This is a genomic window from Bacteroides sedimenti (assembly GCF_040365225.1).
GTDB classification, from domain to species: Bacteria; Bacteroidota; Bacteroidia; order Bacteroidales; family Bacteroidaceae; genus Bacteroides; species Bacteroides sedimenti.
Map to the genome: position 1 here is coordinate 3,517,961 of NZ_AP028055.1, position 57,671 is coordinate 3,575,631.

At 38.9% G+C, this 57,671-nt stretch carries 42 protein-coding genes and 2 tRNA genes (2 of these 44 running past the window's edge); 29 read left to right on the forward strand and 15 right to left on the reverse strand.

Going from position 1 to position 57,671, the window contains the following annotated elements; all coding sequences use genetic code 11:
- Nucleotides 1-22, forward strand: partial view of a hypothetical protein gene (locus ABWU87_RS14015; RefSeq protein WP_353331760.1) — the end only. It extends 599 nt beyond the left edge of the window; only the last 22 of its 621 coding nucleotides appear in the window; its start codon lies off the left edge, out of view; its stop codon occupies nucleotides 20-22.
- A gap of 920 nt (nucleotides 23-942) precedes the next feature.
- Here ABWU87_RS14015 and ABWU87_RS14020 read toward each other — a convergent pair.
- Nucleotides 943-1,017: transfer RNA gene (locus ABWU87_RS14020), tRNA-Pro, on the reverse strand.
- Between the two features lie 86 nt (nucleotides 1,018-1,103).
- The gene (gene aroB / locus ABWU87_RS14025; RefSeq protein ID WP_353331762.1) at nucleotides 1,104-2,165 is read right to left on the reverse strand and encodes a 3-dehydroquinate synthase; all 1,062 of its coding nucleotides are present in this window, start codon (nucleotides 2,163-2,165) and stop codon (nucleotides 1,104-1,106) included.
- Nucleotides 2,166-2,343: 178 nt separating this feature from the next.
- On the opposite strand from aroB, the gene ABWU87_RS14030 reads away from it, so the two are divergent.
- Together ABWU87_RS14030 and cls are read left to right on the forward strand one after the other, a co-directional pair.
- Nucleotides 2,344-5,208, forward strand: coding sequence for an outer membrane beta-barrel protein (locus ABWU87_RS14030; RefSeq protein ID WP_353331764.1), 2,865 nt, complete (start codon nucleotides 2,344-2,346; stop codon nucleotides 5,206-5,208).
- An 85-nt stretch (nucleotides 5,209-5,293) separates the two neighbouring features.
- A complete protein-coding gene (cls, locus tag ABWU87_RS14035) occupies nucleotides 5,294-6,730 on the forward strand; it encodes a cardiolipin synthase (protein WP_353331766.1) in 1,437 nt (478 codons plus the stop codon).
- 4 nt (nucleotides 6,731-6,734) lie between these two features.
- Here the strand turns inward: cls and ABWU87_RS14040 are convergent, their stop codons facing one another.
- On the reverse strand, nucleotides 6,735-7,283 hold the full coding sequence (locus tag ABWU87_RS14040; RefSeq protein WP_353331768.1) for an RsmD family RNA methyltransferase: 549 nt from the start codon (nucleotides 7,281-7,283) through the stop codon (nucleotides 6,735-6,737).
- A 362-nt stretch (nucleotides 7,284-7,645) separates the two neighbouring features.
- Here ABWU87_RS14040 and ABWU87_RS14045 point away from each other — a divergent pair, with 362 nt between their 5' ends.
- From ABWU87_RS14045 to ABWU87_RS14105, 13 genes are all read left to right on the forward strand, one after another.
- Nucleotides 7,646-8,197: a sigma-70 family RNA polymerase sigma factor gene (locus tag ABWU87_RS14045; RefSeq protein WP_353331769.1), complete on the forward strand. Its 552-nt coding sequence runs from the start codon at nucleotides 7,646-7,648 to the stop codon at nucleotides 8,195-8,197.
- 113 nt (nucleotides 8,198-8,310) lie between these two features.
- On the forward strand, nucleotides 8,311-9,252 hold the full coding sequence (locus ABWU87_RS14050) for a FecR family protein (RefSeq protein ID WP_353331771.1): 942 nt from the start codon (nucleotides 8,311-8,313) through the stop codon (nucleotides 9,250-9,252).
- Nucleotides 9,253-9,285: 33 nt separating this feature from the next.
- Nucleotides 9,286-12,687, forward strand: a complete 3,402-nt coding sequence (locus ABWU87_RS14055) for a TonB-dependent receptor (protein WP_434533889.1) — start codon at nucleotides 9,286-9,288, stop codon at nucleotides 12,685-12,687.
- 12 nt (nucleotides 12,688-12,699) lie between these two features.
- The gene (locus ABWU87_RS14060; protein WP_353331773.1) at nucleotides 12,700-14,451 is read left to right on the forward strand and encodes a RagB/SusD family nutrient uptake outer membrane protein; all 1,752 of its coding nucleotides are present in this window, start codon (nucleotides 12,700-12,702) and stop codon (nucleotides 14,449-14,451) included.
- Between the two features lie 13 nt (nucleotides 14,452-14,464).
- Nucleotides 14,465-15,319 carry an endonuclease/exonuclease/phosphatase family protein gene (locus tag ABWU87_RS14065; RefSeq protein WP_353331775.1) on the forward strand — a complete coding sequence of 285 codons (855 nt, stop codon included), beginning with the start codon at nucleotides 14,465-14,467 and terminating at the stop codon, nucleotides 15,317-15,319.
- A gap of 7 nt (nucleotides 15,320-15,326) precedes the next feature.
- Nucleotides 15,327-16,118 (forward strand): endonuclease/exonuclease/phosphatase family protein, encoded by a 792-nt coding sequence (locus ABWU87_RS14070; RefSeq protein ID WP_434533890.1) that lies wholly within the window; start codon nucleotides 15,327-15,329, stop codon nucleotides 16,116-16,118.
- Nucleotide 16,119: 1 nt separating this feature from the next.
- The gene (locus ABWU87_RS14075) at nucleotides 16,120-18,621 is read left to right on the forward strand and encodes an endonuclease/exonuclease/phosphatase family protein (protein ID WP_353331777.1); all 2,502 of its coding nucleotides are present in this window, start codon (nucleotides 16,120-16,122) and stop codon (nucleotides 18,619-18,621) included.
- Nucleotides 18,622-18,649: 28 nt separating this feature from the next.
- Nucleotides 18,650-20,194, forward strand: coding sequence for a T9SS type A sorting domain-containing protein (locus ABWU87_RS14080; protein ID WP_353331779.1), 1,545 nt, complete (start codon nucleotides 18,650-18,652; stop codon nucleotides 20,192-20,194).
- A 99-nt stretch (nucleotides 20,195-20,293) separates the two neighbouring features.
- Nucleotides 20,294-22,459 (forward strand): alpha-N-acetylglucosaminidase, encoded by a 2,166-nt coding sequence (locus tag ABWU87_RS14085; protein ID WP_353331781.1) that lies wholly within the window; start codon nucleotides 20,294-20,296, stop codon nucleotides 22,457-22,459.
- A 112-nt stretch (nucleotides 22,460-22,571) separates the two neighbouring features.
- A complete protein-coding gene (locus tag ABWU87_RS14090; RefSeq protein WP_353331783.1) occupies nucleotides 22,572-23,714 on the forward strand; it encodes a glycerate kinase family protein in 1,143 nt (380 codons plus the stop codon).
- Between the two features lie 7 nt (nucleotides 23,715-23,721).
- Nucleotides 23,722-24,969 (forward strand): GntP family permease, encoded by a 1,248-nt coding sequence (locus ABWU87_RS14095; RefSeq protein WP_353331785.1) that lies wholly within the window; start codon nucleotides 23,722-23,724, stop codon nucleotides 24,967-24,969.
- 38 nt (nucleotides 24,970-25,007) lie between these two features.
- Nucleotides 25,008-26,093 (forward strand): acyltransferase family protein, encoded by a 1,086-nt coding sequence (locus tag ABWU87_RS14100; RefSeq protein WP_353334483.1) that lies wholly within the window; start codon nucleotides 25,008-25,010, stop codon nucleotides 26,091-26,093.
- Between the two features lie 4 nt (nucleotides 26,094-26,097).
- Entirely contained in the window at nucleotides 26,098-28,269 is a 2,172-nt protein-coding gene (locus ABWU87_RS14105) for an alpha-N-acetylglucosaminidase (protein WP_353331786.1), read from the forward strand.
- A 250-nt stretch (nucleotides 28,270-28,519) separates the two neighbouring features.
- On the opposite strand, the gene ABWU87_RS14110 is transcribed toward ABWU87_RS14105, so the two are convergent.
- Nucleotides 28,520-29,356, reverse strand: coding sequence for a DUF3822 family protein (locus ABWU87_RS14110; protein ID WP_353331788.1), 837 nt, complete (start codon nucleotides 29,354-29,356; stop codon nucleotides 28,520-28,522).
- 90 nt (nucleotides 29,357-29,446) lie between these two features.
- Here ABWU87_RS14110 and ABWU87_RS14115 point away from each other — a divergent pair, with 90 nt between their 5' ends.
- The 8 genes from ABWU87_RS14115 to ABWU87_RS14150 all read left to right on the forward strand — a co-directional run bounded on the left by ABWU87_RS14115 (nucleotide 29,447) and on the right by ABWU87_RS14150 (nucleotide 38,783).
- On the forward strand, nucleotides 29,447-30,865 hold the full coding sequence (locus ABWU87_RS14115; RefSeq protein ID WP_353331790.1) for an ATP-dependent DNA helicase: 1,419 nt from the start codon (nucleotides 29,447-29,449) through the stop codon (nucleotides 30,863-30,865).
- 1,253 nt (nucleotides 30,866-32,118) lie between these two features.
- Nucleotides 32,119-32,802: a hypothetical protein gene (locus tag ABWU87_RS14120; RefSeq protein WP_353331792.1), complete on the forward strand. Its 684-nt coding sequence runs from the start codon at nucleotides 32,119-32,121 to the stop codon at nucleotides 32,800-32,802.
- A 220-nt stretch (nucleotides 32,803-33,022) separates the two neighbouring features.
- Nucleotides 33,023-33,592, forward strand: coding sequence for a hypothetical protein (locus tag ABWU87_RS14125; RefSeq protein WP_353331794.1), 570 nt, complete (start codon nucleotides 33,023-33,025; stop codon nucleotides 33,590-33,592).
- A 126-nt stretch (nucleotides 33,593-33,718) separates the two neighbouring features.
- Nucleotides 33,719-34,276, forward strand: coding sequence for a hypothetical protein (locus ABWU87_RS14130; RefSeq protein ID WP_353331796.1), 558 nt, complete (start codon nucleotides 33,719-33,721; stop codon nucleotides 34,274-34,276).
- Between the two features lie 278 nt (nucleotides 34,277-34,554).
- Nucleotides 34,555-35,103: a hypothetical protein gene (locus ABWU87_RS14135; RefSeq protein ID WP_353331798.1), complete on the forward strand. Its 549-nt coding sequence runs from the start codon at nucleotides 34,555-34,557 to the stop codon at nucleotides 35,101-35,103.
- Nucleotides 35,104-35,300: 197 nt separating this feature from the next.
- Entirely contained in the window at nucleotides 35,301-35,786 is a 486-nt protein-coding gene (locus ABWU87_RS14140; protein ID WP_353331800.1) for a hypothetical protein, read from the forward strand.
- A 183-nt stretch (nucleotides 35,787-35,969) separates the two neighbouring features.
- Nucleotides 35,970-36,458 (forward strand): hypothetical protein, encoded by a 489-nt coding sequence (locus tag ABWU87_RS14145; RefSeq protein WP_353331802.1) that lies wholly within the window; start codon nucleotides 35,970-35,972, stop codon nucleotides 36,456-36,458.
- Between the two features lie 363 nt (nucleotides 36,459-36,821).
- Entirely contained in the window at nucleotides 36,822-38,783 is a 1,962-nt protein-coding gene (locus ABWU87_RS14150; protein WP_353331804.1) for a family 20 glycosylhydrolase, read from the forward strand.
- A gap of 225 nt (nucleotides 38,784-39,008) precedes the next feature.
- Here the strand turns inward: ABWU87_RS14150 and alaS are convergent, their stop codons facing one another.
- The gene (alaS, locus tag ABWU87_RS14155) at nucleotides 39,009-41,627 is read right to left on the reverse strand and encodes an alanine--tRNA ligase (RefSeq protein ID WP_353331806.1); all 2,619 of its coding nucleotides are present in this window, start codon (nucleotides 41,625-41,627) and stop codon (nucleotides 39,009-39,011) included.
- Between the two features lie 273 nt (nucleotides 41,628-41,900).
- Between alaS and ABWU87_RS14160 the strand changes: the two genes are divergently transcribed.
- The gene (locus ABWU87_RS14160) at nucleotides 41,901-42,245 is read left to right on the forward strand and encodes a MerR family transcriptional regulator (RefSeq protein ID WP_353331808.1); all 345 of its coding nucleotides are present in this window, start codon (nucleotides 41,901-41,903) and stop codon (nucleotides 42,243-42,245) included.
- A 42-nt stretch (nucleotides 42,246-42,287) separates the two neighbouring features.
- Here the strand turns inward: ABWU87_RS14160 and ABWU87_RS14165 are convergent, their stop codons facing one another.
- From ABWU87_RS14165 to ABWU87_RS14185, 5 genes are all read right to left on the reverse strand, one after another.
- Nucleotides 42,288-44,531 carry a RelA/SpoT family protein gene (locus ABWU87_RS14165; RefSeq protein ID WP_353331810.1) on the reverse strand — a complete coding sequence of 748 codons (2,244 nt, stop codon included), beginning with the start codon at nucleotides 44,529-44,531 and terminating at the stop codon, nucleotides 42,288-42,290.
- An 84-nt stretch (nucleotides 44,532-44,615) separates the two neighbouring features.
- The gene (locus tag ABWU87_RS14170; RefSeq protein WP_353331812.1) at nucleotides 44,616-45,878 is read right to left on the reverse strand and encodes a lytic transglycosylase domain-containing protein; all 1,263 of its coding nucleotides are present in this window, start codon (nucleotides 45,876-45,878) and stop codon (nucleotides 44,616-44,618) included.
- A 12-nt stretch (nucleotides 45,879-45,890) separates the two neighbouring features.
- Nucleotides 45,891-46,670 carry a DUF5683 domain-containing protein gene (locus ABWU87_RS14175; protein WP_434533891.1) on the reverse strand — a complete coding sequence of 260 codons (780 nt, stop codon included), beginning with the start codon at nucleotides 46,668-46,670 and terminating at the stop codon, nucleotides 45,891-45,893.
- A gap of 5 nt (nucleotides 46,671-46,675) precedes the next feature.
- A complete protein-coding gene (locus ABWU87_RS14180; protein ID WP_353331816.1) occupies nucleotides 46,676-47,569 on the reverse strand; it encodes a ParB/RepB/Spo0J family partition protein in 894 nt (297 codons plus the stop codon).
- 8 nt (nucleotides 47,570-47,577) lie between these two features.
- Nucleotides 47,578-48,345: a ParA family protein gene (locus tag ABWU87_RS14185; protein WP_353331818.1), complete on the reverse strand. Its 768-nt coding sequence runs from the start codon at nucleotides 48,343-48,345 to the stop codon at nucleotides 47,578-47,580.
- Nucleotides 48,346-48,801: 456 nt separating this feature from the next.
- Between ABWU87_RS14185 and surE the strand changes: the two genes are divergently transcribed.
- The 3 genes from surE to ABWU87_RS14200 all read left to right on the forward strand — a co-directional run bounded on the left by surE (nucleotide 48,802) and on the right by ABWU87_RS14200 (nucleotide 51,575).
- A complete protein-coding gene (surE, locus tag ABWU87_RS14190; protein WP_353331820.1) occupies nucleotides 48,802-49,569 on the forward strand; it encodes a 5'/3'-nucleotidase SurE in 768 nt (255 codons plus the stop codon).
- Between the two features lie 9 nt (nucleotides 49,570-49,578).
- Entirely contained in the window at nucleotides 49,579-50,721 is a 1,143-nt protein-coding gene (gene lpxB / locus ABWU87_RS14195; protein ID WP_353331821.1) for a lipid-A-disaccharide synthase, read from the forward strand.
- A 110-nt stretch (nucleotides 50,722-50,831) separates the two neighbouring features.
- On the forward strand, nucleotides 50,832-51,575 hold the full coding sequence (locus ABWU87_RS14200; RefSeq protein ID WP_353331824.1) for a NigD1/NigD2 family lipoprotein: 744 nt from the start codon (nucleotides 50,832-50,834) through the stop codon (nucleotides 51,573-51,575).
- Nucleotides 51,576-51,664: 89 nt separating this feature from the next.
- Here ABWU87_RS14200 and ABWU87_RS14205 read toward each other — a convergent pair whose 3' ends face one another.
- From ABWU87_RS14205 to rsfS, 3 genes are read right to left on the reverse strand one after another with little or no spacing between them, the layout of a single operon-like run.
- A complete protein-coding gene (locus tag ABWU87_RS14205; RefSeq protein WP_353334484.1) occupies nucleotides 51,665-52,504 on the reverse strand; it encodes a phosphatidate cytidylyltransferase in 840 nt (279 codons plus the stop codon).
- Nucleotides 52,500-54,503 (reverse strand): ATP-dependent zinc metalloprotease FtsH, encoded by a 2,004-nt coding sequence (ftsH, locus tag ABWU87_RS14210; RefSeq protein ID WP_353334485.1) that lies wholly within the window; start codon nucleotides 54,501-54,503, stop codon nucleotides 52,500-52,502. Before ftsH ends, ABWU87_RS14205 begins: the two co-directional genes overlap by 5 nt.
- A gap of 47 nt (nucleotides 54,504-54,550) precedes the next feature.
- On the reverse strand, nucleotides 54,551-54,910 hold the full coding sequence (rsfS, locus tag ABWU87_RS14215; RefSeq protein WP_353331826.1) for a ribosome silencing factor: 360 nt from the start codon (nucleotides 54,908-54,910) through the stop codon (nucleotides 54,551-54,553).
- Between the two features lie 238 nt (nucleotides 54,911-55,148).
- Between rsfS and ABWU87_RS14220 the strand changes: the two genes are divergently transcribed.
- A tRNA-Gln gene (locus tag ABWU87_RS14220) sits at nucleotides 55,149-55,219 on the forward strand.
- Between the two features lie 186 nt (nucleotides 55,220-55,405).
- On the opposite strand, the gene ABWU87_RS14225 is transcribed toward ABWU87_RS14220, so the two are convergent.
- Both ABWU87_RS14225 and mgtE read right to left on the reverse strand, forming a co-directional pair.
- Complete coding sequence (locus ABWU87_RS14225; protein ID WP_353331828.1) at nucleotides 55,406-57,259, reverse strand: DUF349 domain-containing protein; 1,854 nt, start codon at nucleotides 57,257-57,259, stop codon at nucleotides 55,406-55,408.
- Between the two features lie 141 nt (nucleotides 57,260-57,400).
- A protein-coding gene (gene mgtE / locus ABWU87_RS14230) for a magnesium transporter (RefSeq protein ID WP_353331830.1) crosses the window boundary here: on the reverse strand, nucleotides 57,401-57,671 show its end. The gene runs 1,070 nt beyond the window's last position; only the last 271 of its 1,341 coding nucleotides appear in the window; its start codon lies off the right edge, out of view; the stop codon is at nucleotides 57,401-57,403.

Sequence of the window (57,671 nt, forward strand, 5' to 3'; positions counted from 1 at the left end):
TAAAATGGGGCTTGAATTCTAGTACATCTTTTTTATCTAAATAGCCAGATGGGTTAATGATGGATTGACACTGATTGTTTCTTGAGTTATATAATACAATCGCGTCTGTGAGCGGAACTAATTGCGCACCCTGAAAATCTTCCGCCTTGAATTTTAAATCTGTCACCATGTTTTGCTCGTGCTCTCGCCATGTTTTTTCAATCTGTCACTATGATTATCCCAATCTCTCGGTATGTATTGCCCAATCTTACCTTATGTTTTTATTTTTATAACCCATTAAATTTAAGCTTTTTCAGAGATCGAGTTTACGGTTTCTAGGGGTAATACCGGAACCAATAGGCGAGATTCATCTTATTTTCTAAGTTACCCCTATATTATAGAACTGCATCGACCGCCTTTAGCAATGTTATCCCCCTTTCAACAAGTCAAGCCACCGTTTTCTTTTCATGCATGCAAGGGGAAAGGAGTAATCTGTCAATAAATCGATGAATTTGCCCCTGATTTCGTGTTACATATATTTATTCGGATACATTATATTTTACACTCAATCGTTTTAGTTCTAAATTGTTTGATATGAGTTATTTGCGTTGTATGTAAGTCCGTATTTAATTTATATACCCAGTTTTATCACTGTTATTACAGCAGAGTATGTGTATTATAATTATTTCTCATAAAAAATAGCTAAAAATTATCGAGCTATAATATGTTTATAATCAGAGGTGAAACATATTTTAACTCTCGTTTTGAGGTTGAGCAAGAAAAACTCCGCCTTGTTTTCTGTCTTACTATTTTATTTTTAAAGTTAGTTGGTTGATAATTAGCCACGGGGGATTTAATCTCGCCCCCTATAGATACAAAAATATGGCATAGTTCCCCGTGCTTTCATTAAAAAAGAAAAAGCACCTGCAAGAATAAACTTGCAAGTGCCTTATTTTCGGTTAGTCGGGGTGAGAAGATTCGAACTTCCGACCACACGCCCCCCAGACGCGTACTCTAACCGGGCTGAGCTACACCCCGAATTGCGGATGCAAAGTTACATAAACTTTTAAATACCCCAAATAATTAGCTGAATTTTTATTTAAAAACTTGAAGCCGAAAGGCTGTTAAAGCCCCATGCATTCGCGATAAAAGTCGAACATCTCAAAGATTTCGTCTTTTGTGGCTGATTGATTGATACATATCTCGCCCACCTCTTTGAGCAGGGTGAAGTTAATGACTCCTGCCGTATTTTTTTTATCGTGTAGCATATAGTCAAACAGCTTTTCGTAGCAGTTGCAGTCAATGCCGAAACAGCCATAGTTCTCCTTAATAAACTGAACGGTTTGTCTCAGTTTGTCGGTTGGAAATCCTGTTTTTATGGAAGATAAGTATAGTTCGCAAACAATTCCCCAAGCTACTGCATATCCATGAAGAACTGGACGGTTTTCTTCAAACGACATACTTTCAAAAGCATGTCCCACTGTGTGCCCAAGATTCAGAGCTTTGCGGATTCCTTTTTCAAACGGGTCCTGCTCCACAATATCTTCTTTTATTTTCACCGATTTGCCCACAAGCACCTTTAGCAACTGATAGTCAATTGGGTCGGAAGAAAAGTTCAGTAGTTCTGCCCAATGGTCGGCATTGCTTATCAAACCATGCTTCAGCATTTCTGCATAACCTGAGAAGAAGTTCTCCTGATCTAGCGTTTTCAGGAATTCAGTTTCAATCAATACACTGCTGGCAGGAGCAAAAGCACCGATTTCATTCTTCAGTCCGTTGAAGTTGATACCGGTTTTTCCTCCAACCGATGCGTCGACCATTGCCAGAAGGGTGGTTGGTATGTTTATGTATCTGATTCCTCTTTTGAAGGATGCTGCAGCAAATCCGCCCAGGTCGGTTGTCATTCCTCCTCCTAGATTTATCAGTAGTGAATGACGGGTAGCCCCTTGCTGGCTCAATTGTGTCCAGACATATGCCAGAGTATCCAGATTCTTATTAATATCTCCGGCAGGGATCGTAATCGAAATTGCATCATGTTTCTGTAGCAAATCCTGTATGGCAGGCAGGCAAAGAACAGCAGTATGCTTATCGGTCAGCACAAAAAGCTTGTCAAATGGTTTGCTGTTCATTGCATTGAGCAGATCTTCTGCTAGCTTTTCGCAAAGGATTACCTCTTGTTTATTCATATCCGGGGAAGTTAAGTTGGTTCTTTTTTCTTTTTATGGTCTGCAAACTTACACTAAAAACGTTGAAATGCAAAACCTTTTTTTTATTTACCGCGTAATCTCTTTACTTTTGATTAAACCTTTAATTACTTTTGTTGTCATAATAAAGACAAGTGATCTCTTATTTTAAAATATACACATGAAACACAAGTTTACATTACTTATATCCTGCTTTTTCTGCGTATTATCGCTTGAAGCACAAACTAATAGAGCTTCTGTGACTGGAAAGATAGTCGATGAAAGTACAAAAATTCCCGTAGAACAGGCTGCTGTTCGAGTGCTATCATTGCCGGACAGTACTTTTGTTACCGGAGTATCCAGTAAAAAAGACGGTTCATTTTCAATCGCATCTCTTAAAAAAGGACATTATGCATTAAAGATCTCATTTATTGGTTATACCTCAATAATAAAATCACTTCAATTGACATCGTCTAAACCTTCCGTTGCTTTAGGAGAACTCCAGATGAAAGCGGATGCGGTAATGTTGAAAGGTGCTGTGGTAACGGCAGAAGCTCCTCCAGTAACAGTCGTGCAGGATACTGTAGTTTACAATGCTTCAGCTTATCGTGTTCAGGAAGGTGCGATGCTGGAAGAACTGGTGAAGAAACTGCCTGGTGCTGAAGTTAGTACGGAAGGAAAGGTAACCATCAATGGAAAAGAGGTCAAGAAAATCATGGTAGACGGTAAAGAGTTCTTCAGTGATGACCCAAAGGTGGCAATGAAAAATTTGCCAGCAAACATGGTGGAGAATGTGAAAGCGTACGATAAGAAATCGGACCTGGCAAGGGTTACTGGTATTGACGACGGAGATGAGGAACCGGTACTTGACCTGACAGTGAAGAAAGGAATGAAAAGGGGATGGATCGGGAATCTAATCACTGGTATGGGTGATCAGAAACGATATGAAACCGGAGTAATGGCAAGCCAGTTTACCGATAATGCTCAGATTACTGTAATCGGTACTGCTAATAATACCAATAACCAGGGATTTTCCGAGTTCGGAGATGCCGGGCAGGGCATGGGAGGAAATGCTGGTGCAGGGGTTAATGCTTCTAAGTCTATAGGCCTGAACTTTGCCAAAAGCACCAATAAACTGGACCTTGGCGGTAATGTGAAATACGGACGTTCGGACAGAGATGCTGTGATGAAAAGTTCATCAGAGACAAGGGTGCTTGATAAAGATACTACATCGATTAATTATTCTAACAATAATAATTCAACCAGACGATTTAGGAATGACTTGGATGCCAATTTTCGTTTGGAATGGAAACCTGATTCCATGACAAATATTATGTTTCGTCCCAATGTAACCTATTCGAATACTGATAATTTTGCTAATGGGTACTCCACAAAATCTAATAGAAATCATGAACTTGTTAACAAAACACAGTCCAAGTCAAACAGCAATTCAGACTATTTATCACTGAGTGGAAGCCTGCAGGTCAACAGAAAGCTGAACAGTAAAGGACGCAGCATTACTTTGCGTGCGGAATATGGCTATAACAACAATGAAACAGACCAATATTCTTACTCAAATACGCTCCTGTATTTATCCAATAAAAAAATTCTTCAAGACAGATACATAGATAATACAGGTAATGGATTCAATTACCGGTTACAGGCTATCTATATTGAACCAATCTTCACCAATCGCTTTCTGCAGTTCAGATACAGCTATCAGAACAGATATTCTGCATTAAATAAATATACTTATAACCTCGACACTCTTACTAACCGCTATTCTGATATATATGATGAGTCGCAAAGTAATGTAGTGAGTAATCGGTATGCAACAAATCAGTTTGAGGTTTCATTAAGAACGATTCGCCCTAAATACATGTATAATATAGGAATCAGTCTGGAGCCTCAGTCTTCAAAGAGTAAAACTGCAATTGGACCAAACAAGAAGGATAATCCACTGAGTCAAAATGTGGTTAATTTCTCTCCAACCATAGATTTTCATTATCGTTTCTCAAAACAGAAGCAACTCCGGTTTATGTATAGGGGAAGAAGCACGTCACCTAGCATCGAAAACCTCCAACCGATAATTGATAAGACAGATACGCTTAATATAAGACTGGGTAACCCAAACTTAAAACCCTCTTATTCCAACCGGTTCATGCTTTTCTTCAATAATTTTATGCAAGAAAGTCAGCGAAGCATAACGGCAAATCTATTTTTCAATAATACCATAAACAGTGTGGCCAGCCGAATGAGTTATGAAGAATCAACAGGTATTACAAAGACATATCTTGAAAATGTAAATGGTAACTGGAATACTCAGGGGTTTTTAACGTTCAGTTCTCCCTTGAAAAATAGAAAGTTTACCATTAGTACCACCTCGAATGCATCATTTAGCAATATAGTAAGTTTTACTAGTCTTGCCAAAAGAGACTCTGTATACACTGAACCACAGAAGAGTACCACTCAAAATTTGAATCTGGGGCAGCGTATGACGGGTAATTTTCGTTGCGATCTATTCGACCTGAGTCTTAACGCGGGTATCAGATATTCACTTGTAAAGAACAACAAACAAAAAGATAGCAATCGAGAAACGTTTGATTATACTTTCGGAGGGAATACAAACATAAATCTTCCATGGAATGTGTACCTTTCGTCGGATGTGAATTGCAATATCAGAAGCGGATACTCAGATGGATATAAAAAGGAAATAACAATCTGGAATGCGCAGCTTTCCAAAACTTTCCTTAGAAATAACCGTGCTACGCTCCGTTTTAAAATATATGATATCCTGCATCAACAAAGTAGTCTGACACGTACAATTGATGGAACCATGATACAAGACACTGAATACAACACTTTAGGCAGTTACTTTATGGTTCATTTCGTTTACAGGTTTAATACTCTGGGCGGTAAAGCTCCATCCAGACGTGGTGGATTTGATAGGCACGGTCCTGAAGATGGTCCCCGGGAAAGACCCCGTGGTGGCGACAGGCCCGGTGGCGGTGGATTCCCCGGTGGCGGTGGCCCCGGTATGATGTAATACCTCATTCTTTTTTGTTTAGATGCTGTGATTTGCATAATTTTGTTTATTTTTGCTAATCATGGAATGATAAGAGATTGAAAGTATGGAGTGGAGTAGCATCTTTAATAGTATTTTTTCAGTAACTTATAATATTCTTTATTTTGGGGTGATTATCGGAATGATTATTATCATTATTCTCGATAATCGCAACCCGGTAAAGACCATGGCTTGGGTATTGGTTCTTGCCTTTCTTCCGTATGTGGGCATTGTATTCTATTTCTTCTTCGGACGAAGTACCCGTCGGGAAAAAATTATCAGCAAAAAGAGTTTTAATAGACTGATGAAAAAGCCGATGGCTGAATTCGTAGCTCAGGAGTCATATGATTTACCTGCTGATCAGTACCAGGTGGCTCAACTTTTCCGTAACACCAATCAAGCTCTTCCTTTTGAAGGTAACCAGTTGGGGATATATACTGATGGTTATTCAATGATTCAGTCCCTTGTCAAAGAACTGATGCAGGCAAAAAGCCATATCCATATGGAGTTCTACATTTTTGAGAACGATCCGATAGGACGTTTAATGCGCGACGTTCTCATAGACAAAGCACGTCAGGGAGTTGAAGTCCGTTTGATATACGATGATGTGGGGTGCTGGCATGTACCAAACCGTTTTTTTGAAGAAATGATTGAAGCGGGCATCGATGCAAGAGCTTTCCTTAAAGTCCGCTTCCCGTTGTTTACCAGTAAAGTGAATTACCGTAATCACCGTAAAATTGTTGTTATTGACGGGAAAGTAGGATTTGTTGGTGGCATGAATATTGCCTTACGATACATCAGAGGCTTTGACTGGGGAATATGGAGAGACACACATTTGATGGCTAAAGGAAAAGCCGTGCACGGATTGCAGACAGCTTTTCTACTGGACTGGTATTTTGTGAATCAGACCTTGCTGACTTCCAATAAATTTTTCCCGGTAATAGAATCTTCAGGAAATTCCCTAGTTCAGGTGGTTACGAGTGATCCGATTGCGGAATGGAAAGAAATTATGCAGGGATTATGCCTGGCCATCAGCAGTGCCAAAAAATATTTCTATATACAAACGCCTTATTTCCTACCGACAGAACCGATACTTGCATCATTGCAAACAGCCGCGCTGGCAGGAGTGGACATCCGGTTGATGATTCCACAGAAGGCAGATGCTGTGATTACCCATTTGGCAACTTGTTCTTATCTGAAAGATGTGATGAAGGCAGGTGTGAAGGTTTTCCTTTACCAGAAAGGATTTCTCCACTCTAAGCTGATGGTTTCGGATGATGCACTTTCAACAGTCGGTTCCACCAACATGGATTTTCGTAGTTTTGAGCACAACTTTGAGGTGAACGCTTTTATGTACGATGAACCGACTGCAATACGCCTGAAAGAGATCTTCTTTCAGGATCAACGCGATTGCATTCCTTTGTATCTTAAAAACTGGGAAAAGCGCTCAAAAAAACAAAAAGTGAAGGAATCGGTTGTTCGGATACTAAGTCCGATGCTTTAAATGGCTATTCCTCTTTGTTTGAGAAAATAGAGAAATTCACGCTACCATAAACACGTCGTTCCAGAAAGTGTGGATCATCTTCGAAATTGTTCTCCTTTCCATGCTCCAGCACCAGTATTCCATCATCTTTTAATAGTCCTTTTTCAAATATAATGCGAGGAATGTCATTTAGATTGGGTAATGCGTAAGGAGGATCTGCAAAAATAAGATCAAACTTCTCACGAGATGAACCGATAAATTTGAATACGTCGCCGCGGATGGGAATACATTTGTCAGTCTTCACTGTTTCCATCACCTTGCATATAAATGCATAATGAGCAGGGTCTTTCTCTACGGAGATAACCTTGTCGCATCCGCGTGAAACCAACTCGATGCTGATGCTACCGGTTCCGGCAAAGAGATCGAGCGCTGTAATGCCTTCCTCAAAATCTACGTAATTATTGCAAAGAACATTGAAAATGTTTTCTTTAGCAAAATCGGTAGTTGGCCTTGCCTTGAACGACTTAGGCACATCAAACCTTCTTCTTTTATATATTCCGCTTATAACTCGCATAAGTGTGTTAATTGTTGTATTTAACAGTTTTGAGATGATTTCCTCTTTGGCACAAAGGTATATATAATTTTTTTATATTCTGAATCACTCATTCGCTTTTCATTTTTAGTTTAATGGATATTCCGAATTATTAGATTCTTGGTTTATATTCGTTAGTTCTGAATTCGTTTTATACTGATTTTATTATTTCTAGGCAGACTACATTTGTTGAATAGCCGATTTTAGATTCATTACAGTGTTTTGAAATTCCTTTTTAACATAGCTAACATTTAGATTAAATATTAAAAGATTTAGCTGAAAAAGTTTTGTTCCTTTCACATAATTTTCGAATTTTACACCCGCGCTGTTAATTGAGAATCGTTATGGATGAAACATTTTTAGTACGACAATTAAAAGAAGGAAATCAACTTGCATTCAATAATCTTTATAAGATTTATAGTGCAAAAGCATTTGCATTGTCATTTAAATACCTTTGCAATAAAGAACTTGCTGAGGATGCAGTTCAGAATCTATTTATGAAAATATGGATCAAGCGTGAAGATTTGGATGAAGATAAACCAATCAACCGATTCATTTTTACTGTCCTGAAGAATGACTTGTTGAATATCCTACGCGATACTAAGAATGATATATTTGTACTTGATGATTGTCTGGAATTTCTTAATTATCTTGATGAAGAGACAAGCTACCAGGAATTAGAGCAGGAACAATTTGAAATGATACATAAAGCCATCGAGCAATTATCTCCTCAAAGGAAAAAAATCTTCGCCATGAAGATATCCGGTAAATACTCTAATCAGGAGATTGCCGATTTACTCCATTTATCTGTTAATACCATTAAGTTTCAATATTGCCAGTCAATAAAGCAGATTAAAACATTGATTAGAGAATATGCAATTATGCTTCTGATGTAATAGCAAAGATAAATAGCCACATTTTATATCTTTCCTTATTTTTTTAAAAAAAATCATTTTTCATATAATACTTTTTGCCGGGCACTGTGTATTATATAAAAATGGTTAATCATATGCATATTAAGAATACACACAAAAATGCAGACCCGGAAATTATTAATTATATTTCTGAGCACATAGACAATGATATTGATTGTTTACTGGAAGATAAGCCATTGAACATGGGTGATCGTAAAGTTCCAGAGTTCGATGAATACAAAGTATATCAGAATATACTTAATGAAGTAAACAAAAGAAAGAAACGGAAAATTTGGCCGGCTGTCAGATGGGCTTGCGCAATTGCATTACTTCTGTTCAACATCAGTTACTTTACTTATCAATATGTGATAGACTATAAACCAGTTTATCAGGAGGTTTATGCATCAAAAGGAGAAAAACTTGTAGTTCTCTTAGCCGATGGAAGCCGTGTGTGGTTAAATGCTGATTCAAAACTAGTTTATCCGGATAAATTTGGAGGAGATGAACGAAAAGTATCACTTGTCGGAGAAGCCTATTTTGAAATCAAGAAGAATTCGAAAATGCCTTTCATCGTATCGGCCGATGAGATGCGAATAAAGGTTACCGGAACAAAATTTAATGTTTCAGCTTATCCTTCTGACAAAGATATTACAGCTACACTCGACGAAGGAAAAATAAGCATTGGCTCCAGTCAAAATAATTCTTCTTTGCTTGAAATGTTTCCGGGACAGACTGCTGTTTATGAAAGAGAGAGTAATAAATGCAAAATCAGAACGAATGAATACTACAAGGAGGATTCCAACTGGAAAGAGAATCGCCTGGCGTTCCGGAATACGTCGTTGCAGGATGTGCTGAATGTGCTTTCCAGACAGTTTAACGTAACATTCAGTGTGAATGATACACAAATAAAATCCTTCACTTATACTTTCGTCTCTAAGAATAATGATCTTGGTAATATTTTGGAAACAATTGAATCTATTACGCCTGTTCAATTTAAGAAAACTTCGGACGGAGTGTATATAGCCAGAAGAAAATGAGAATAAACTAATCAATAAATAAAAATCTATTTTATGAGAAAAAAACAACAGTTTTCATTTGCCAGAAAATGGCTAATGATTGGCGCTATATGTTTTAGCATTCCCATTGCAGCATATTCGCAACAACAGAAAGTTTCAGCAAATATTCACAATCGAACCTTAAAAGAGGCTATCCAGCTGCTTAGTAAGCAAACTTCAATGAACGTTGCTTATAGTAAAGAATTTGTTGATACAGATAAAAATGTCAATCTTAAAGTAAAGAATGTAACATTGGAAGAGGCTTTAAACCTACTCCTGAAAAACACAAATATAGGGTTTCGTTTCCTTGATAATAGCATTCTTCTTTTTAATAAGAATGAACAAAAATCTCCTGTAAAAACTGAAAAAAAAGAGATATCAATACATGGTAAAGTCGTAGATAAGGCTACCGGAGAGCCCATTATAGGTTCAACTGTTGGAGTGGCTGGCATGTCAGCATGTACAATAACCGACGTAAATGGAGACTACTCACTCAAAGTTGCCGAAGGGAGCACCTTGCTTTTCTCTTTTATAGGTTATACAGAGGCCAGGCACGTTGTTAATCGTTCAGGATCTCTCGATATAGCACTAACAGAAAATACAGTTCAGCTAAACGATGTAGTGGTTGTTGGTTATGGAGTTCAAAAGAAGGTAAATCTGACGGGAGCTGTGGCAGCAGTAAAAGGCAGTGAACTGGAAAACCGCCCGATAACAAATGCCACTTCCGGATTACAAGGTTTATTACCTGGTGTAACTATTACCAATAACAGTGGCCAGCCGGGAGCAAATTCAACTTCTATAATTGTTCGTGGTATAAGCACGATTAATAGCAATACTTCACCATTAATTCTTATAGACGGTGTTGCTGGTGGTGATATTAACCTGATTAACCCTGATGATATTGAATCTGTTTCGGTTTTAAAGGATGCAGCATCATCTTCTATTTATGGTGCCAGAGCAGCGAATGGGGTTATTCTTATTACTACCAAGCAAGGGGCTAAAAAGGATAAAACTACTGTTAGTTATAGTGGTTATGTTGGTTTTCAGTCTCCAACTTCTTTACCCGAGTTAGTGAATGGTAGAGAATATATGGATCTGGAAAATGAAGCCCGTCTGGCTGCCGGCTTCGGTAAAGTTTATCAAGAAGATGCCTACAATGATTATGATAATGGTACTGATCCGAATAACTATTCCAACACCAATTGGATTGATGCAATTTACAAGAAGAGAGCTCTACAAACCAATCATAACATTAGCGTGAAAGGTGGTACAGAGAAAGCATCTTATTTCATGTCATATGGTTATCTTGACCAGGAAGGCTTGATCGTTGGAGATGGATATAATTCAAAAAGACACAATGCCCGTATTAATGTGGATACCGAGGCTTTCAACCGGTTGAAACTGAATGCCAATGTCAGCTTTGTGGATTATTATCGCAACGATTGTGGCGGAAGCGGAACTTCTGGTGTATTTCGTCTGGCACAACGTATATCTCCACTTATCCCAATCTATTGGAAAAAGCAGGCAGATGATGGAACATGGGTTGACTCGGATGTTTTTTCGAGCGCTTCAGTAAAGAATCCGGTTGATGTTGCTTATAACTCTGGATATAGTAAAAGAAATTCCAGAACGTTAAACGGTATTATGAATGCTTCTCTGAAAATTATCGAAGGATTAAATATTAGTGGACAATATGCAGCAAACTATTATGTGAGAGACATCAATAGTTGGTCTCCCAAAATGCCTAAGTATTTTTCAGATTTTACTGAAGATCCTGGAAATATTAACCTGAAAAACCAAGTATCAAAATCATATTTCAATACTTTGACTCAGACTTTGAATGCTCAGATTAACTATGATGCCTCACTGGGTAAACATCATTTCAAAACTTTGGCTGGTTTTTCTCAGGAATGGTCATACACAAACACACTTTCAGCTTCTCGTAAACAGGTTTTGCTGGACGGAGTAGAAGTGATTGACGGAGGAACGGAAGATATCATTAATGGAGGAACAGCATACGACTGGGCACTTCGCTCATATTTTGGACGTATTAACTATGATTTTGCTGAAAAATACCTGTTCGAAGCAAATATCCGTGCAGATGGAACTTCTCGTTTCGCTCCCGAAAACCGTTGGGGATACTTTCCGTCTTTTTCTGCCGGATGGCGTTTTACAGAAGAAGAGTTCATGAAGTTTGTAAAACCTGTGATGGATTCTGGTAAAATCCGTGTTTCATGGGGAGAGCTGGGTAACCAGAATATCAGTGATGATTATTATCCTTATCTCACAGCAATTGAGCAGGTAGATAAAGCTTATCCTATAGGTAATCAGTCGAATGTGGGATATAAACAAACGTTCTTTGGTAATTCTAAGATAAAATGGGAGACTATTCGCATGTTCAATGTCGGAGTTGATTTTACTTTTTTCGGGAATCGTCTGAATGCAACGTTTGATTGGTACAAGAAAGAAAATATTGATGCTTTGGTACGTCCCATTTATCCATCATTGATAGGTATTGCAAGTACAAGCCATTTGCCATTAGAGAATATTGGGGCAATTGAGAATAAAGGTTGGGAGTTGTCATTGGCATGGCGTGACAGGGTAGGAGATATTACTTATTCTGCAATGTTTAACATCTTCGATTCACGCAATAAGATAACCGATCTGGGAAACAGTGCACCGATACTTGAAAACAATCTGCGTAGAGTAGGTAGCCCGATTAATGCTTATTACGGATACCTGACTGATGGGCTAGTTCAGATTTCTGATTTTGAAGGACAAAATGAACAGGGGAAATATATCAATCCTAAATTTGCAATGATGAGTGCCTATACAAACATCATTCAGCCGGGTGATGTAAAATATCGTGATATCAGCGGAAAAGATGGAGTACCTGATGGAATAATTGATAATTATGATAAAGTGGAATTTGGTGACCCATATCCAAGATATAATTATTCATTCAAAGGTGATATAGGATGGAAAGGGTTCGACCTCTCCTTTTATTTGCAGGGAGTTGGAAAAGTTAGCGGATATCTGACTGAAGAGGCGCGTCATTGTTTTATTAATGATTACTCTGTTCCAAAAAAATCGCATCTGGACCGTTGGACTCCCAACAATCCCGGCGCAAGTTATCCGAGAATGTACTATGCTCAGACACACAATATGGAGTTTTCGGATTATTGGCTAGAAGATGCCTCTTATCTGAGACTGAAGAATCTTCAGGTAGGATATTCGTTTCCGAAGTCAATGCTGAAAAAAATGCAAATCAGTAAATTAAGAGCTTATATTTCTATGGATAACCTGTTCACCATAACCAACTATTTCAGTGGATTTGATCCTGAAGTACGTGAAACAGCTGGTGATGCATATCCTCAGGTAAAAACGTATGTTCTTGGTTTAAATGTTACATTCTAATCTTATCACACAATGAAAAAATTAATAAGTAAACAATATTATATAGTGCTGCTAAGTACCCTACTTTTGTCAGCCTCATCCTGCAATGATAGTTTCCTGGATAAATATCCCTATGACCAGGTAACACATGCAACTTATTGGAAATCAGAAGAACAGTTAAAGAAAGCTCTTTATCCCTGTTACGAAGGGCTGCGTTATGACCAGATTATCAATATGGGAGAAGCTTGCGCAGATAATGTTGTATGGGGTGCTGTTACATCCGGACTGAATAAAGTATCTGGAGGAAAACATACAGCTTTGGATAGTTTTCCTTTCTACACATATTGGTCTAATATATATGAGAACATCTTTAATTGTAACAACTTTTTGGACCATTATAATGAGGCTAAAATACCTCAGGATGTAAAGGATGTATACGCAGCTGAAGTAAAGGTGATCCGTGCACTGCAATACTTCTGGCTGACTTCATTGTGGAGAGATGTTCCGATGCTTGATCATGTGGTTACTCCAGATGAGGCTTATTTGCCTCAAACAAAAAAGGATGTGATCATTGACTGGATTATGAAAGACCTTGACTGGGCTGCAGAGAAATTAGGAAAAAATATTCAGAAAGGAGAAAACGTTGGTCGTATAGACCGTTGGGGTGCTTTAGCTATGAAGGCGCGTATTGCTTTACAAAACGAAATGTGGGATGTAGCAGCAACTGCAGCTAAGGAAATAATGGATAACAGTCCTTACGGATTGTGGGATTATGAGAAAGTGTATCATCTGGAAGGAAACTCAGAAACAAATCCGGCCAACAATGAAGCAATCATTTTCAGTCTTTATAAAGATCAGGTTCGTATGAACAATCTGACCAATTATACCTGTAATCCGGATGACTATATGAGATTGAATCCAGGAAAAACATTGGTTGATTCTTACTTATGTATTGATGGCAAACCTGCTGTAACCGGACTGGAATATTATAAAAGGACTGATGTTACGACTTCATCTCTTTACACTTATCCGGAACAACATTATGCAGATTATTTTAAGAACAGAGATCCTCGTATGCATATGACACTTTATTGTCCGGGAGATCAATGGCCGGGAGGTGATGATGGCGATTTAGATAAAGTTGCCAACCCAATATTACAGTTGCCTCGTTTTGAACCACTACAACGCGACCGTAGAGGAGCTAATAGTCGTACAGGATTTTATTTCAAAAAATACAATTCTCCATCTCTTGCCGGGCAGGTTGATAAGGACCATAATAACATTAATGTAATCCGTTATCCTGAAGTGTTGCTTATTTACGCAGAAGCCATGTTCAATAAGCAGGGAAAAACATTGACTCAGGAACAGATTGATATCACAATCAACAAGCTGCGTAACCGGGTTGGTATGCACCCAATGAAACTGGATGAACTGAAAGCATGGAATCTTGATCTAGAAACTGAAATAAGGCGTGAACGTCGTATAGAAATGTCGTTTGATGGCATGCGCTATTTTGATATCCTTCGTTGGAAAGAAGGTTTCCGTTTTGGTCGTGCTATTACAGGACCTAGCTTACGTGTATGTTTGAATGATCTGGGAAAAACTCCTTATGTAGATGGTAATGGCAATCCGATTGTTGATGAATTCGGAGATATTGTCTTTGATGCTTCTACTGCAGAAGGTGGTGCCCGCAATTTCGATCCCAAGAAACATTACATATGGCCTATACCTGATAAAGAAATGACAAAGAACCCGAATTTGAAACAAAACCCTGAGTGGTTATAAATATTAATAGGAAATGAGGCTGATCAAATGTCTTATGATGATTTTCTGCATGACATTCGTGTCATGCGGAAAATCGGATAACAATACCCCCTTTGACCCGGGATGGGGAAATGGTGCTGATGATTCTCCTGTAGAGAAGGTTAGTATCGTGACTTATAACATAAGGCATTGTTCTGCTTATATTATAGGAGATACTGATGGACCGATTGATGTTTCGGGCATTAGTCGTTCATTAAAATCGTTACAGGCTGATGTTGTCTTTCTACAGGAAGTTGACAAGAACACAACCCGCAGTGGAAAAGATCTGGACGAAGCAGCCAAAATAGCAGAATTGGCCGGTTTTCCCTATTATCATTTTTATAAAGCACAAGATTATCAGGGAGGTGAATATGGACTGGCAATACTCTCCCGTTTTAACCTTACAGGAATCGAACAGTATGATTTACCACGGGTAGAGGTTGAGGGAACCTATGTTGGTTATTCAATCCTTGCTAAAGCGGTTGTTTCGATAAATGGGAAACGGATAGTGCTTGCAACAACTCATCTTGCTACTACAGCAGAAAATAGGGTAGAACAAATGCCAGTAATAAATGAGAAACTTTCATCTATCAAGGATCTTGTGATTTTGGGAGGAGATTTTAATGCAACCCCATCAAATTCCACAATAAATACTCTGGATAGCTATGGATTTGTTAGAAGTGGTAAGGACAAGAATTATTATACAATACCCTCTAATGCTCCTAATAGAGAAATTGATTATATATGTTTTAAACCGGGAGATAAAGTACAGATAATAGAACATAAGGTATTTGGTGAGATGACAATATCAGATCATCTGCCTGTAAGAGTTACCTTTAAAATGATTTAATAGACTAATGAAAAAGATTCTAGCAATAATAATGATATTTCTGCCCCTTGTTCTGATTAATGCGCAAGATAAAAAAGCTGAAGGGCCAAGGAGAATAAAAGTAATGACTTACAATCTGCGTTTTGGAGAACTCTCTTCTTTAGAGCAGATTGCAGAGCATATTAAGGCATTTAATCCCGATTTTGTGGCGTTGCAGGAGGTGGATGTTAAAACCTTCCGCGAAAGGGCACCCAAGCAAAACGGAAAAGATTTTATTGGTGAACTGGCCTTTCGTACAGGAATGTTAGGACTTTATGGAAAGTCTATATATTATAAAGATGGGTATTACGGAATTGGAATCCTTTCTAAATATCCCTATATAAAAGTTCAGAAAGTAATGTTGCCCCGACCAGAAGAAAAAGAACAGAGAGTGATGCTATATGCCGACTTTGAGTTTTCACCGACCGATACCCTGACTTTTGCTTGTACGCATCTTGATTATTTTTCAGCTGAAACTAGGCAGAAGCAGGCAGCATTTATTAACAATATCCTCTTAAAATCAACTTATCCGGTGATTTTAGGTGGTGATTTTAATGCTCAGCCCGATAGCCCTGAAATAAAGAAAGAAATGTCAGCCTGGAGTATGTTGACAAATAACGATTTCTCAATACCTGCTTGGAAGCCCGAGGCAAAGATTGACTATATTTTCGGATATCCCAAAAAGCATTGGAAAGTTGTACGTACACAGACTATACAATCGTCACTTAGCGATCATCTGCCAATTATTACTGAAATGGAAATTGTTAATGACAATAAATAATATGAGAAACATTTTAAAACAGATTCTATTCATTGTATTCCTCTTTGGAACAGTTCTTTGCTCTGAAGCACAGGTGTATGGAAGCCATATACATTTGGCAAATAAGGATGTCAAGGTACAGGCATTAACTAAAGATAAAGAAGATAATTTGTATCTGATGGGTACTACCACTGATGCGTTGTGCCTAACGGGAAGCCGGAACGTGGAGGAAATTCCTCTACGGATGATGAGTTATAATATTCAGGGACACATTATGAATACGACGAAGTTGAATAATCTGGCAACAGTTATCAACAGCCAGAATCCCGATGTGGTATCTATTCAGGAAGTAGATATGGCGGCATCATATATAACTCACGATTGGCTAGCTGATTTGGCTGCCGCTACAAATATGAAAGCCTATTTTTTTCCAACCGTAGGAGAAAAATATGGAATAGGGCTGCTGACAAAGAAAACTCCATTATCCGTTACCAATAAACTGATTGAAAGATTGCCCGAATCGTCTGATAAGGAAAGCAGAGGAATGATAATTGCCGAATATGATAAGTTTGTCTTTATTGCAACACATTACTCGTTGAATGCTGACGATAGAGATAATGCCACATCATTCATAGTCAATTATGCCTCAACCGCAACGAAGAATGTCTTTGTTGCCGGTGATATGAATGCGCAATATACCTATAGATGCATCCAAACATTTCTGAATTCCGGTTTCAAAGTGCTGAATGATACTTCGATACCTACATTCAGTTCAACAAACCCCACCGAATGTATTGATCTGATCTTAAGCTATACTCCTCAAAATGAGGCTTTGCCTTTTTCTGTTACTGACAGAGGAATTCCGAATAATCATCAAGTCGATTTAACAACAACTTCTGATCATTTGCCTATTTATGTAAATGTTAAGATGACTCGTGATGTGACTGCTAATCCGAATATTCCGGTATCAGATCTATATAATAAGAGCTTGTTCCTGGCAAAATACAATAAAAACCAGGAGCTGCTATGGTACAAACGACTCACTGTGACCGGCGATGTCAGACCATTTGATGTTCAGACCGGAAATGACGGGAAAGTGTATATTGCAATGGGAGTAGATGGATCGTTGACAAACGATTCATTTATTAATGGCAGCTGCAGTGGTCCCATGTTTGCTATTCTTAATGGAAACGGCGATCTGTTATGGCATCAAGCATTTGGGAACCAGTTCGCCAATGATCGATATGCCGCTATATCTCCTGACGGACAAGGAGGATTCTATATCGGAGGAGATTGCAACAGTTCTATCAATTTGGGAGGGAATGCACTCACTTTCGAAGGTACAGGATGTTTCATTGCAAGATATTCGTCTGACGGGACTTGCATTTGGGCAAAGAAAATAGAACCGGGAAGTGCGAAGAATGCATATATGCATCGGATTATAGCCGGGAAACAGAATGATATATATGTGGCCTTTTGTTCTAACGGATCGGATGTTAAGGTGAGTAACCTGTCGTTATCTGAATCAAATATTACTTCAATATCCGCTTATATTTCAAGATGGAATGAGAGTGGAGATGCGGTTTGGTTTAAGAAGTTTAATGGATTTGGTTATAAAACCAATGCAGCTACTCAACGGAATGTAAGTTCCGGACCAGGTGCTGGCGCCATACCTGTGGCGGTTGACGGACAGAATAATGTATCCTTGCTCTTGTGGACTTCCGGCATGCGTATAGAAGTGAAAAACAATGCATCTTCTGCAGAGAATACACTGAGTGATATTTCATTAGGCGAGGGACTGGCTGCAGCCGGATTGGTTTGGCTAAAATATACCTCTCAAGGGAAATTTACATCTTCTCAGAGATTGGGGAATAATGAAATAGCAAGACTCTCTACTACAGAATACCTCATGCAACCATCCATCGCGGTTGATAGTAAAGGTAATAACTATGTGGGAGGATATACCAGTTCCGACAACTATCTTTACACAACCGGTTATCAACCCGCTGGACGAGGAAAAAGAGATTTTTTCCTGGCTCGTATCAATGTTGCTAATACAATTGATTTTGTTCGTCGGGTAGGTGGAACTCAAGATGATTGCCTGCCGGCTATCACTGTTTCGGCGGATGATAATAACATTTATGCAGCTATCTATAGCGAAAGCTCTCCTGCATATCTGGGATTGAATCTTTCTGACACGATGGAAGGACAAGGAGCAAGTGTTACCGAACAGATAAATTCGTCTAACGTCTATTTTACCCGTTATATAATCGATCAGACTCAATCTTCCATTTCTTCGTGCGAGAAAACCGCTCCTATTACTTTCCTAAAAAGTGGAGATGGATATCAGGTGATGGGTGTCACTCAACCTGTTACACTTCATTTTTATTCTATCGACGGAAAACTTTCAGAAACTGCATCTTTCGAATCAGACGGGTGGTTCTCCACTCATGGAAAGAAAGGGATTTACATGGTTAAAATTATGGAGGAGAATGCTGTATATACAACAAAAATTCTTTTTTAATAGATTACTAACTCAAATTAAAATCATTATGAAAACAAAACATTTACTCACTGGATTGTTCCTTTCAGTCGCCATATCGACTTCAGCGGCTAATTATGTAGTGACAAGCAATAGCGTGGATGCTGCAGTAGAAGGTTCTTTACTGAATGTAATGTCGAAAGTCGCTTCAGGCGATGTTATTTCTTTTAATTTTGACGGGACAGAAATTAATAGTCCTTCAGGATCAGCATATGTTATTTTAGATGCAAAGAGCATAACCATCAACGGTATTAATGCTACCAACAACAAGCCTGTGGAGTTTACAGGTCCTGAAGTGATTTTTGAAATGAAAGGGGGCGCAATACTGAATTTGAATAATGTCGTGGTTAGTGGTAAAACGGGAATTCCGTTCAAACTTTCGGCAAATGCCAGATTGAATGCCAAACAATGTAAGTTCCTGAATAATGGTAAAATTGATAATACTAATAATGGCGGGCTTGCACGTATAAGTAGCGCTATTGGCGATTTTGAAGATTGTTATTTTGAAGGTAATGCCTGTGGTGGTTCTTATGGAGGTGGTGCTTTGTGTGCCTATGGTAAATCTAGCTTATACGTAAAGAAATGTACTTTTGTAAACAACCATTCATCTAATGGAGGTGCAATTGTTATTCAAGGTACAACAGGTAACATATTCGGAGATTGCAGAATTGAGAATTCCACCTTTGTTAATAATGGAGCTGACGGAGTTGGTGACCAACGTGGCGGTGCTATTTATGTAAAGAACGGTGGAGACGCAAATTCCAACGTTAAGCCAATTCTCATTTACAACACATTTGTTGGTAATGTGGCTTATCAGGCCGGTGGAGCTATTGATTGTTTTGCAATGTCTGGAAAATTTATAGAAATTACAATGGTAAATAATCTTCTTGCAGGAAATATTCATGGGGATAATTTTACAGACAACGATGTTCATATTTGGAACCTGGTTGAACGTGTTACCACAAAAACTAATAACAACGTTTTTGCCGCCGCTACTACTGATGCATTTACCATTTCTGATACCAATGTTAATTTCGCCACAGATGTTATTTTTAAATCATTGGTACCACATCCTTCTCCCGATTTTCTGGGAACTGACAAAAAAACAGCTCAGTTATATACAGATGCAAATGGCCGAATCGTTGCCATGATTGACGTCAATAGTGTTGCAAAAGGAAAGGCTGTAGCCACTTCTTCCTCTATTGCTAACTTCCCTACTACCGACCAGTTGGGAGCAACACGTCCGGTAAGTCCTTCTGTCGGTGCAGTAGAGTATGCAGATGGACTAACTCCTCTTGGACTTGCAAATGGAATAATTAACCAGAATGTTTCTGGTGCAAATGTAAAAGCATGGATAGTTGGTAATCAGCTATTTGTAAGCGGCGTGGAAGGTAGTGCTGCTGCATCTGTTTATGATCTTACAGGCAAAGAAATTTGCAATGGAACGATTGACAACAATTCTCCAATTTCAGTAAATGAAGTATGTAAAGGGGTATACGTTGTTAAAATAAATAATAAATCAACTTCTGAAGCTATTAAACTTGTTGTTGATTAATTGATATTTTCTTCACTAATTATGTAATATGTAAGCCGGCATTGATTATTTGTCCTTATCTACTCAATGCCGGCTTTGTTAATCTACAGAATCTTTTTTATGAAAAATTTCGCACTTAAATGCTTATCTGTTATTGCAGCATTTATTTTATGCTTTTGTTGCAACTCATCTTATGCTGCAGAACAAATAACTTCCGTGAAGCAACTTCTTCAACGACAAATAGGCGAAAAAGCCAACGAAATAAATTACCAGCTAATAGAGTCTTCAAATGGGAAAGAAGTTTTTGAAATAGAAGCAAAGCAAGGAACATTAACCCTCAAGGGTAGCAGCCCGGTAGCCTTATGTTATGCTTTTCATACTTATTTGAGAGAGGCTTGCCACGCTATGAAAACGTGGAGTGGGAAGCATCTCGCCTTACCTGAAAGATGGCCTGATTATGTATTGAAAAACCAGGTTACTCCCTATGAATACAGATACTTTTTAAATGTTTGTACATTTGGTTATACTACTCCATACTGGGATTGGGCCAGATGGGAGAAGGAAATCGACTGGATGGCACTAAGAGGTGTCAATATGCCATTGGCAACAGTAGCGAGCGAGGCTATTGCCGAAAGGGTTTGGTTACGTATGGGATTAACAAAAAAAGAGATCAGAGAGTTTTTTACGGCACCGGCTCATCTGCCCTGGCACCGTATGGGAAACCTGAATAAATGGGATGGACCGTTGTCGGATGAGTGGCAGGAAGATCAAATTAAAATGCAACATCTTATCATTAACCGCATGCGCCAGTTGGGTATGGAACCAATAGCCCCTGCATTTGCGGGATTTGTGCCGATGGCTTTTGCTCAACAACATCCGGATATTAAATTCAAACATCTAAAGTGGGGTGGATTTGATGAGAAATACAATGCGTATGTATTGCCTCCAGATTCTCCTTTTTTCGAGGAAATAGGTAAACTCTTCATTGAAGAGTGGGAGAAGGAGTTTGGTAAAAATAAGTTTTACCTGTCTGATAGTTTCAATGAGATGGAGTTACCCATTGAGAAAAATGATGTGGAAGGAAAATACAAATTATTGGCCCAGTATGGCGAGTCTATTTATCGCTCCATTGCAGCTGGCAATCCGGATGCAGTATGGGTAACACAAGGGTGGACTTTCGGATACCAGCACTCTTTTTGGGATAAAAAAAGTTTGCAGGCACTATTAAGCAAGGTGCCCGATGATAAAATGATTATTGTGGACCTGGGCAATGATTACCCAAAGTGGGTTTGGAAAACCGAGCAAACATGGAAGGTACATGATGGGTTCTATGGCAAGAAATGGATATTCAGTTATGTTCCAAACTTTGGAGGTAAAACGGCTCTTACGGGTGATATGCAGATGTATGCCTTCTCATCAGCCGAAGCGCTGCATTCAAGTTCATGTGGAAATCTTATTGGATTTGGTTCGGCTCCAGAAGGACTCGAGAACAATGAGGTAATATACGAATTGTTGGCCGATATGGGTTGGAGAAGCCAAGCCATTGATCTGGATAAATGGCTTGAATCCTACTGTAAAGCTCGTTATGGAGCTTACCCCGATGCAATGAAACAAGCCTGGAGTTTATTAAGAAACACAGCATATAGCTCACTTTACTCATATCCACGGTTTACATGGCAAACGGTGACTCCGGATAAACGAAGAGTGAGTAAAATAGATACGAGTGATGATTTTATGCACGCTGTGGAACTGTTTCTGTCATGTGCCGACAACCTTAAAAAGTCGGAATTATATGTAAACGACGCCATTGAACTTTCTGCATTCTATGTTGCTGCGAAGGCTGATAAACTATATAACAAAGCATTAAAGGAGGATGCCTCGGGGCATGCTGCTACAGCGCAAAAATATCTCCAACAAACCATAGACCTGTTGTTGAAAACAGACAGGCTTCTTGTCTCTCATCCTGTCTATCGTCTTGAAGAGTGGGTGAAGTTGGCAAGGAACAAAGGAACCACTACTGCGGAAAAAAATGCTTTTGAAGCCAACTCCAAACGGTTGATAACCACCTGGGGAGGATTTCAGGAAGATTATGCGGCACGTTTCTGGAGCGGACTAATCAAGGATTACTATATACCTCGTCTGAAACTCTATTTCTCGAAAGGAAGAAACGGTATAGACCGCTGGGAAGAAAAGTGGATAAATACTCCGTGGCATAACACCACGAAACCTTATGAGAATCCGGTTAATTCAGCTATTGGATTGGTTCAACAGGTGAAAGATATTTAATCCCCCCAATAATTGCCTTTTATGTTGACGGAGGTATGCGAAAGTTCTTTGTAATTTATTTATTAAGACAATAAACCGTTACCTTTGACATGCCTCTTAACAATTCAATACTATGAAAAAGATAATTCTTGCATTCGATTCATTCAAAGGGTCGGCTAATTCTCTTGATATTGCAAAACATGCTGAACGGGCTATTTTGAATGAGTATCCCCGTTGTGAGGTGATGCGTTTCCCGATTGCCGACGGTGGAGAAGGTACAACTGAAGCTCTGTGTGCCGGCTTGGATACCACAAAAGTTTATTGCCGGGTTCATGACCCGTTGATGAATCCGATTGAGGTTTCATACGGAATTTCCAGAGATGGTACGACTGCTATCCTCGAGATGGCATCGGCCAGTGGATTGCCTTTGGTGCCGGTTTCTCTTCGCAATCCGATGAACACAACCACTTTTGGAAGCGGAGAAGTTATTTTGGATGCCTTGAATCGCGGATGCCGTAAGTTTATTATGGGGATTGGTGGCAGTGCAACCAATGATGCCGGGATAGGGATGCTCAGTGCTTTGGGTGTCCGCTTTCTCGATAGTGATAAACAAGAGCTAAAACCGAAGGGCGGCAACCTGATAAACATAGAATACATTGACGATTCGGCCATGCATCCTGCTTTGAAAGAGTCTTCTTTTACCATTGCATGTGATGTAAACAACCCACTCTTTGGTTCAGAGGGAGCGGCATATATCTTTGCTCCGCAGAAAGGTGCAACAGCTGATGAAGTAGAAGCGCTGGACAATGGACTAAGACACTATGCAAAACTTATCAAAGCATATAAAGGTGTTGATATCGCTTCGATAGCAGGTGCCGGGGCAGCAGGAGGAATGGGTGGAGGCTTACTCGCTTTTCTGAATGCTAACCTGAAATCCGGCATAGATACCATTCTGGAAATCCTCAATTTCAAAGAGTCCATACATAATGCAGACCTTATTTTTACGGGAGAAGGGAAACTGGATGTGCAGACCGGCATGGGGAAAGCATTAGGAGGAATTTTAAAAATAGCAAACCAACAGAACGTTCCGGTCATTGCTTTGGGAGGATGCATTGAAGATGCGGAAAAGCTTAATGAAATGGGCTTTACCGCTGTACTTTCCATTCAGCCAGCTCCGGTTTCTTTAGAGCAGGCAATGCAACGACAGTTCACATTAAAAAACATAGAGACTACTATTACCCAGCTTTTGCGGGTTATTAAACGATTTGGTAAATAACAAAGAAATGACAGCAATTGGCGCATTAATCGGATTATTGATATCCGTGTACTTAATCATAAAGAAAATCCATCCAACTTACAGCCTCATTGCCGGAGCAATTATCGGAGGTTTGCTTGGTGGACTTCCACTAACAGAAACAGTAAAAGTGATGACTGACGGGGTTAAGGATATAACTCCCGCTATTATTCGGATTCTTACAGCAGGTGTATTGTCGGGTATTCTCGTTAAAACGGGAGCAGCCGCTACAATATCCAATGCTATCATTCATAAACTAGGTGAAAAACACGTGTTCTTTGCATTAGCACTGGCCACTATGTTGTTATGCGCCGTGGGGGTATTTATTGATGTGGCGGTAATCACCGTAGCACCTATTGCCCTTTCCATCGGTAAACGCCTGGGACTTTCTCCTTCCGTATTATTAATAGCCATGATTGGCGGAGGAAAATGTGGAAATATTATCTCTCCCAATCCAAACACCATTATTGCAGCCGAGAACTTCAGAGCCGACTTGTCTTCTGTTATGTTCTCCAATATTATCCCAGCTCTGTTGGGGCTTTTATTCACTGTGTATGTTGTTGTACGGCTTATCCCTAAGAAATTTGTGAATATCAGAAATGAGCAAGAGGCGTCTGACGACCAGTCATTGCCTTCTCTTGCCAGTAGCCTGGTTGCCCCCGTCGTAACTATTTTATTATTGGCGCTGCGCTCTTTGCTGGGTATCACCATTGACCCATTACTTGCTTTGCCTGTTGGCGGACTTTGTGGCATCATCTGCATGAAACAGTGGAAAAATATTCTTATAAGCATGGAGTTTGGTTTGCAAAAGATGTCGACAGTAGCCATATTACTCATAGGAACCGGAACTATTGCCGGTGTTATCAAGAACTCAACTCTAAAGGACTGGATTCTTCAGTTGCTCAGTCAGGCTCATTTCAATGAAGTGACCATTGCTCCTATATCAGGAGCGCTGATGTCGGCAGCTACTGCTTCAACAACAGCAGGTGCAACACTCGCTTCGGCATCTTTTGCCGATACAATCATGGCTGTGGGTATATCTGCCGCATGGGGCGCAGCGATGATAAATTCCGGAGCAACAGTTTTAGACCACCTGCCTCACGGTTCTTTCTTTCATGCAACAGGAGGCGTGTGCGAACTCTCTTTCAGGGAAAGAATGAAGTTGGTTCCTTATGAAACACTTATAGGAGCCGTGTTGGCTGCATTCTCTACCTTGATGTGCCTCATGAACTTTTGATTAAAACAACTTGAATAAATAAAATAGCTATGGATAATATAAATCAGTCAAAACGGCTACTCTCACTCGATGTTTTGAGAGGAATCACCATTGCCGGGATGATATTAGTCAACAATGCCGGAGCCTGCGGGTTTCCTTACGAACCATTGCGCCATGCAAAGTGGGATGGTTTTACCCCTGCCGACCTTGTATTCCCGATGTTTATGTTCCTGATGGGAATCTCAACCTATATCTCACTTCGGAAATATGATTTTCAGTGGAAACCTGCTATCCGGAAAATTGTAAAACGCGCAGGTTTGTTATTCCTGATAGGGGTTGCGATGAAGTGGTTTATAGGTTCCTGCGAAAGCGGAACCTTGATTGACTTGGATCATCTGCGCATAATGGGAGTCATGCAGCGGTTGGGTATTTGTTACGGCGTTACAGCAATTATGGCTTTGTTTATTCCACATAAGCGCTTCCTTCCGGTTGCAATACTCCTTTTAACAGGATACTTCATTCTTCAGATTGTAGGAAACGGATTCGAGAAGAGTGCCGATAATATTATCGCAATAGTTGATTCTGCGATTTTAGGTAACGATCACATGTATCTTCAAGGTAAACAGTTTGTTGATCCTGAAGGTCTGTTAAGCTCCATCCCGGCTATTGCACAAGTAATGATTGGTTTTGTATGCGGGAAAATCATTGTTAACATGAAAGATAATCAGCAGCGTATGCTGAATTTCTTTCTGATGGGAACTTGTTTGCTGTTTGCAGGCTTTCTGTTAAGCTACGCATGTCCGCTCAACAAACGTTTATGGTCGCCCAGCTTCGTGCTGGTTACCTGTGGTGTTGCAGCGCTTTCGCTGGCTGCTATGGTTTATGTTATTGATGTGAAACAGCATAAGAAGTGGTTCTCATTCTTTGAAGTTTTTGGTGCAAATCCGCTTTTGTTGTATGTGGTAGGATATATTTTTGGTGAGCTGTTCCGTTTGTGGAAAGTCAACCTTTTTATGTTTGATACATTCCTCAATCCGATGTTTGGAGACTATTTTGGTTCCTTTATGTATGCAGTCCTGTTTTTGTTCTTAAACTGGATTCTCGGATATATCTTGTTCAGAAAAAGAATCTATATAAAATTATAATCAAATGATGAAAAAAAGCATTTATCTGTTTGTTTGCCTGTTCTTCCTCTCCCTAATGGCAGGTGCAAAAGGGAAAGATGTTGCATCAATGCAAGCATTGGTAAAACGACTTATCCCGTCTTATTCCGAAAAAATTCAGTTTAAAGAGCTGAAACCAGTAAACGGCAAGGACTGTTTTCAACTGGAGTCCGGGCAAAATAAAATCGTGATAAGTGGTAACAATGCCAATTCGATGGCAATGGGACTGAATTATTATTTAAAATACTATTGCCTTACAACTGTTTCCTGGTACGCAGATATCCCGGTTGAAATGCCGGATACATTGCCCGCCGTGAAAAACAAAATCCGGGTAGAGGCGAAAGTAGACAAAAGGTTCTTCCTGAATTATTGCACCTACGGGTATACAATGACCTGGTGGCAGTGGAAAGATTGGGAACGGTTTATCGACTGGATGGCACTCAATGGTATAAACATGCCTCTTGCCATTACAGGGCAGGAAGCAGTATGGTACAAAGTTTGGAGGAAATTAGGATTATCCGACCAGGAAATTCGTTCCTATTTCACCGGACCAACTTATCTTCCGTGGCATCGCATGGCAAACATTGACGGGTGGAATGGTCCTCTGCCAATGGAATGGCTTGATAATCAGGTTGAATTACAAAAGAAGATTCTATCTCGTGAACGTGAGCTTAGCATGAAACCCGTATTGCCTGCTTTTGCCGGTCATGTTCCTGGTGTTTTGAAACGGATTTATCCCGATGCAAATATTCAATATTTAAGTAAATGGGCCGGATTTGAAGATGCTTACCGGTGTAGTTTCCTGAATCCTGAAGATCCGTTGTTTGCCAAAATACAGAAACAATTCCTCCAGGAGCAGACACGGCTCTTTGGAACCGACCATATTTATGGGTTAGACCCATTTAATGAGGTAGATCCGCCCAGCTGGGAACCCGATTACTTAAGAAAAGTCTCGTCCGATATGTATCGCACATTAACGGCTGCCGACTCAAAAGCTATCTGGTTGCAGATGACTTGGATGTTTTATTTTGATCGTGCGAAGTGGACGGCACCGCGCATCGAAGCCCTCTTGAAAGGAGTGCCTCAGGATAAAATGTATCTGCTCGATTATCACTGTGAAAATACAGAACTGTGGAAAACAACGGAACGTTTTCACGGTCAGCCATACATCTGGTGTTATCTTGGAAATTTCGGAGGAAACACCACTCTTACCGGAAATGTAAAAGAGAGCGGGAAACGACTTGATAACGCACTGATTAATGGTGGTGCCAACTTCAAAGGTGTTGGTTCTACCCTCGAAGGACTTGATGTGATGCAATTCCCCTATGAATACATTTTTGAAAAGGCATGGAATCTGAAGAACGAAAATGCAGCATGGCTCGAAAGCCTTGCCGACAGACATGTCGGTTATGCTTCGCAACCCGTTCGTGAAGCATGGGATATTCTTTTTAACCAGATATATGTTCAGGTTCCTAAGACATTGGGCGTTTTACCAAATTTCCGTCCGGTGATGAAAGATTCGTATAAACGTAGTGACAACGGCTACCAGAATGCAACTTTGCTGAAAGTGTGGGCTAAGTTGCTGCAGGCTCCCGATTGTAAAAGAGATGCCATGCGTGTGGATGTTATCACTGTGGGACGTCAGCTGTTAGGCAACCACTTCCTGAATGTGAAAAAAGAATTCGACCAAATGTATGCTGAAAAGGACCTCCCTGCACTAAAGGCCCGAGCAGCAGAAATGAAGGAGATTCTGAATGATTTGGAGTCTCTCAACGCTTTCCACCCGTACTGTACATTAGACAAATGGATTGCTGATGCACGCGCATTGGGTGATGGCCCGCAACTAAAAGATTATTACGAGAAGAATGCCCGTAATCTAATCACTACCTGGGGAGGCAGACTGAATGATTACGCCAGTCGTACCTGGGCCGGACTGATAAAGGATTACTATTCAAAACGTTGGAATATGTATATGGATGCAGTTATTCTTGCCGCCGAGAGTGATAAGGAATTCGACCAGAAAAAGCTGGATAAGGAAATCGATGCTTTTGAAAATTCATGGGTGAATTCCACAAATCCTGTAAAGGCAGAGCCAAAAGGTGAGTTGTTGACTTATGCAAGGTTTCTGTTGAAGAAATATGAAAACCGGATAAAATAAGATTATTCCTGGTTGTATATTATATGACAGTTGATTAAATCAATATCCTGATTTGTGAATCAGTATCTTATTTCTTAAATCTAAAGTCTCTGTAGAGAATACAAAGACGTATAAAAGGGCGGGTTGTTTCAGACTCGCCCTCTCTGTTTTCTGGAGAGATTTATAGATGTTATCAGATATGCTATAGTGAAATATATTCAGCCCATCAGATTGGTTACCATCTCATTGAGATGTACATTCTCTACACTGTCTATAAATCGCACAAAGAGAGGGCCTGCAGGTCGAAAGGGATTTTCTCTGTTTTCACGTTTCCGTCTGATGAAAAAACTGAATCAGGTTTAATGACAAACAACTGCCTCACAAATCTTTTGAGCCCGTTTACAACGCCTTCTTTATCGGCGAAATTTCCGGAGAGATGCAGCTCGTCTCTTTCTTGGTTAAAGTCCAGCTCTTTCCATACATAGAGCAGGTAATAGATGATGTCTGACGTTGCACTGCACTTAAAGTTGTTGATAAGCAAGAGGCGGCCCCGTTCATAGCAGAGCACATCTACCGATTTTTCTCGCAGACAGGCGTACATTTTCAGGTTATTTCCCTGTTTGCTGAGCCCGGAATAGTATTCGGCAAGCGTACTTGCATGGCAGTAGAAGCTGGCATCTGGGAACTGTTCCTTCATCTGCTGGTAAACGCTCTTATCAATTGCGAAGACAACCACAACATTAGCCTTTTTCAAGATGTTGTAAAGAACTACCTCATTGTCCTGCCGGGGGTGGTTGTGATAAAGAATTGTTTCGGCCTGCTCATCCTCAAAAAGTTCGAAAGGAATCAGGGTAAACCGCCGGGTCACCACCAGTACATTTACTCTTTTATAGCTATGCTTCAGAAATTCGTTCTCCTTGAGGGCGTCTTTTACATTGGCCGCCATGGAGAGATTTTCGTTGGTCGCTTTCGACAAGAAACTATACGCCTTCTCATTCGTAGGGTTATAGATGGAGTAAAAGAACTCTTCAGTTGTCAGGCGAACGGTGAGTGTGTATTGCCCGGTTCTGGAATAATCTATTTGTGGTGTGTTTACCTCTTCAGTCATGTTGTGGCGATTAAAAAAAGATTGTTGTTTTACAACACTGAAAAATCTCTTTTTTTAGTTTATATTCGTAGCGCAAATATATAACAAAAAATGATTAATAGCTATCTGGTTGGTCAAATTAAGGAAAATTTCCCTCACGATTTCACTACCGGTCAAACCCGTACTGTAGAGGAACTGGCCGATTTTATGCTTTCGCCAGTAAACGATGCCGTGTTTATTCTCAGGGGATATGCCGGAACCGGTAAAACATCCCTGGTCTCGGCTGTGGTGAAAACCATGACGAAGTTGGGGCAGAAATCCATCCTGCTGGCACCAACCGGTAGGGCTGCCAAGGTGTTCTCCGGATACTCCGGCCATCCGGCTTATACTATTCACAAGAAAATATACCGCCAGCAGTCGTTCAGCAACGAACTCTCCAACTTTTCGCTGAACGATAACCTGCACACCCACACACTCTTTATTGTTGATGAGGCTTCCATGATTTCTAACGACGGACTTTCGGGCACTTCGTTTGGCACGGGACGGCTTCTCGACGATTTGGTGCATTATGTTTATTCGGGCGAAGGGTGCCGCTTGCTGTTGATGGGCGATACGGCCCAGCTTCCTCCGGTGGGGCAGGAGGAGAGCCCGGCACTTGTGGCCGATATCCTGAAAGGGTACGGACTGGCAGTGCGGGAGATGAACCTGACCGAGGTGGTGCGTCAGCTTGACGACTCGGGGATTCTCTGGAATGCCACGGCTCTCAGGAAACTCATTTCGCAGGGAGATGTAGATGCATTGCCCAAAATAAGGGTAAAAGGGTTTCCCGATATCCGACTCTTGCCCGGCTCTGAACTGATTGAGGAGATAAGCAGTTGCTATGACAAGGTGGGGATGGACGAAACAATCGTTGTATGCCGTTCCAATAAACGGGCAAATATCTACAACAACGGCATTCGCAATACGATACTCTACAGAGAGGAAGAACTCAGTGGGGGCGATTTGCTGATGGTGGCAAAGAATAACTATTACTGGACACAGAATTCCCAAGGGATAGACTTTATTGCCAACGGCGATATGGCGGTGGTGCGCCGTGTACGAAGAACCCGCGAAATTTACGGATTTCGTTTTGCCGATGTTCAGCTCATTTTGCCCGACTATAACGATTATGAACTGGAAGCCACCGTGCTGCTCGACACACTTCGTTCCGATTCTCCGGCACTTTCCAGGGAAGAAAACGACCGCCTTTTCTATTCTGTTCTGGAAGATTATGCTGACATCTCCACCAAACGCGAGCGGATGAAGAAGATGAAAGCCGACCCTCACTATAACGCACTTCAGGTGAAGTACGGATATGCCGTGACCTGCCACAAGGCCCAGGGCGGGCAGTGGAAAAAGGTGTTTCTGGACCAGGGATATTTAACCCCCGAAATGCTGACCCCCGATTACTTCCGATGGCTATATACCGCCATCACCCGTGCCACGGAGACCCTCTATCTGGTTAACTATCCGCAGGAACAGGTGGAGTAATCCCCGGATTCCTGCCGGATAATCTGATGAAAAGCTGATTCTCCTCTGCTCCTGTAAGCCTGCTGTTCAGATTTGTACCTAATAATCTGATGAAAGGTTATCTTGCAAAGAGGTTAGGTGTAGACATTTATTCGAATAATTTAAAGTGAAGGAACGGTCATTGGTTTTTCCGTCACGAGCCCATCAAACCAAAGCCGGCATTTACTGAACATATCTCGATTAATTAACCAAAACAACTCGATTAGTTAACCAAAACTTCGAGACGTATTATCCCAATCATGTACAAGATTAGGGGGTAATCATGTACAAGATTGAATCCAAACATGTACATGATTGGGCTGAAACATGTACAAGATTGAGCTAATCATTGCCGTTGTTTTGGTTAGTTCATTCTGAACAATGGATTAGTATGTTGAGACAGCCTGTTAATCAGACTAGCTAGGTAGTAACTTCTACACAAAGGAAGTGACAAATTTTCTAAATCATTTGTGCTTTGTACGTAAGTGCAAGATAATCAACTGTATTTTATTTGCTGGGGTGTAGAGGGTGGAGTAAAAACAACCCTTTTCCGCTTCCAGAAAATCATATTCGAAAAAAAGTATTTTAGAAGAATTTTCATTTTCCATTTTTTAGAATCGAAAAACAGACGTTTTATCTACACCATCTACACCATCTACACCATCGTGAGACATTTTTAACCAGTAATGAGCCCAATACAAGGTTTTAATTGGTAGCGAAAGCAATTGTCTGCCGCCCCGAACCTTTTATTCGTAAATTTTATTCCATTGATAATGAGTATAGTATATAATGATAGGTGGCAGAGGTGGCAGAGAAAACAACCCTATTACCTTTCTGTAAATTGTAAATCGAAAAAAAGTATTTTAAAAGAATTTTCATTTTTCAATTTCTGAAACCGAAAAACATCCTTTTTTAGTGCCACCTCTGCCACCCATCCGCAATAATCTCTATATCTGGTGTTAAAAGAACAAGGTTATTATTTAAAGTATTACCCATCGCATAAATATTTTTTATTATATTTGCCTAATATGGTAGAAGATGGTTTTCTAACTTTGCAGAAAGGGAAACAATGATACTTAAAATTATATCTTCATATGAGGAATCACAATTTTGATATTTATACCAAACAAAAATGAAATAAATCTTGAAAAAGATTTATAAGAAAAAATATTGAATCTTATAAAACACGATACGTATCGAATCGGTAACGGTACAACCTAATAAAAACAAATAGTATGAATATGTCGAGATGTATTGTATTAACGATTTTGTGCCTATTAGTAATGGTGAAGGTTGAAGCAAAGAATGATCCTTTTAATATCCCATTAAACAGCATCAATAAAGTTGAAGTTCTATTTTATGACTTTGATATTTATACAACTGTTACTATTGTTTGTGAAACATTTGAAGAATTAGCAAAGCCAGGTTTGAAAATAATATCGAATAAAAGAGATATCTCTGATTTAATACTTTGTTTAAACAATTTGAAAATTGTTGAAGGTAATATTGAGAAACGAATAAATGTAATATATCCCGATAAAACAAGCGGAAAAATGCTTCTTTATGCCGATGGTAAAACACTAACGTGGAATGGTGTAAAGTATAGATCTACAAAACAGCTTGTTGATAATCTAAATAAGTCTTTTTCAGTTTCTAGTGAAAAGATTCTTTTAAAAAATAAGAAAGATGTTGAGCAGTTTACAAAATACATATCTGAATTACATCCAATTGCTGATATTATTGATACAAGAGCCAAAATTAATATTTACACCGAGAAGTGTATTATTCCAATTTGCGTGGGAGAGTTTGATGCGAAAGTTATCGGTGAAAGCAATGTTTATAAACTGACAAGAGAGTTGAAAGATTATATAATCAACTTATTCAACAGATCGGATAACAAAATGAATATTTCTGAATAATAGTAGTAATACATATAAGTTTTATCTTTTCATGTCAAAATAAAGGTTTATTTGTTTGATTGTCTTATATATATAATCAATAACAACAATGAATAAGTATAATTTATTATATTTGCTGAAAGGGGGATTATAGTGAAAGTCTGCAGGATTAAAAGTAACCTGCATGGAAGATTTAAGTTGTTTAAATTGTGACAAAGAGTAGCTGTGAAATAATAACAATATGAAGATAGTTAGGAATATAGGGTTATTTGTTTTGATTGCATCGCTAATCTTGAATGCATATTTAATTTTATCTAAAAGCACAAAGAAAAGTGATAATATACAAAATATTCAATTTGCAGGACAATTTGTTTTTAACAAGAAAATGGATAGTCTATTAAATGCTTTTGTGGAAGAAGTTAAAAATGATAGCTGTTTTTTTGAAATGTATATTGATAAAAGGATTAATGAAACATATATTCTTTTAAGAGCAAGTATAGCCTATCCTAATAAAGCAATAAAAAAGCCATTTGAAGAATATATGAGTGCAAGAAAACCTCTTCTTTTTGCCTCTGTAAGAAAGAATGTTGGTTTTTTTGTATATACAGGAATAGAAGAAATGTTATCCTTGACATCTGTTGACAAACAATTTAAATTCAAAATGTATAAGGAAATGTTTTATAATTATTATTGGACAATTGTTCTCGTTAATGGCCAGTATCTTGTATTCAAAAAGGTGTTTATCAATCCTTATGGTCTTAAATTTGACTACAAGAGAAAAATAAGTTTTGAAGAGGAGAAAGGTGAATGATATTTTTAATATCTATATCGGAAAAACACAGATTGGGTATGGTTTTATATGTTTACAATTCAATTTGTTAGATAATGAATTTATAAATAGTGGACACTGTTTATATAATTTTGTAAATGTGAAATTATGAAATACAGTATTCTTTTTTCTTTAATAGTAATGCTGATGGGCTGTGGACCCGCAGATAAAGATATTTATACTTTATCAGAAATTAAAAAGATTTGCAGTCCAACTGATCCAATTTTTGATCCAAGACCTGATTTTAATCTTGTTTTTACAATCGGAGTAGATGACAGTATATATGTTTTAAATATAAACCAGCTACACAAACTATATAAAAGAGGTTATGTAAATAAATATAAAAAGTTTTATGATTTTGCATATGAGGCATTGAATCAAAGAATAAAGGTGGATTTTAAAAAATCAACAATAGTTTATGACTATAAAAGGAGGTTTAAATTAATGCCTTACATTACAATTCTCTATAATCAAGAAGGGTTAGAAGGACTTATTGATAGGTTCTGTAAATATGATGAAAAAAGAGGTTTCTATTTTTTACAGCTAAAAACAGACATTCATATGTATGCTTCCACAATTTCATATTACTTTTTTCTAAATCGATATTACACCCTTGAAAGTGATGATCAATTCGGAGTTTCATATACTAACATTGATAAATGGTAGCTTTTCAGAATACATATTTAGTAAAAGAGATTAAAAGATATATTATGAGATAATCAACCTGTTATTATGAGGTTATATATTTCTTACGACGGTGGTCAGTTAAAGGTAAGTAACAATGTGCTTTCACCAAGCTATTACGGGAATAGATAAATATTAAGACAAGTATGTATTAAATTGATGAGAGTGGATACTAAGTGAAAAATATAATGTCGTTACATAGTGTTTACTGATTTGGTTAAGTTGGTGGATATGTATTATTGCATTAAAAAAATTAAATTATGAAATCGATTAACTTTATTACATTGCTATGCTGTGCATTGTTAATTATGTGTTCTTGTAATAAAAATAAAATATCTATTGATGAACATTTCATCAAATTAGTTTCCAGAGATATTTGGCCGTCTAAATTTGAAAGATATCCTTTTTATTGCAAAGGAGAAAATGGGAAAATATTAGAGGTTCGATCGAGAGACTTAAGGATGTTATATGATGATGGATCATTTGATTTTGACTATTTATCTTTTCTGAAAAAAGTATTAAACCAAAAAATGGAGCTTCAGTCGCAAGGAAAAGTCGAATCATTTTATTTAGATAAATATCTGGAGAAAGCATATAGAAATATTGATTTTAAAGACTTTATGCGTATTTATTGTATCGATGAAGGAGAGAATCGTTTTAGATTAAAAAAAGGTTTTACCTATAATCAAAAGAGAACAATTTTTTATTTTTTATTTATTAATAATTATTTGTCATGTTTTGATGATTATGCTGGCGTTTTCTGGATATTTAATACAAATATTTACAATAGTTCAGAGCGTAAAAAATGAAGTAATCTTCCCTAAAATAGAATGAGATTATAACCTGTGCAAACGGGAAAAATAGATGTTTAATAATTTGTATAGCGAGCAAGTGTTGAAATAATGGAAATAAATGGAGCTAAGAATTAATATCATTGAATAAGGTTGAAAATGTTTAATGTAATTGAAATAATAGAGTGTTTTTAAAATATATTGTGATAGACCAAATGAAAAAAACAATTTTATTAATGCTGTCTGCCCTGACATTAATTTCATGTAGACAGCAGAATGTGAAAACAGAAAATGTCAGACTTAGACATGATATTGAAAGAGTACTTGACAGCATTATGGAAATGAATAAACCGAGTAAAGTTTATGAATTGTATATTGATAAAAAAGATCAGTATAATTCTGATATTTTATTTTATTTTGGTTCAACGTCGTTAACTGAAGAAGACCCTCAGTTTCAAAGTGGATCATTTCTGCAAACAGAATTAAATGATAAGATAATAAAAATTTATTCTGGTGTTGAGAAATATATATCGTCGAATAATGTAAAGAATTTAAGTGAGATAAGTGCCGAAATAAATCCTGATAGGAATTGCTGGGTAATAAAAGATCGGAATGGCAAATTGAAAATTTATGAAGTTTTCCATGCCTATCCTTTTTGTCCATTTCCTTTAAACAGTTTTAGTCCACCTGATATTCAATAACTTCAAATATTTAAATCACAATATTTAAAGTTATGACATTAAAGAGAAATTGAAATGTCATCCAGGGTTTTAGCTGTATGCATATCCAATCAAAGTTCTTAAATAATGAATTTATAAATATTGTGACGCTGTCTATATAATATCGTAAATGTGAAATTTAGTGTTATATAAAAAGATTTGATTATGATTATTAGATTAAGATCTTTTGTATTGCTCATTGTCCTTTTTATAGGATTCTGCGGATGTAGTTCAGGGAAGAAAATCCGGCAACAAGCTATTAAAGATATATATGGTCAACCAATTAGCTTTCTGTTGAAAAAGAATAGAGAAATTTATTATTCTGTAAATGGAGAAAAAAAGATTGCTTACCCTGGAGGAGTAGAATTTAATGGTGGAAATGACTCATTATCAGCATACATTTTGTCGAAATATGTCAATCACCCAGATTATAATTATGACGAATTCAATGTTAATGAATATTTTTTCATGCTATTTGATAAGGATTTGAATATTAAAGGAATTCGTATTATGCATAAAAAATATGCTCCTAAAGAAAGGCCTTATTATGATTCCATTTTTATTAATGCATTAAAGAGTACAGCCGGAATGTGGCGCAAGACTGTTGAAAATCAGGAATGGTACATCTATCTACATCGGCAAAGAGTTTATTGAGCTTTTTAGCAAGTTCTTGTTTCGGTCTGCCCGAAGCAAAGTAAATAGTAAATCCTTATGGACCTCATAAAATAAGGCCATTGAGCTTTAACTGTGTCGAATACTATTTTAGTTTTAAAGTTCTGAATAAAGTTGGCAATTGGTCAATATAAAGAAGTCACGCACTTGTATTTTATTGATTATTAGTCTAATATCCTCTGGGTGCGCGACTTGCGTGAATTGTGCGACTTTTTTAAAACAAATCTATGGGAAGATCTCTCTTATATATTTTATTTATGCAATATATTGTGTCTAAGTTGGAAAAATATTTTAAAATATATCTTATCTTTGTGAGATTAATACACCTTAAACAATTAGCACAAAATGAGACATGTAACTTACATTTGCACTTTAGTGGCTTTCTTGCTTTTCGCTTCGGTAGAAGGGAAGGCTGTGGTTAATCCGAAACCATTTGTAATTCCCGAATTGAAAGAGTGGAAAGGAAACGACGGTATGTTTATTCCAACAGAAAATACAAGAGTTGTCTATCCTGTAAACGACACTGAACTTCAGCGCGTTGCTCGTCTTTTTGCCGACGATTATAAAACGATGTTTGGTCGTTCTCTGGAAGTGGTAAAAGGAAAAGGAGGGGCAGGAGATTTTATTTTCTCACGCCGTGCAGACAAGAAGTTAGGGAAAGAAGGGTATGCAATTAAGGTGACTGACCGTGTACAATTGTCGGCTCCGGAATATATCGGGGTATATTGGGGAACCCGTACTTTGCTTCAGATAGCGGAGCAATCGGATAACAGACAGTTACCGAAAGGTACCATAAAAGATGCACCGGATTATCCGCTCCGTGGCTTTATGATAGATTGCGGACGAAAATTCATTCCACTTTCGTTCTTGCAGGATTATGTGAAGATTATGTCTTATTACAAGATGAATACGCTGCAAATTCACCTGAACGACAATGGCTTTTATAAATTATTCGAAAACGACTGGTCGAAAACGTACGCAGCGTTCCGTCTGGAATCGGATACATATCCCGGACTGGCTGCTAGAGACGGATATTATACCAAGAAGGAATTTATCGACTTGCAGAAACTTGCTGAGCAGAATTATGTAGATATTATTCCGGAAATCGACGTGCCTGCACACTCGCTGGCTTTTACTCATTATAAACCTGAAATTGGTAGCAAAGAGTACGGTATGGATCACCTCGATTTGTTTAACCCGGAAACATATACCTTTGTGGATGGACTGTTTAAGGAATATCTGGAAGGGGAAAATCCTGTGTTCCGTGGAAAGAAGGTTCATATTGGTACTGACGAATATTCGAATGCAAAGAAAGATGTGGTTGAAAAGTTCCGCTCTTTCACCGATCACTACATCCGTTTTGTAGAGAGCTTTGGCAAACAAGCTTGTGTTTGGGGGGCATTGACGCACGCTAAAGGAGATACTCCCGTGAAATCGGAAAATGTAATTATGGGTGCCTGGTATAATGGTTATGCTGACCCGGTAGAGATGAAAAAGCAAGGGTATAAACTGATTAGTGTTCCTGACGGACTGGTTTATATTGTACCTAAGGCAGGCTATTATTATGATTACCTCAATACGAAATATTTATATGAGAACTGGACTCCGGTGCATGTAGGCAAAGTTGTTTTTGACGAAAAAGACCCTGCCATACTGGGAGGTATGTTTGCTGTATGGAATGACCATGTGGGAAATGGTATTTCAACGAAAGATATTCATCACCGTTGTTATCCTGCATTGCAGACATTGGCGGTTAAGATGTGGACAGGCAAGCAGGCTTCTCTTCCTTATGACGATTTTGACAACCAACGCGCTCTGTTGAGTGAGGCTCCGGGGGTTAATCAGCTTGGAGTAATAGGTAAAGCGCCCGGATTGGTTTATGAACAAGCTTCGGTGGCTCCTGGCAGTACATTGCCTTATCGTGAAATAGGCTACAATTATCTGGTTTCTTTTGACGTAAAGGGTGAACCCGAAGCAAAAGGTGCAGAGCTTTTCCGTTCGCAAGATGCTGTATTCTATCTTTCGGACCCGATAAAGGGGATGATGGGCTTTGCTCGTGATGGGTATTTGAACACATTCAACTATAAGGTACTTCCGGGTGAACATGTAACGATTGGTATCAGTGGAGACAATCAGGCTACCCGTTTGTTGGTTAATGGAAAAGTTGTTGAGGAGTTGAACACTCAGAAACGTCTTTATGAAGAAGGCAAGAGTTCCATCAACTACGTGCGTACTTTGGTTTTCCCATTAGAGAAAGCGGGAGACTTCAAGAGCAAGATTACGAATTTAAAAGTATATCGTCAATAATCGCCTGATTCACGATTTTTGATCTACGGGTTGTGCCCAACTTAAGTTTTTGTCTTTACGACGAAGCTTATGTTGGGCATAGCTTTTTTTATTGCATACTCTCTTGGTTGTCTCATAATTTGCCGGATGAAATGGTGTCGGCATGATGGGCAAAAAGAGAGGGACTGCCATGTATTATGACAGTCCCCCTCGGATTCTATTAGTTATGTTCAGTAAACGCTTTGATTAGTTTCCTGCAAGTTCAATGACTTTATCAACAGCTGCACAAAGTCCGTCTTTGTTTTTACCACCGGCAGTAGCAAAGTGTGCTTGTCCGCCGCCGCCGCCTTGAATCATCTTGGCTGCTTCTTTCACCAGTTTACCGGCGTTCAGTCCACCTGCAACAAGGTTGTCGGAAATCATCACGGTAAGCATTGGCTTGCCGCCATCTTCTGTTCCGGCTACAAAGAGCAGGTTCTCGGTGATTTCTCCACGCAATTGGAAAGCAATATTCTTAGCTGTTTCGGCTGGAAGCGGTGCTACCAGTCTGATTAGTTTCATACCGTTGATTTCCTGAACGTTTTGCAGCAGTTTATTCTTGATTTCAATCTGTTTTTCTTTCATGAAATCTTCCACCTGTTTCTTCAATCCGGCATTCTCTTCGATAGATTTGCGGATGGCAGCGCTCAGGTCGGGAACATTGTTGAAAAGAGCTTTCAGATCGGAAAGAGTATCCTGAATGTTGTCCAGCATCTCTTCCACCCTGGCTCCTGTGAAGGCTTCGATTCTTCTTACACCTGCAGCAACCGAGCTTTCTGATACAATCTTCAGCATTCCGATGTTTCCGGTAGCTGAAACGTGTGTACCACCACAGAATTCAATAGATGAACCAAAGGCAATAACGCGTACTTCATCTCCGTATTTTTCGCCAAACAGTGCAATGGCTCCCAACTCTTTTGCATCTGCAATAGGGATGTTTCTGTATTCTTTCAATTGGATATTTTCGCGGATTCGGGCATTAACAATGTGTTCTACCTGACGAATCTCTTCATCGGTCACTTTCTGGAAGTGAGAGAAGTCGAAACGTAGTGAATCCGGACTAACAAGTGAGCCCTTCTGTTCCACATGTTCGCCAAGAACTTCACGCAACGCTTGGTCGAGTAGGTGAGTAGCCGAGTGGTTTGCAGCGCAGGCTGCTCTTTTGTCGGTATCTACGCAAGCCATCATTGGCGCTTCGAGATGTTTAGGAAGCTCTTTGGTGATGTGAACAGCTAGATTGTTTTCTTTCTTGGTTGTAATTACCTCGATTGTTTCGAATTCGCTGACAATCACACCGGTGTCGCCTACCTGGCCACCGCTTTCGGCATAGAAAGGAGTGTGATCCAGTACCAGCTGATAAAGTGTTTGATTCTTTTGTTTTACCTGACGGTAGCGAAGGATTTCTACTTCGTATTCTGTATAGTCGTATCCCACAAAATCGGAAGTACCTTCCTTTAATACAATCCAGTCGCCAGTTTCAACAGCTGCCGCGTTACGTGCACGTTCTTTCTGCTTCTGCATTTCTGAATTGAACTCTTCCAGGTCCACATTTAATCCGTTTTCTCTCAGGATAAGTTCGGTGAGGTCTAACGGGAAGCCGAATGTATCGTAAAGGGTGAACGCATCTTTTCCGCTGATGCTGTTTTGTCCGGCTGCTTTTACATCGGCAATGGCTTTATCAAGCATGCGGATACCTGTTTCGAGGGTGCGAAGGAATGATTCTTCTTCTTCCTTGATCACCTTTTCAATCAGCTCTTTCTGAGAAATCAGTTCAGGATAAGCATCGCCCATGTTGTCGATAAGTACAGGGAGCAGTTTATACATGAAGGCAGATTTCTGGTTCAGGAATGTATATCCGTAACGAACGGCACGGCGAAGGATTCTTCTGATTACATATCCGGCTTTTGCGTTTGAAGGCAGCTGTCCATCGGTGATAGAGAAAGCAATGGTGCGGATGTGGTCTGCAATTACACGCATTGCAATATCATTCTGTGCATTTACGCCATATTCTGTTCCGGCCATCTTTGCAATCTCTTTGAGAATTGGCTGGAATACATCAGTGTCATAGTTGGAGGTTTTTCCCTGCAATGCCATGCAAAGACGTTCAAAGCCCATACCGGTATCGATAACCTTTGCTGGAAGTCCTTCCAGACTGCCATCGGCCTTGCGGTTGAATTGCATAAACACAAGGTTCCAGATTTCAATAACCTGTGGGTGTGATTGGTTTACCAGTGAAAGACCGCTAACTGCTTTGCGTTCCTCTTCGGAACGTAAGTCGATATGGATTTCGGAGCAAGGACCGCAGGGACCTGTATCGCCCATTTCCCAGAAGTTATCGTGACGGTTTCCGTTGATAATGCGGTCGGCAGGTAAGAATTGTGCCCAGATTGCAGCAGCTTCATTGTCTCTTTCCAGTCCTTCGGAAGGGTTTCCTTCAAAGACTGTGGCGTAAAGGCGGTTTGGATCAAGTTTTAAAACTGTTACCAAGTATTCCCATGCCCACTCAATCGCCTCTTTCTTAAAGTAATCTCCAAACGACCAGTTACCCAACATCTCGAACATGGTGTGGTGATATGTGTCGTGGCCTACCTCTTCCAGGTCATTGTGTTTTCCACTCACGCGCAAACACTTCTGCGAGTCGGCCACACGGTGGTATTTGGCGGGCTGGTTACCCAGGATAATATCTTTAAACTGATTCATCCCGGCATTGGTAAACATCAATGTGGGGTCGTCTTTAATTACCATTGGAGCAGAAGGAACGATCTGATGTCCTTTTGACTCAAAAAAAGATTTGAATGATTCTCTGATTTCTTTTGCTGTCAACATAAGCAATTATATAGTTATCAAGTTAATATTCCGAAAAATGATTTGCAAAGATAGCTTGTTTTAATTATTTTTGTACCACATAAAGCATGAAATATTGATGGTGATCCCATTAAAAACTCCTAAAAGGCGGGAAGATAAGTCTACTGACGCTCATTTGCAGATGATACTGATGATTTCTGGCAACTTTCATTTACGTGAGATGGACAGTTTTGAATATTTCTGCTGAATACTATCCAGATGAGATTTTAATTATTCATGTTTAAATAGAACGTTATGGCATATAATTCAAATAAGGACTTAAAATTGTATTACTCCATTGGAGAGGTTGCTGCAATGTTTGATGTAAACGAATCTTTACTACGTTATTGGGAAAAAGAATTTCCTATTATTAAACCAAGGAAAAATGCGAGAGGAACGCGTCAGTACAGAAAAGAGGATCTGGAGAATATTAAGCTTATTTACCATCTGGTTAAAGAGAAAGGAATGACGTTGCCCGGCGCCCGTCAGAAATTGAAAGACAATAAGGAAAAGACGGTTAATACATTTGAAGTAGTCAGCCGGTTGAATCAAATAAAAGAAGAACTGCTTAATATAAGAAAGGAGCTTGATGCGGAATAATCCGTTTCAGCTCCCCTTATTAAATATTTTCAGACAAATTATCTACTCTTCAATTCGTTTTACCTCTTTTACATTCTTAATTTTCCGAAGGTTGTCACAGATAATCCGAACATCTTCCACATCGTGCACTTCTAATTGTACCTTTCCTTCAAAGATTCCATCTTTTGCTTCTACACTTAGTTTTTGAATATTAACGTTTAACTGTTGTGACACTACTTGTGTAACTTTGTTTAATAAACCAACACAGTCTATCCCGTTAATGTAAATAATTACCGGGAATGATAAGGTTTTGTGAGTTTCCCATTCGGCGGCTATAATACGGTTTCCGAAACTGCTTTTTAGTTTATTGGCTACAGGACACTGCCGTTTATGAATAATAATTTCATTATTGTCATCTATAAACCCAAGCACATCATCTCCTGGAATAGGTTTACAACAAGCTGCAATTTTGTAATTCTTCTGAATAGTATCTTCTGTTAGCTTAAGAATCTTCTTTTTATCGATCTTCTCGGCTTGTTGTTTTTCTTCGGATTCTTCTTTCTGTTCTTTGCCAGCTCCGAAAGAAAATTTCAGGTATTTTTTCCAGCTTGTTCCTGATTTTTCGTGTAACAAATTCCTGTCAGCCTCTCCAAGAACTATTTTTTTAACCCCGATGTTGACCAGGAATTCTTCTTTGCTGAGTGAATTATGCGACTTAATAAGTTTATCTATATTAGCGGGATCGGGACGCACATCCTCATTCTTTAAGAACTCAAGCAAGGTTTGCTCTCCTTCTTTCTGGGCATTATGCTGTTCCCTTCTTAGGATTGTTGTAATTTTGGCTTTCGCTTTAGCTGTTGTTGCAAAGTTTTCCCACGATGGCTGTACTTTTTGAGAACGTGAAGTAAGAATCTCTACTTGGTCTCCACTCTCTAACTTATGACTGATAGGAACAAGTTTATGATTAACTTTAGCTCCGATACAATGACTGCCCAAATAGGTGTGAATGGAGAAGGCAAAGTCCAGCGCAGTGGCGTTCTGTGGCATGGTTTTGATTTCTCCTTTTGGTGTGAAAACAAATATCTCGGATGCAAATAGATTTAGTTTGATAGTATCAAGAAAGTCCATTGCGTCTGGTTGGGGGTCTTCCAGGATCTCCTTGATAGTTTTAAGCCACTTATCCAGTTCGCCCTCATCTTCGCTTCCTCCTCCTTCTTTATATTTCCAGTGTGCTGCAAATCCTTGTTCAGCCACTTCATTCATTCTGTCACTTCTGATCTGCACCTCAATCCATTGTCCGTTATTTGCCATCAGAGTGACATGTAGAGCCTGATATCCATTTGCTTTTGGATGGCTAACCCAATCTCTCAAACGGTCGGGGTGAGGTCGGTATATTTTTGAAATGGAAACATAAATATTGAAACACTCATTCAGCTCTTCTTCCTGGTTTTTGGGTGTAAAGATAATGCGGACAGCCAGCAAATCGTAGATCTCCTCGAAAGGAATGCTTTTTGTCTGCATCTTGTTCCAGATAGAATAAATTGATTTAATGCGGGCGATGATTTCATATTTCAGTCCCATCTTGTCAAGCTGAGCACGGATAGGAGCAGTGAAGTTCTTGAATACTTCATCACGATGGGCCTCTGTGGCTTTTAGTTTTCCCTGGATTTCGGTATAGATCTCTGGATGTTCATACTTAAAACTCAGGTTTTCCAGCTCGGTTTTAATCTTGTTCAGTCCAAGCCGGTTAGCAAGTGGAGCATAGATATACAGTGTTTCGCCAGCAATTTTATATTGTTTGTTGGGAAGCAATGATCCCAATGTTCGCATGTTGTGCAATCTGTCTGCTATTTTAATCAGGATAACTCTGATATCATCAGACATGGTTAGCAGCAATTTTTTAAAATTCTCTGCCTGAGCTGAGGCATGTGCTCCGAATATTCCACCAGAAATTTTGGTTAGACCACTTACAATCTGTGCAATCTTTGGACCAAATATATTTTCAATATCTTCAACAGTGTAATCTGTATCCTCTACTACGTCGTGTAAAAGCGCCGAGCAAATGGAGGTTGATCCCAGTCCTATTTCGTTGCAGACTATTTTTGCTACGGCGATAGGGTGCATAATATATGGCTCCCCGGACTGCCGTTTAATTCCTTTATGTGCCTGATTGGCAAAATTAAAGGCTTTAGTGATTATTTCGACGCGCTTCCGATGTCTGGTTGCTAGATAGTCGTTCAGAAGTTCCTGGAACGCCTGATCAATCATCTCTTCATCGGTAAGTTGCTTGTTGTTATCCATATCCATAATCTATTCCTCTTTGTAGGTATTGCAAAAATAAATAAAAATCCCTATCAAGCAAGCTTTTTTTACAAAATGTATCCGGCAACTTTATTTATATATTTTCAGTCTTTTGCCCGATGAGATCTTGTTCTTGCGTAATCTGTTCCATTTTTTGATTTCAGATACGCTGACGCCATATCTTTGAGCTATCGTAGAAAGTGTTTGCCCTTTGCGTACTTTATGATAAACATATTTGGGCGCAGCAGGTTTCTCAGCCACTTCTTCTACCGATACCGTTTTTCTGTTCAGAAACAACTCGTCTGCACGATAATTATAAATAGTATCTTGTCTGTCGATAAAAGTGTTGATATAGTTGCGAGGCAGACGAAGTGTGTATGCTCCGGTATTTCCCGGGATGACATCAGTCTTGTATTGTGGATTCAAACTCCTGATCTGATTGATGTTTATTCCGCAAATATCTGCTATCTGTTCGAAATGGAGACTTTTATTTACCATCACAGTGTCTGTATTCTCCGACAGTTCTGCTTCCATCGGGCATATATTGTGATCGCAATAATAGTTCATCACATAGTTTGCAGCAATGAATGCAGGAACATACCCTCTTGTTTCCTGTGGAAGGTAATTGTATATTGCCCAATAATCCTTAGATCCGTTAGCGCGACGAATTGCTTTGTTGATATTTCCGGGTCCGCAATTATATGCAGCAATAACCAGGTTCCAGTCTTGATAAATTGTATAGAGATCCCTTAAGTAACGTGCAGCAGCCCAGGTTGATTTTATTGGATCTCGGCGCTCATCGACCAGGCTATTAGATTCAAGTCCATACACTTTACCTGTTCCAATCATAAATTGCCAGAGTCCTGCTGCGCCTACTGGTGAGGTTGCTTTGGGGTTTAATGAAGATTCAATAATAGGCAAATATTTCAGTTCCAAAGGAATATTGTATGCATCGAGTGCTTCTTCAAAGAGTGGAATATAGAAATTGGCTGCACCCAGCATATATGAAACCTGCTTGCGAAGCTTACCAGAATAGAGTTCGATAAATTTACGGACTATATCATTATAAGTAAGTTCCATCACTGCAGGTATACGAGATAAACGGTCAATGTATACAGAATCGCTGAAGGTAGGATTTTCATCCTTCATCATGCAGTCTCTGGCTGGTGTCAAAGCGTTTTTTGAATGCCATTCATTGAGTAGACTGTCAATATCATAAGTCATGCTTTGAGGCAAGCCAATTGTTTCCTCGCGAGTCGTTCCGTTTTCATGAACGGTTACATTGATACTCTGCGCGTTTATCTGTGAGATAATGAAGAGTACAAAGGTAAGGATTAGGAATAATTTCTTCATGTGTCTTTATTTCTAAAATTTTAAGCTGCACTGTACACCAAACACATTCTTTTGTGAATGGTACTCATTAATTACAGCCGGATTAATTTGTAAGCCGATATCTGGTGAGATATCAAAGTTAGATAGTTCGGCGTCTACATACGCATCAATGATAGATACAAGATATACACCAATGAATGCAAAAATGCTCAGGTCCCGGTATCTTCTATATGAATCTTTTTTTTGTTTGAAAACTTTCTTAAGCCAGTCTTCTTTACCTGCGGTATTGAAATTGGGAGGTAAAAAGTTTAGATAACTATTCGTTTTATCATCACTATCCATCAAATCCAGATAGGCTTGCGAATAATCCTTGTAATATTTGTTGTTCCAGCTGAGTGCATAGGCACAGCCAACAAAACCTCCGTAAATAATAGGAAGTTTCCAATACTTACGGTTATATATTTGCCCACCACCAGGAAATACTGCTGCTAACCAGGTAGCTTTCGAAGAATTTGGTATGAATATCTTTCTGGCTGCTTGCATTGAATCTGAACGTAAAGCCAATGGGTCTACTTTCAATGGAGCATTTATTTCTTCCAGGTTTTTTTTGTTTACCAAATCAATACTATCAGATGAAGAACGTTCTTGTATCGTATTTTTGGATTCAATACGATGTTTTCTTGCTTGTGGAACAAGAATTGTACTGTCGGCAGCTGATTTTATCTGCTGTGCATATAGACCAACCCCTGTTGCTTGCAAGATGCAGAACAACAGGGTGATCATTAGACGATATGTTAAACTATTAACTGTCAATTTTCTTATTTATTCTTTAGGCTATCAAAGATTTCCATGATTCTTTCAAGGTCTTCCTCGTTATTGAATGGAATACTGATTTTACCTTTTCCTTTTGCTGTGCAGGAGAGTTGTACCTTTGCATTGAAGAATCCGGCAAGATGTTTTTTAAGTATATTATATTCTTCCGGAAGCTTATTGCCTTTTGTGGCTAACTTCTTGTTTCCACTTTTTATTGTTTCTCCTTCATTAAGTGCTTTCACTATCTCTTCGACTTTTCTTACTGAGTAAGAGTTGCGAAGAATCTCTTCGTACACTTTTACCTGGAGTTTTGGGTCATTCAAAGTGATCAGTGCGCGGGCATGTCCCATATCGATAGCCTTATTTTGCAAAGCCACCTGAATTTGAGCAGGAAGTTTTAATAGACGAAGGTAGTTGGCTATAGTTGTACGCTTTTTACCCACGCGTTCGCTTAGTCTTTCCTGAGTCAGATTGTATTGTTCAATCAGATGCTGATAGGCTAGTGCTATTTCAAGAGAGTTCAGATCTTCACGTTGAATATTCTCAATCAGTGCCATTTCCATTACATTCTCATCATCAGCTGTGCGGATGTAAGCTGGAATTGTTGCCAGCCCGGCTAATAGCGTTGCACGATAACGGCGTTCACCTGCAATAATCTGGTAAGAATCGTCTGAAACTTTTCTCAGTGTAATTGGTTGAATAATTCCGATCTCCCGAATGGAATCGGCTAGTTCTTCAAGAGCGGTCTGATCAAACTCACGACGTGGCTGGTCGGGGTTGACTGAAATCTTGGATAATTCAATTTCGTTAATGGAAGATGAGCCCTCTGTCTTCACTTCATCCATTGAAATCAGGGCATCCAATCCTCTGCCTAATGCAAACTTTTTTTGTACTGCCATGTCTTATCTTACTTTCTGTTATGTTTTATAATTTCCTGTGCCAGTGCTAAATGGTTTTTTGAACCGGTAGAGTCGGCATCGTATAGAATTACCGGAAGTCCGTGGCTTGGAGCTTCGCTTAGTTTTACGTTACGCTGTACTACCGTTTTAAATACCAATTCCTGGAAGTGTCTTTTTACTTCATCATAGATTTGATTGGCTAATCTTAGACGGGAATCGAACATGGTGAGCAAAAATCCTTCTATTTCAAGTGTTGGATTTAGCTTGGATTTTATGATCTTGATTGTGTTCAACAGTTTGCTGATACCTTCCAGTGCAAAATATTCACATTGAACCGGAATTATTACCGAGTCTGCTGCTGTTAACGAATTGATTGTGATAAGTCCCAAAGACGGAGAACAGTCTATCAGGATGTAGTCATACTCTTCTTTCATTGGAGTCAGAATCTTTTTCAACACTTTCTCCCTGTCAGGAAGATTGAGCATCTCAATTTCTGCACCTACTAAATCAATATGTGACGGAATAACATCAAGACCTTCAATGTCTGTCGTGTAAATTGCCTCTCTTGCGTCTGTCTGATTGATAATACATTCATAAATACTGCATTCCACCTGTTTAAGGTCTACACCTAGACCTGAGGAGGCATTAGCTTGAGGGTCGGCATCAACAACAAGCACCTTCTTCTCCAGCGTCGCAAGTGACGCAGCAAGATTGATGGTTGTCGTTGTTTTCCCGACTCCACCTTTTTGATTGGCTAAAGCGATAATTTTTCCCATACTTCATTAAAATTATAAAGGCGAAATAAGTGATAATAACTTAGAGCACCTACTAAAAAAGGCAAACATTTCTAAATCTGTTGATAAGTTGCCCTTTTTGTTGATAACTAATAAACTCCCGTGTAGGAGAGTTCAAACGGTGACATAGTATTCTAGCTTGCAAATATATACAAATTCATCCAATAATTTTTCATTTTTAATCCGGCTTGCATAACATTAAGATTTGTAAACTTCTGAAATGTGAGTGAAAGGCAGAAGAATCTTGAAGCACAATCTTTATGATTTGGCATATAAGTTCTGGTATTCTTCTGCAATTTATCTATTTCCCTTGTACAAGAATAATATAAGTATTCTTCGCTTAGGTGATAATTGTTATCTGATGGTTTTAAATTTATTCTTTTGTAAATCCCTGTTTTTTATCTATTTTTGTAGAAAGAAACTATAAAAAAGATTAGGATGGAAAATAAAAAACCTCTGATTCTCATTTCTAATGATGATGGATATCAGGCAAAAGGGATAAACGAACTCATAAAATATATTCGCCCACTCGGAGAAGTGGTTGTTATGGCTCCCGATTCTCCTCGTTCGGGAATGGCTTGTGCCATCACTGCTGATCGTCCTGTAAAATATACCCTGATTAGAAAAGAACCTGGGCTATCTGTATATAAATGTTCGGGAACTCCTACCGATTGCATTAAACTGGCTAAATATGCTGTGCTTGATAGACAGCCAGACTTGGTCATTGGTGGAATTAATCACGGGGATAATGCTGCGGTAAATGTTCATTATTCGGGAACAATGGGGGTCGCAATCGAAGGATGTCTTAGTGGGGTGCCTTCAATAGGATTTTCTATATGTGATCATCATCACGATGCAGATTTTGAACCTACAGCGGAAATTATTCGTAAAATTACTCAGAAAGTCATTGAAAATGGCTTGCCACAGGGAATTTGCCTGAATGTAAACTTTCCAGTCTGTCCAGAAATCAAAGGGGTGAAAATCTGTCGTCAGACAGTTGGGCAGTGGACACACGAGTGGGCACGAAGAAATCATCCCAATGGAAGTGAATATTTCTGGCTCACAGGCGATTTTGAAAATCATGAACCTGAAGAGGAAGATACTGACAATTGGGCTTTGAATAACGGATATGCTGCTATAACTCCAACTAAAGTTGATGTTACAGCATACGAAATCATTGATGAGCTTAAGAACTGGAATCTATAATAACATAAGATGAAATATTATCTGATTGTTGGAGAGGCTTCGGGAGATTTGCATGCCTCAAATCTGATGCAAGAGTTAAAGAAAGAGGACCCACAGGCTGAATTTCGTTTTTTTGGTGGTGATCTGATGTCTGCTCAGGGAGGTATACGTGTTAAGCATTATAAGGAACTCGCTTATATGGGATTTATTCCGGTACTGCTACATCTACGTACAATCTTTGATAATATGGAGCAATGCAAAAAGGATATTGTATCCTATGTTCCTGATGTTGTGATTCTGGTTGATTATCCTGGATTCAATCTTTCTATTGCAAAGTTTGTGAAAACACAGACTCGAATCCCGGTTTACTATTATATTTCTCCTAAAATATGGGCATGGAAAGAGTATCGAATCAACGATATAAGAAGGTATGTGGATCAGCTTTTCTCTATCCTTCCATTCGAAGTGGACTTTTTTAAAAAGCATCATTATCCTATTCGCTATGTTGGCAATCCCACTGTTGATGCAGTAGAAAGTTTTAAAGCACATCACCCGATAAATTTCAATGCATTTGTTACAGATAACAGGCTTTCTTCTAAACCAATTATTGCATTGCTTGCCGGAAGCAGGAAGCAAGAGATAAAAGATAACTTGCCGGATATGTTGAAAGCTGCATCGGCATTTCCAGGATATCAACTGGTCCTGGCCGGAGCGCCCGGAATCTCTTCCGAGTATTATCAGAAATACATACGAGGAGCAAAAGTTAAGATTGTATTTGGTCAGACTTATCGTTTACTTCAACAGTCGTCTGCTGCATTGGTTACCTCGGGTACAGCTACGCTGGAGACAGCCCTTTTCAGGGTTCCGCAAGTTGTATGTTACTATACTCCGTTAGGTAAGCTGATTTCCTATCTGAGAAAGAAAGTCTTGAAAGTGAAGTTTATTTCATTGGTTAATTTGATTGCTGATAGAGAAGTGGTTCGAGAATTGGTAGCCGATACAATGACGATAGAGAATATCCGGAAAGAACTCAAAGCGATTTTATTTAATAGAGAAAAACGTGAGCGGATGCTTGCGGAATACGACCGGATGATTGAACTGCTTGGACCTGCAGGAGCTTCAGAAAAAGCAGCATCTGAAATAGTGCGTTTACTAAAGGAGAGAAAAAAATAGAATTAGACTGATTCTGAAATAAAATATCATTTTAAGCATAATTAAAAAGGCGCGGTGCAGTAAAATCATCGCGCCTTTGTTTATATGGTGTATAATATAAATGTATAGTTATGAAAAAGATTAATTTATTACTCTTCTTACTGGTGATGTCCATTATACCAGTACTACAATCATGCGATAATGATGATGATTATTCGCTGGACAACTATATGGTTGGATTGGCAACAGTTAGCAAAAATGCTGAAGGTACGATCTATTTCGTTCTTGATAACGGAGAAACATTATGGCCGGCTGCATCGTTTGTACCTTATCAGAAATTAGAAAACGGTACACGGATTATAGGAAGTTTTACTCTGTTGAGTGATAAACAGAATGGTTATGACCATTTTGTTCGTTTGAATGATTATTCTACAGTTCTGACCAAAGGCATTATTAATTTGACGGAAGCCAATAAAGATAGCATCGGTGATGATCCCGTAAGAATCACCGATATGTGGAGAAGTGGCAATTACATCAATGTGGAGTTTGATATGAATCTACCTCTTCTGAATAAGCATCGTGTTAATCTTGTTAGAAATACGATGAAAAATTATGAAGATGACGGATATATACATCTAGAATATCGTTATAATGATATGGATGATGTAACAAGTTACATTGGGCATAGTATTGTCTCTTTCTGGTTGGGTGATTTAAGACTGATGGATTTTAGTCCGGGTTTTAAAGGTTGGAAAATCAGAATTAATTCAGCAATAAACGGAGAAAAGATTATTACGATTGATTATCCATCTGTTCAATCCATGAATCGTCAGATGAAAATGGAAAGCACTGTTGGAGATGAAAATATAAAATAACCTTGGTTCTTTTGTTTGTTCTAATATAAATACAAAAGCGGGTGCCCTGATCAAGGCACCCGCTTTTGCATATCTGAGATATATTACTTTTACTTTAACAACGAAATTGTATACAAATAGATAACAGATGCCGGAATGGCAATCATAGCACTGTCGAAACGGTCAAGTATTCCTCCGTGACCAGGAAAAATACTTCCTGAATCTTTAATCTTCATATGTCTTTTTATCATCGACTCCACCAAATCTCCCCAAGTTCCAAAAATGCAAACTGTCAGGCTAAGCCCGGCCCAAGCCAATGGAGATATGAATGGGAAAAAATGGGCAAATACAAAACTTGATGCTAAAGTAATAATTCCTCCTCCGATAGAACCTTCCCATGATTTCTTCGGAGAAATTCTTTCGAACAACCTGTGTTTCCCAAAGAGTGTTCCAAAGCAATAAGCTCCTGTATCATTTAGCCATATAAAAATAAATATGGAAAGTGGCAAGGCATAATTAAATGTAACAGCTCCTGTTATATCTGATTGGAAAGCCAACACATTGAGCAGAGCAAAAGGTAATGCTACATATAGCTGTGACAACATAGAATAGGCCAGGTTAATAACCGGGTTCTCTTTTTTCAGATAAAGTTCACTTATAAGCAGGTAGATAAGTAAAAAAAGATAAGGGATAAATATTTGCGACCCTGTCAGCCCCATGCAGAATCCCAGAAATGAAAAAAAGAGATAGACTCCTCCTAAAACATTAATCACAGTATTAGTACTTACATCTTCATTCTGGTTAACCAGCAAACAGAATTCGTGTACTGCCATTGAGGAGATGAGTACAAACAATATCGCAAAAGTTAACGGACTAAATATAATGCAGCCCACGAGCACTGCTACAATGAGTGCTCCTGTGACTGCACGTTGGATAAAGTTATTTTTAATCATTATTCGTTTGTTTCGTAGTGTCTTCTTCTTTCTCGTTCTGTTCCGGAAGTTCTACTTCTGATTCTGTTGTATTTGGACTTGTCTTAGATTCTTTTCTTATTGATGTTCCTTTTTCTTCAGCCTGATTGGTTGCCATGATTTCTACAGAGCGTGAAGCCCAAGGACGTTTGCCAAAGATATGTTCCATATCTTCAGTAAATATCACCTCTTTTTCAATTAAAAGGTTGGCTAGTTCATTGTGCTGCTCTTTGTGTTCAAACAGGATTTTTTTCGCCCTTTCATATTGATCATTAATAATGAATTTAGCTTCTTCGTCAATTAGTTCAGATGTTTTTTCACTGTACGGCTTGTTAAACGAATATTCCTCATTGTTATAGTAGCATAAATTGGGTAATTTCTCGCTCATTCCCAGATAAGCAATCATTCCATACGCTTGCTTGGTCACTCGTTCCAGGTCGTTCATGGCTCCTGTCGAGATTTTTCCAACAAACAAATCTTCCGCAGCTCGCCCTCCTAAAGTAGCACACATCTCGTCTAGCATCTGCTCCTTGGTTGTAATTTGCCTTTCTTCTGGTAAATACCAGGCAGCACCGAGAGCGCGTCCGCGAGGAACAATGGTTACTTTAATGAGAGGATTTGCATGTTCCAACAACCAGGAAAGACTAGCGTGTCCTGCTTCATGCAGAGCTATTGTCTTTCTCTCTTCCAAAGTCATAATCTTACTCTTCTTTTCAAGACCACCGATGATACGATCAACTGCATCCAGGAAGTCTTGTTTACCAACAAATGATTTGCCGTGACGAGCTGCAATTAATGCAGCTTCATTGCAGACATTAGCAATATCAGCTCCCGAAAATCCGGGGGTTTGACGAGCCAGGAGATCCACGTCTACAGTGTCATCTATTTTAATCGGGCGCAAGTGGACGCCAAATACCTCTTTTCGTTCGTTCAGGTCGGGCAGGTCAATGTGGATTTGACGGTCAAAACGTCCGGCGCGAAGCAATGCCTTGTCAAGGATATCCGCCCGGTTAGTTGCAGCCAGAACAATGATACCACTGTTAGTCCCAAAACCGTCCATTTCTGTAAGAAGCTGGTTAAGGGTACTTTCGCGTTCATCATTACCTCCCATATTGGGGTTCTTTCCACGAGCTCTACCTACTGCATCAATTTCATCGATAAATATGATGCATGGAGATTTTTCCTTCGCTTGTTTGAATAAGTCTCTTACACGTGAGGCGCCCACACCAACAAACATCTCAACAAAGTCGGAGCCCGACAATGAGAAGAACGGAACATCAGCTTCACCTGCTACTGCCTTTGCTAACAATGTTTTACCGGTTCCAGGAGGGCCTATCAGCAGCGCTCCTTTAGGAATTTTACCTCCCAGTTCAGTATATTTTTGCGGATTCTTAAGAAATTCAACAATCTCTTCGACCTCTTGTTTGGCTTCAGCTAGTCCGGCTACATCTTTAAAGGTAACCTTAACAGGACCGCCTTTTTCAAACAGCTGTGCCTTTGATTTCCCTACACTAAAAACATTGGTTCCCGAACCGGCTCCGCTACCCATTCTTCTCATAAAGAAGAACCATACCCCGATGAGTAGCGCAAACGGAAGTACCTGCCATAAAAAAGCGCTTATATAGTCCTTCTTTACGTCATACTCTTCTTTTCCGTCGAAACGATCCTCTCTTTTCTCATCTTTCAGGAAATTGCTTACTGCTTCATTAGATGGGCAACGAGTAGTAACAACCGGATTGTTTCCTACTTTTGATGCATCTTGCTTGAATACATCCTTTATGTGCTGTGGTTTGACATAAAGCTCAAGAGTATTGTCATCATAAGTGATTACTTTCGCAGCATATCCATTACTGACGTATTGCTGGAACTCATTATAGCTTATCTGTTTCTTTATTGACCCACCTTCGTTTGAAAGGTAAAGTCCGATCAGCATCATAGCAATTATAGCGTACATCCAGTTAAGACTGAATTTCGGCATATTCATTTTATTATTAGGTTTTTTATTCTCCATTTTGCAAATCTGATTTAGTCGAGGTCTGGTATCGTAGTTAGTTTTGCGTCAGCCCAGAGATGTTCGAGGTTATAATATTCTCTCACGTCTGGCAGAAAGATATGAACTATTACATCGGAATAGTCCATCGCAACCCACTCTGCGTTTCTAAGTCCGTCAACCGCTGTTGGTTTTATTCCCGTATTCTTTCTTACGTATTCTCTTGTTTCATCGGCGATTGTTGAAATATGACTGGGCGAATTACCCTGGCAAATAACGAAGTATTTGCAGATAGCTTCTCTAATCCCACTCAGATCTGCTACAACTATCTTATATCCTTTTTTCTCTTGAATACCTTCTACTATTTTCTGTACTAGTTCTTTTGTTTCGCTCATTTAATTTCTCTGATGGATTAATAACAATCTTATTTTGTGTATCTGTAAAACAATAATTTACAAATATACATTGATTTATTGTATCGGCGAAAGTTAATTTAAAAAACTCGCACTTTTTTGTATTTTTTGAGGATTTCATGCTTTCTTTTCACTCATCTCTGAATTTTTAAACAAAAAAAAGGGGGGAAATATTTCTCATTTCTAAAAATAGTATTACTTTTGCACTGTATTTAAGAATTGGGCTATGGTGTAATGGTAACACTTCAGTTTCTGGCACTGACTTTTAAGGTTCGAATCCTTATAGCCCAACATCAAGCAGTTGTGGGAACAATCATCAGGTTGTTCCCACAACTGTTTTTATACCCGCCAAATAAATCTCGGGAAGTTGATGCATTAGTGGGAAAACTATATCTCTAGCAGGTTAATCACATATAAACAAAAAGGAGCGGTCTGAAAGAACCGCTCCATTGTTATTGTAAGTAAGGACGTTATATTTTATTTGATTGACTGATCAATTACCTTAATTTTCTCCATGGTGAGGTGCAGATCTGATTTGAGTTTTTCAACTTTTCTGTTTAGTTCCGTAACCAAACTATTGCCTTTTTTCGAAGAAGAAGTAAGGAATCCCAGGTTATTTTCGTATGTCTTGATTTCATTTTTCATAGCCTCATAAGCACGCACCAGTTTCTCGCGTTCACGATAAAGAGACTGAGCGCCTCCTTTTTCACTTTGTCCGTTTACATTGCTAATGTTCGATTTGAAATTATTCAGCTTTCTGTTGGTTGCACTTACGTTGAGACGTTCAAAATGCTTATCAACCAGTTCGTGGAACTGTTTGTAAAGCTTATCTTTCTCCTTAAAAGGAACGTGCCCAATGGAATTCCACTCTTTTATTGTTTCGCGAACCAGGTTACCAGCTTCACTAGCCTCCATGTTTTCGTCCAAGGTAGCGAGTTTCTCAATGAGCATTTTCTTTTTCTGCATGTTCTCAATTTCCACAGAACGTTGAGAAGAAGTAGCCTTATTTTTTTGATCAAAGAAATAATCGCATGCCTCAATGAAACGTTTCCATACAGCATCTGAATATTTTTTTGATACCGGCCCAATTGTTTTCCATTCTTTCTGTAGTTTCGTAAGAACTTCTGAGGTTTCTTTCCAGTCAGTGCTATCTTTTAATGCTTCAGCTTTTTCGCAAAGAACCTTTTTCTTTTCAAGATTCTCGCTCATATCCTCTTTGATTTTTTTGAAAAAATCTCCTTTTTTCTTAAAAAAATCATCACAGGCAGCACGGAAGCGTTCGAAGATTTTTACGTTCATTTTTTGCGGAGCAAAACCGATGGTTTTCCATTTATTTTGCAATGCTATGATTTCCTGTGTCTTGGTTTCCCATGCAATGAACGAGTTTAGTTCTCCATATTCAATCGCTTCTACAATCTCACAGATAACAGTTTTTTCGTCAAGGTTCCGTTGTTCCATCTCTTTCAACGACTCAAAATGTTGTTGGTGACGACGGTTTACTTCTGTAGAGGCATTTTTAAAACGGGCCCATATTTCATCGCGAAGCTCTTTTGCTACAGGTCCAGTGTCACGGAACTCCTGATGTAACTTCTGTAACTGGTGGAAAGCGGAAACAACATCCGATTCATTCGCCAATCTTTCAGCTGCCTCGCAAAGTTTTGTCTTGATTTCCAGATTTTTCTTGAAGTCGTAATCCCGGAATTCGTTATTTATCTTGATTATATCATAGAATTTCTCCACATATACCTGATAACTTTTCCATAGCTCATTTACTTTGGCTTGTGGTACCAGTTTAACTTCATTCCATTCCTGCTGAATTTTCTTGAAATCATTATAGGCTTTGTTTACATCTTCAGGGCAATCTACCAACGCTTTGAGTTTTTCGATAAGCCCTAATTTTATCTGTAAGTTATCTTCTTTTTGTTTTTCAAGTTCTGCATTAAGTACGCTTCTTTTTTCTTTGATTTCAGCCATCAAAGATTTGAATGAAGCTTCGTCCGTGTCAGGCTCAGGAATAAATGATTCTTCGCTGCCGCCTTCTTCAATGAATTTTTTCTTCGCTGATTCTTGTTCTGCTTTGTGAAGTTTATAGAAGGTCTGTTTAAGTGCATCAAGTTCCTGTTTTGAAGCATTTTCTGCATCTTCAGAAAGGTCTTTCAGTCTGTTCAGTACTTCTTCTTTTGTCTGCAAACCAGCAGCGGCTGTTGTTTTTACTTCGGTAGTTTCCTCTGGAGTTTCTTCAGCTTTCACTTCTGAAACCTCGGGAACATTCTTTTCTTCTTCTAATTTCCCTTCATTTAAAGGTAGATTAGTGTCCTGAGTGTCCATCATTTGTTCAATCGTTTTTAGGTATAGGATTTAGTCCCGTTCATTACATTAATTTACAAATTAATATAATAAATTCTTAATTTTCTAATCTTTTCCAAATTTTTTTCTCTGGAATCTGTTTATTTGTTAATATTTCAATAGGATTTATGATAATAGCACAGTGATGCTCATATATAACATCATACCGATAATATCATTTGTGATAGAAATAAATGGCCCGGTTGCAATAGCCGGATCAATTTTCATCTTTTCCAGAGTCATAGGTACCAACGTTCCGAAGATGGAAGCGAACATAACTACTGCAAACAGACTGATTGAGACAGAATAAGTCACTGTGGCGGCTCCTCCGAACCGGATAAAATTATAGATATATACAAGCAATGAGATAAGAGTGGCATTGATTAAGGCTACTACC

Excerpts from the sequence above, each read along its gene's own strand:
- surE (WP_353331820.1), top strand. The coding sequence starts at position 48,802 with ATGGAAAATAAAAAACCTCTGATTCTCATTTCTAATGATGATGGATAT.
- ABWU87_RS14075 (WP_353331777.1), top strand. The coding sequence starts at position 16,120 with ATGAGAAACATTTTAAAACAGATTCTATTCATTGTATTCCTCTTTGGA.
- ABWU87_RS14090 (WP_353331783.1), top strand. The coding sequence starts at position 22,572 with ATGAAAAAGATAATTCTTGCATTCGATTCATTCAAAGGGTCGGCTAAT.
- cls (WP_353331766.1), top strand. The coding sequence starts at position 5,294 with ATGGAGTGGAGTAGCATCTTTAATAGTATTTTTTCAGTAACTTATAAT.
- ABWU87_RS14135 (WP_353331798.1), top strand. The coding sequence starts at position 34,555 with ATGAAATCGATTAACTTTATTACATTGCTATGCTGTGCATTGTTAATT.
- ftsH (WP_353334485.1), bottom strand. The coding sequence starts at position 54,503 with ATGCCGAAATTCAGTCTTAACTGGATGTACGCTATAATTGCTATGATG.
- ABWU87_RS14170 (WP_353331812.1), bottom strand. The coding sequence starts at position 45,878 with ATGAAGAAATTATTCCTAATCCTTACCTTTGTACTCTTCATTATCTCA.
- ABWU87_RS14140 (WP_353331800.1), top strand. The coding sequence starts at position 35,301 with ATGAAAAAAACAATTTTATTAATGCTGTCTGCCCTGACATTAATTTCA.
- ABWU87_RS14180 (WP_353331816.1), bottom strand. The coding sequence starts at position 47,569 with ATGGCAGTACAAAAAAAGTTTGCATTAGGCAGAGGATTGGATGCCCTG.
- alaS (WP_353331806.1), bottom strand. The coding sequence starts at position 41,627 with ATGTTGACAGCAAAAGAAATCAGAGAATCATTCAAATCTTTTTTTGAG.
- ABWU87_RS14040 (WP_353331768.1), bottom strand. The coding sequence starts at position 7,283 with ATGCGAGTTATAAGCGGAATATATAAAAGAAGAAGGTTTGATGTGCCT.
- ABWU87_RS14105 (WP_353331786.1), top strand. The coding sequence starts at position 26,098 with ATGATGAAAAAAAGCATTTATCTGTTTGTTTGCCTGTTCTTCCTCTCC.
- ABWU87_RS14065 (WP_353331775.1), top strand. The coding sequence starts at position 14,465 with ATGAGGCTGATCAAATGTCTTATGATGATTTTCTGCATGACATTCGTG.
- aroB (WP_353331762.1), bottom strand. The coding sequence starts at position 2,165 with ATGAATAAACAAGAGGTAATCCTTTGCGAAAAGCTAGCAGAAGATCTG.
- rsfS (WP_353331826.1), bottom strand. The coding sequence starts at position 54,910 with ATGAGCGAAACAAAAGAACTAGTACAGAAAATAGTAGAAGGTATTCAA.
- ABWU87_RS14050 (WP_353331771.1), top strand. The coding sequence starts at position 8,311 with ATGCATATTAAGAATACACACAAAAATGCAGACCCGGAAATTATTAAT.
- ABWU87_RS14145 (WP_353331802.1), top strand. The coding sequence starts at position 35,970 with ATGATTATTAGATTAAGATCTTTTGTATTGCTCATTGTCCTTTTTATA.
- ABWU87_RS14120 (WP_353331792.1), top strand. The coding sequence starts at position 32,119 with ATGAATATGTCGAGATGTATTGTATTAACGATTTTGTGCCTATTAGTA.
- ABWU87_RS14115 (WP_353331790.1), top strand. The coding sequence starts at position 29,447 with ATGATTAATAGCTATCTGGTTGGTCAAATTAAGGAAAATTTCCCTCAC.
- ABWU87_RS14030 (WP_353331764.1), top strand. The coding sequence starts at position 2,344 with ATGAAACACAAGTTTACATTACTTATATCCTGCTTTTTCTGCGTATTA.
- ABWU87_RS14200 (WP_353331824.1), top strand. The coding sequence starts at position 50,832 with ATGAAAAAGATTAATTTATTACTCTTCTTACTGGTGATGTCCATTATA.
- ABWU87_RS14160 (WP_353331808.1), top strand. The coding sequence starts at position 41,901 with ATGGCATATAATTCAAATAAGGACTTAAAATTGTATTACTCCATTGGA.
- ABWU87_RS14060 (WP_353331773.1), top strand. The coding sequence starts at position 12,700 with ATGAAAAAATTAATAAGTAAACAATATTATATAGTGCTGCTAAGTACC.
- ABWU87_RS14130 (WP_353331796.1), top strand. The coding sequence starts at position 33,719 with ATGAAATACAGTATTCTTTTTTCTTTAATAGTAATGCTGATGGGCTGT.
- ABWU87_RS14055 (WP_434533889.1), top strand. The coding sequence starts at position 9,286 with ATGAGAAAAAAACAACAGTTTTCATTTGCCAGAAAATGGCTAATGATT.
- ABWU87_RS14125 (WP_353331794.1), top strand. The coding sequence starts at position 33,023 with ATGAAGATAGTTAGGAATATAGGGTTATTTGTTTTGATTGCATCGCTA.
- ABWU87_RS14150 (WP_353331804.1), top strand. The coding sequence starts at position 36,822 with ATGAGACATGTAACTTACATTTGCACTTTAGTGGCTTTCTTGCTTTTC.
- ABWU87_RS14110 (WP_353331788.1), bottom strand. The coding sequence starts at position 29,356 with ATGACTGAAGAGGTAAACACACCACAAATAGATTATTCCAGAACCGGG.
- ABWU87_RS14225 (WP_353331828.1), bottom strand. The coding sequence starts at position 57,259 with ATGATGGACACTCAGGACACTAATCTACCTTTAAATGAAGGGAAATTA.
- ABWU87_RS14085 (WP_353331781.1), top strand. The coding sequence starts at position 20,294 with ATGAAAAATTTCGCACTTAAATGCTTATCTGTTATTGCAGCATTTATT.
- ABWU87_RS14165 (WP_353331810.1), bottom strand. The coding sequence starts at position 44,531 with ATGGATATGGATAACAACAAGCAACTTACCGATGAAGAGATGATTGAT.
- ABWU87_RS14045 (WP_353331769.1), top strand. The coding sequence starts at position 7,646 with ATGGATGAAACATTTTTAGTACGACAATTAAAAGAAGGAAATCAACTT.
- ABWU87_RS14080 (WP_353331779.1), top strand. The coding sequence starts at position 18,650 with ATGAAAACAAAACATTTACTCACTGGATTGTTCCTTTCAGTCGCCATA.
- ABWU87_RS14095 (WP_353331785.1), top strand. The coding sequence starts at position 23,722 with ATGACAGCAATTGGCGCATTAATCGGATTATTGATATCCGTGTACTTA.
- ABWU87_RS14070 (WP_434533890.1), top strand. The coding sequence starts at position 15,327 with ATGAAAAAGATTCTAGCAATAATAATGATATTTCTGCCCCTTGTTCTG.
- ABWU87_RS14185 (WP_353331818.1), bottom strand. The coding sequence starts at position 48,345 with ATGGGAAAAATTATCGCTTTAGCCAATCAAAAAGGTGGAGTCGGGAAA.
- lpxB (WP_353331821.1), top strand. The coding sequence starts at position 49,579 with ATGAAATATTATCTGATTGTTGGAGAGGCTTCGGGAGATTTGCATGCC.